At 43.9% G+C, this 56,422-nt stretch carries 63 protein-coding genes (2 of these 63 only partly in view); 20 read left to right on the top strand and 43 right to left on the bottom strand.

Features of this window, described 5'->3' with window-relative positions; all coding sequences use genetic code 11:
* The 5 genes in view from IC571_RS03100 to fliF are tightly spaced (at most 17 nt apart) and all read right to left on the bottom strand, a layout consistent with a single transcriptional unit that may run on beyond the window.
* Positions 1-293: the 5' portion of a flagellar export protein FliJ gene (locus IC571_RS03100; protein WP_215317372.1), read on the bottom strand. Its footprint begins 154 nt before the window's first position; the window shows 293 of its 447 coding nt (coding positions 1-293); its start codon is at positions 291-293; the stop codon falls past the left edge of the window.
* A gap of 16 nt (positions 294-309) precedes the next feature.
* Complete coding sequence (locus IC571_RS03095; RefSeq protein WP_215317371.1) at positions 310-1,698, bottom strand: FliI/YscN family ATPase; 1,389 nt, start codon at positions 1,696-1,698, stop codon at positions 310-312.
* Positions 1,695-2,477 (bottom strand): FliH/SctL family protein, encoded by a 783-nt coding sequence (locus IC571_RS03090; RefSeq protein ID WP_215317370.1) that lies wholly within the window; start codon positions 2,475-2,477, stop codon positions 1,695-1,697. The genes IC571_RS03095 and IC571_RS03090 overlap by 4 nt, the downstream gene beginning before the upstream one ends.
* Positions 2,464-3,561 (bottom strand): flagellar motor switch protein FliG, encoded by a 1,098-nt coding sequence (gene fliG / locus IC571_RS03085; RefSeq protein ID WP_215317369.1) that lies wholly within the window; start codon positions 3,559-3,561, stop codon positions 2,464-2,466. The genes IC571_RS03090 and fliG overlap by 14 nt, the downstream gene beginning before the upstream one ends.
* 17 nt (positions 3,562-3,578) lie before the next feature.
* Entirely contained in the window at positions 3,579-5,528 is a 1,950-nt protein-coding gene (gene fliF, locus IC571_RS03080; protein ID WP_215317368.1) for a flagellar basal-body MS-ring/collar protein FliF, read from the bottom strand.
* 165 nt (positions 5,529-5,693) lie between these two features.
* Here fliF and IC571_RS03075 point away from each other — a divergent pair, with 165 nt between their 5' ends.
* The 3 genes from IC571_RS03075 to fliE are packed head-to-tail and all read left to right on the top strand — an operon-like array spanning position 5,694 to position 8,742.
* Positions 5,694-6,848: a PAS domain-containing sensor histidine kinase gene (locus IC571_RS03075; protein ID WP_215317367.1), complete on the top strand. Its 1,155-nt coding sequence runs from the start codon at positions 5,694-5,696 to the stop codon at positions 6,846-6,848.
* 3 nt (positions 6,849-6,851) lie between these two features.
* Positions 6,852-8,384 carry a sigma-54 dependent transcriptional regulator gene (locus IC571_RS03070; protein WP_215317366.1) on the top strand — a complete coding sequence of 511 codons (1,533 nt, stop codon included), beginning with the start codon at positions 6,852-6,854 and terminating at the stop codon, positions 8,382-8,384.
* A 34-nt stretch (positions 8,385-8,418) separates the two neighbouring features.
* Entirely contained in the window at positions 8,419-8,742 is a 324-nt protein-coding gene (gene fliE, locus IC571_RS03065; RefSeq protein WP_215317365.1) for a flagellar hook-basal body complex protein FliE, read from the top strand.
* Positions 8,743-8,879: 137 nt separating this feature from the next.
* Here the strand turns inward: fliE and IC571_RS03060 are convergent, their stop codons facing one another.
* The gene (locus tag IC571_RS03060; RefSeq protein ID WP_215317364.1) at positions 8,880-10,292 is read right to left on the bottom strand and encodes a tetratricopeptide repeat protein; all 1,413 of its coding nucleotides are present in this window, start codon (positions 10,290-10,292) and stop codon (positions 8,880-8,882) included.
* A 214-nt stretch (positions 10,293-10,506) separates the two neighbouring features.
* Between IC571_RS03060 and IC571_RS03055 the strand changes: the two genes are divergently transcribed.
* Positions 10,507-11,166, top strand: a complete 660-nt coding sequence (locus IC571_RS03055; RefSeq protein ID WP_215317363.1) for an FkbM family methyltransferase — start codon at positions 10,507-10,509, stop codon at positions 11,164-11,166.
* On the opposite strand, the gene IC571_RS03050 is transcribed toward IC571_RS03055, so the two are convergent.
* From IC571_RS03050 to fliD, 6 genes are all read right to left on the bottom strand, one after another.
* Positions 11,163-13,631 carry a tetratricopeptide repeat protein gene (locus IC571_RS03050; RefSeq protein ID WP_215317362.1) on the bottom strand — a complete coding sequence of 823 codons (2,469 nt, stop codon included), beginning with the start codon at positions 13,629-13,631 and terminating at the stop codon, positions 11,163-11,165. The two genes, IC571_RS03055 and IC571_RS03050, sit on opposite strands and share 4 nt — an antisense overlap.
* A 33-nt stretch (positions 13,632-13,664) precedes the next feature.
* The gene (locus tag IC571_RS03045) at positions 13,665-14,588 is read right to left on the bottom strand and encodes a glycosyltransferase family 4 protein (protein WP_215317361.1); all 924 of its coding nucleotides are present in this window, start codon (positions 14,586-14,588) and stop codon (positions 13,665-13,667) included.
* Positions 14,589-14,710: 122 nt separating this feature from the next.
* Positions 14,711-14,989, bottom strand: coding sequence for an EscU/YscU/HrcU family type III secretion system export apparatus switch protein (locus IC571_RS03040; RefSeq protein ID WP_215317360.1), 279 nt, complete (start codon positions 14,987-14,989; stop codon positions 14,711-14,713).
* A gap of 11 nt (positions 14,990-15,000) precedes the next feature.
* On the bottom strand, positions 15,001-16,011 hold the full coding sequence (locus tag IC571_RS03035) for a hypothetical protein (protein ID WP_215317359.1): 1,011 nt from the start codon (positions 16,009-16,011) through the stop codon (positions 15,001-15,003).
* A gap of 57 nt (positions 16,012-16,068) precedes the next feature.
* On the bottom strand, positions 16,069-16,500 hold the full coding sequence (gene fliS, locus IC571_RS03030) for a flagellar export chaperone FliS (RefSeq protein ID WP_215317358.1): 432 nt from the start codon (positions 16,498-16,500) through the stop codon (positions 16,069-16,071).
* Positions 16,501-16,523: 23 nt separating this feature from the next.
* Positions 16,524-18,140 (bottom strand): flagellar filament capping protein FliD, encoded by a 1,617-nt coding sequence (gene fliD / locus IC571_RS03025; RefSeq protein ID WP_215317357.1) that lies wholly within the window; start codon positions 18,138-18,140, stop codon positions 16,524-16,526.
* Positions 18,141-18,168: 28 nt separating this feature from the next.
* Here fliD and IC571_RS03020 point away from each other — a divergent pair, with 28 nt between their 5' ends.
* Complete coding sequence (locus IC571_RS03020; protein ID WP_215317356.1) at positions 18,169-18,360, top strand: hypothetical protein; 192 nt, start codon at positions 18,169-18,171, stop codon at positions 18,358-18,360.
* On the opposite strand, the gene IC571_RS03015 is transcribed toward IC571_RS03020, so the two are convergent.
* Positions 18,357-18,758 (bottom strand): flagellar protein FlaG, encoded by a 402-nt coding sequence (locus IC571_RS03015; protein ID WP_215317355.1) that lies wholly within the window; start codon positions 18,756-18,758, stop codon positions 18,357-18,359. The two genes, IC571_RS03020 and IC571_RS03015, sit on opposite strands and share 4 nt — an antisense overlap.
* A 62-nt stretch (positions 18,759-18,820) precedes the next feature.
* On the bottom strand, positions 18,821-20,470 hold the full coding sequence (locus IC571_RS03010) for a flagellin (protein ID WP_215317354.1): 1,650 nt from the start codon (positions 20,468-20,470) through the stop codon (positions 18,821-18,823).
* Positions 20,471-20,998: 528 nt separating this feature from the next.
* On the opposite strand from IC571_RS03010, the gene flhA reads away from it, so the two are divergent.
* Genes flhA through IC571_RS02990 form a run of 4 tightly spaced genes read left to right on the top strand, consistent with a single transcriptional unit; the run spans position 20,999 to position 26,327 of the window.
* Positions 20,999-23,089 carry a flagellar biosynthesis protein FlhA gene (gene flhA, locus IC571_RS03005; protein ID WP_215317353.1) on the top strand — a complete coding sequence of 697 codons (2,091 nt, stop codon included), beginning with the start codon at positions 20,999-21,001 and terminating at the stop codon, positions 23,087-23,089.
* Positions 23,090-23,124: 35 nt separating this feature from the next.
* Positions 23,125-24,777, top strand: a complete 1,653-nt coding sequence (gene flhF / locus IC571_RS03000; protein WP_215317352.1) for a flagellar biosynthesis protein FlhF — start codon at positions 23,125-23,127, stop codon at positions 24,775-24,777.
* Complete coding sequence (locus IC571_RS02995) at positions 24,774-25,592, top strand: hypothetical protein (protein ID WP_215317351.1); 819 nt, start codon at positions 24,774-24,776, stop codon at positions 25,590-25,592. The genes flhF and IC571_RS02995 overlap by 4 nt, the downstream gene beginning before the upstream one ends.
* A gap of 45 nt (positions 25,593-25,637) precedes the next feature.
* Positions 25,638-26,327, top strand: a complete 690-nt coding sequence (locus IC571_RS02990; RefSeq protein WP_215317350.1) for a FliA/WhiG family RNA polymerase sigma factor — start codon at positions 25,638-25,640, stop codon at positions 26,325-26,327.
* A gap of 14 nt (positions 26,328-26,341) precedes the next feature.
* Here IC571_RS02990 and IC571_RS02985 read toward each other — a convergent pair whose 3' ends face one another.
* From IC571_RS02985 to IC571_RS02930, 12 genes are all read right to left on the bottom strand, one after another.
* Entirely contained in the window at positions 26,342-27,028 is a 687-nt protein-coding gene (locus IC571_RS02985; RefSeq protein ID WP_215317349.1) for a tetratricopeptide repeat protein, read from the bottom strand.
* A 129-nt stretch (positions 27,029-27,157) separates the two neighbouring features.
* Entirely contained in the window at positions 27,158-27,571 is a 414-nt protein-coding gene (locus IC571_RS02980) for a hypothetical protein (protein ID WP_215317348.1), read from the bottom strand.
* 40 nt (positions 27,572-27,611) lie between these two features.
* Positions 27,612-27,947: a flagellar biosynthesis anti-sigma factor FlgM gene (gene flgM, locus IC571_RS02975; RefSeq protein ID WP_215317347.1), complete on the bottom strand. Its 336-nt coding sequence runs from the start codon at positions 27,945-27,947 to the stop codon at positions 27,612-27,614.
* A 104-nt stretch (positions 27,948-28,051) separates the two neighbouring features.
* Positions 28,052-28,729 (bottom strand): flagellar basal body P-ring formation chaperone FlgA, encoded by a 678-nt coding sequence (flgA, locus tag IC571_RS02970; RefSeq protein ID WP_215317346.1) that lies wholly within the window; start codon positions 28,727-28,729, stop codon positions 28,052-28,054.
* Complete coding sequence (locus IC571_RS02965) at positions 28,729-30,279, bottom strand: hypothetical protein (RefSeq protein WP_215317345.1); 1,551 nt, start codon at positions 30,277-30,279, stop codon at positions 28,729-28,731. Before IC571_RS02965 ends, flgA begins: the two co-directional genes overlap by 1 nt.
* Positions 30,280-30,311: 32 nt before the next feature.
* Positions 30,312-32,297 (bottom strand): hypothetical protein, encoded by a 1,986-nt coding sequence (locus IC571_RS02960; RefSeq protein WP_215317344.1) that lies wholly within the window; start codon positions 32,295-32,297, stop codon positions 30,312-30,314.
* A gap of 43 nt (positions 32,298-32,340) precedes the next feature.
* Entirely contained in the window at positions 32,341-32,748 is a 408-nt protein-coding gene (locus IC571_RS02955) for a chemotaxis protein CheW (RefSeq protein WP_215317343.1), read from the bottom strand.
* Positions 32,745-33,773 carry a PDZ domain-containing protein gene (locus tag IC571_RS02950; protein WP_215317342.1) on the bottom strand — a complete coding sequence of 343 codons (1,029 nt, stop codon included), beginning with the start codon at positions 33,771-33,773 and terminating at the stop codon, positions 32,745-32,747. The genes IC571_RS02955 and IC571_RS02950 overlap by 4 nt, the downstream gene beginning before the upstream one ends.
* 7 nt (positions 33,774-33,780) lie before the next feature.
* Positions 33,781-34,590, bottom strand: coding sequence for a hypothetical protein (locus tag IC571_RS02945; protein ID WP_215317341.1), 810 nt, complete (start codon positions 34,588-34,590; stop codon positions 33,781-33,783).
* A gap of 43 nt (positions 34,591-34,633) precedes the next feature.
* Positions 34,634-35,392, bottom strand: coding sequence for a hypothetical protein (locus tag IC571_RS02940; RefSeq protein WP_215317340.1), 759 nt, complete (start codon positions 35,390-35,392; stop codon positions 34,634-34,636).
* Positions 35,393-35,401: 9 nt separating this feature from the next.
* Positions 35,402-35,824, bottom strand: coding sequence for a surface-adhesin E family protein (locus IC571_RS02935; RefSeq protein ID WP_215317339.1), 423 nt, complete (start codon positions 35,822-35,824; stop codon positions 35,402-35,404).
* A 148-nt stretch (positions 35,825-35,972) separates the two neighbouring features.
* The gene (locus IC571_RS02930) at positions 35,973-36,164 is read right to left on the bottom strand and encodes a hypothetical protein (RefSeq protein WP_215317338.1); all 192 of its coding nucleotides are present in this window, start codon (positions 36,162-36,164) and stop codon (positions 35,973-35,975) included.
* Between the two features lie 298 nt (positions 36,165-36,462).
* Between IC571_RS02930 and rpoN the strand changes: the two genes are divergently transcribed.
* The gene (rpoN, locus tag IC571_RS02925; protein ID WP_215317337.1) at positions 36,463-37,848 is read left to right on the top strand and encodes an RNA polymerase factor sigma-54; all 1,386 of its coding nucleotides are present in this window, start codon (positions 36,463-36,465) and stop codon (positions 37,846-37,848) included.
* 5 nt (positions 37,849-37,853) lie between these two features.
* On the opposite strand, the gene IC571_RS02920 is transcribed toward rpoN, so the two are convergent.
* From IC571_RS02920 to IC571_RS02910, 3 genes are read right to left on the bottom strand one after another with little or no spacing between them, the layout of a single operon-like run.
* Complete coding sequence (locus IC571_RS02920; RefSeq protein ID WP_215317336.1) at positions 37,854-38,528, bottom strand: GGDEF domain-containing protein; 675 nt, start codon at positions 38,526-38,528, stop codon at positions 37,854-37,856.
* 21 nt (positions 38,529-38,549) lie between these two features.
* Positions 38,550-39,041, bottom strand: coding sequence for a hypothetical protein (locus IC571_RS02915; protein ID WP_215317335.1), 492 nt, complete (start codon positions 39,039-39,041; stop codon positions 38,550-38,552).
* Positions 39,041-39,580, bottom strand: a complete 540-nt coding sequence (locus tag IC571_RS02910) for a hypothetical protein (protein ID WP_215317334.1) — start codon at positions 39,578-39,580, stop codon at positions 39,041-39,043. Before IC571_RS02910 ends, IC571_RS02915 begins: the two co-directional genes overlap by 1 nt.
* Positions 39,581-39,849: 269 nt before the next feature.
* Here IC571_RS02910 and IC571_RS02905 point away from each other — a divergent pair, with 269 nt between their 5' ends.
* Positions 39,850-40,122 carry a hypothetical protein gene (locus IC571_RS02905; protein ID WP_215317333.1) on the top strand — a complete coding sequence of 91 codons (273 nt, stop codon included), beginning with the start codon at positions 39,850-39,852 and terminating at the stop codon, positions 40,120-40,122.
* Positions 40,123-40,158: 36 nt separating this feature from the next.
* On the opposite strand, the gene IC571_RS02900 is transcribed toward IC571_RS02905, so the two are convergent.
* From IC571_RS02900 to IC571_RS02890, 3 genes are read right to left on the bottom strand one after another with little or no spacing between them, the layout of a single operon-like run.
* Positions 40,159-40,593: a hypothetical protein gene (locus IC571_RS02900; protein WP_215317332.1), complete on the bottom strand. Its 435-nt coding sequence runs from the start codon at positions 40,591-40,593 to the stop codon at positions 40,159-40,161.
* 17 nt (positions 40,594-40,610) lie between these two features.
* Entirely contained in the window at positions 40,611-41,084 is a 474-nt protein-coding gene (locus IC571_RS02895; RefSeq protein WP_215317331.1) for a polymer-forming cytoskeletal protein, read from the bottom strand.
* A 35-nt stretch (positions 41,085-41,119) separates the two neighbouring features.
* On the bottom strand, positions 41,120-42,133 hold the full coding sequence (locus IC571_RS02890) for a helix-turn-helix domain-containing protein (RefSeq protein ID WP_215317330.1): 1,014 nt from the start codon (positions 42,131-42,133) through the stop codon (positions 41,120-41,122).
* A 242-nt stretch (positions 42,134-42,375) separates the two neighbouring features.
* On the opposite strand from IC571_RS02890, the gene IC571_RS02885 reads away from it, so the two are divergent.
* Positions 42,376-42,708, top strand: coding sequence for a hypothetical protein (locus tag IC571_RS02885; RefSeq protein ID WP_215317329.1), 333 nt, complete (start codon positions 42,376-42,378; stop codon positions 42,706-42,708).
* Positions 42,709-42,805: 97 nt separating this feature from the next.
* Complete coding sequence (locus IC571_RS02880; RefSeq protein WP_215317328.1) at positions 42,806-43,201, top strand: polymer-forming cytoskeletal protein; 396 nt, start codon at positions 42,806-42,808, stop codon at positions 43,199-43,201.
* Between the two features lie 69 nt (positions 43,202-43,270).
* On the opposite strand, the gene IC571_RS02875 is transcribed toward IC571_RS02880, so the two are convergent.
* From IC571_RS02875 to IC571_RS02830, 10 genes are all read right to left on the bottom strand, one after another.
* Positions 43,271-44,158, bottom strand: coding sequence for a hypothetical protein (locus IC571_RS02875; RefSeq protein WP_215317327.1), 888 nt, complete (start codon positions 44,156-44,158; stop codon positions 43,271-43,273).
* A 46-nt stretch (positions 44,159-44,204) separates the two neighbouring features.
* Positions 44,205-44,609, bottom strand: a complete 405-nt coding sequence (locus IC571_RS02870) for a polymer-forming cytoskeletal protein (protein WP_215317326.1) — start codon at positions 44,607-44,609, stop codon at positions 44,205-44,207.
* A gap of 440 nt (positions 44,610-45,049) precedes the next feature.
* The gene (gene mgtA / locus IC571_RS02865; RefSeq protein WP_215317325.1) at positions 45,050-47,635 is read right to left on the bottom strand and encodes a magnesium-translocating P-type ATPase; all 2,586 of its coding nucleotides are present in this window, start codon (positions 47,633-47,635) and stop codon (positions 45,050-45,052) included.
* Between the two features lie 66 nt (positions 47,636-47,701).
* The gene (locus tag IC571_RS02860) at positions 47,702-47,896 is read right to left on the bottom strand and encodes a hypothetical protein (RefSeq protein WP_215317324.1); all 195 of its coding nucleotides are present in this window, start codon (positions 47,894-47,896) and stop codon (positions 47,702-47,704) included.
* A gap of 335 nt (positions 47,897-48,231) precedes the next feature.
* Positions 48,232-48,735 carry a hypothetical protein gene (locus IC571_RS02855; protein ID WP_215317323.1) on the bottom strand — a complete coding sequence of 168 codons (504 nt, stop codon included), beginning with the start codon at positions 48,733-48,735 and terminating at the stop codon, positions 48,232-48,234.
* Positions 48,736-48,750: 15 nt separating this feature from the next.
* A complete protein-coding gene (gene pal / locus IC571_RS02850) occupies positions 48,751-49,242 on the bottom strand; it encodes a peptidoglycan-associated lipoprotein Pal (protein ID WP_215317322.1) in 492 nt (163 codons plus the stop codon).
* An 87-nt stretch (positions 49,243-49,329) separates the two neighbouring features.
* A complete protein-coding gene (locus IC571_RS02845) occupies positions 49,330-49,683 on the bottom strand; it encodes a hypothetical protein (RefSeq protein ID WP_215317321.1) in 354 nt (117 codons plus the stop codon).
* 78 nt (positions 49,684-49,761) lie between these two features.
* Entirely contained in the window at positions 49,762-50,310 is a 549-nt protein-coding gene (locus IC571_RS02840; protein WP_215317320.1) for a DUF6803 family protein, read from the bottom strand.
* Positions 50,307-50,657, bottom strand: a complete 351-nt coding sequence (locus IC571_RS02835; RefSeq protein ID WP_215317319.1) for a carboxymuconolactone decarboxylase family protein — start codon at positions 50,655-50,657, stop codon at positions 50,307-50,309. Before IC571_RS02835 ends, IC571_RS02840 begins: the two co-directional genes overlap by 4 nt.
* Before the next feature lie 20 nt (positions 50,658-50,677).
* On the bottom strand, positions 50,678-50,896 hold the full coding sequence (locus IC571_RS02830; protein WP_215317318.1) for a DUF2892 domain-containing protein: 219 nt from the start codon (positions 50,894-50,896) through the stop codon (positions 50,678-50,680).
* 194 nt (positions 50,897-51,090) lie between these two features.
* Here IC571_RS02830 and IC571_RS02825 point away from each other — a divergent pair, with 194 nt between their 5' ends.
* From IC571_RS02825 to IC571_RS02795, 7 genes are all read left to right on the top strand, one after another.
* Positions 51,091-51,570 (top strand): Crp/Fnr family transcriptional regulator, encoded by a 480-nt coding sequence (locus IC571_RS02825; protein WP_251373488.1) that lies wholly within the window; start codon positions 51,091-51,093, stop codon positions 51,568-51,570.
* Between the two features lie 117 nt (positions 51,571-51,687).
* On the top strand, positions 51,688-52,611 hold the full coding sequence (locus IC571_RS02820) for a DUF6662 family protein (RefSeq protein ID WP_215317316.1): 924 nt from the start codon (positions 51,688-51,690) through the stop codon (positions 52,609-52,611).
* Positions 52,612-52,642: 31 nt separating this feature from the next.
* A complete protein-coding gene (locus IC571_RS02815; protein ID WP_215317315.1) occupies positions 52,643-52,822 on the top strand; it encodes a hypothetical protein in 180 nt (59 codons plus the stop codon).
* A 20-nt stretch (positions 52,823-52,842) separates the two neighbouring features.
* Positions 52,843-53,385, top strand: coding sequence for an FMN-binding protein (locus tag IC571_RS02810; protein WP_215317314.1), 543 nt, complete (start codon positions 52,843-52,845; stop codon positions 53,383-53,385).
* Positions 53,382-54,185, top strand: a complete 804-nt coding sequence (locus IC571_RS02805; protein WP_215317313.1) for an FAD:protein FMN transferase — start codon at positions 53,382-53,384, stop codon at positions 54,183-54,185. Before IC571_RS02810 ends, IC571_RS02805 begins: the two co-directional genes overlap by 4 nt.
* Positions 54,182-54,622, top strand: a complete 441-nt coding sequence (locus IC571_RS02800; RefSeq protein ID WP_215317312.1) for a hypothetical protein — start codon at positions 54,182-54,184, stop codon at positions 54,620-54,622. Before IC571_RS02805 ends, IC571_RS02800 begins: the two co-directional genes overlap by 4 nt.
* 33 nt (positions 54,623-54,655) lie before the next feature.
* Complete coding sequence (locus tag IC571_RS02795) at positions 54,656-56,263, top strand: MFS transporter (RefSeq protein WP_251373486.1); 1,608 nt, start codon at positions 54,656-54,658, stop codon at positions 56,261-56,263.
* A 59-nt stretch (positions 56,264-56,322) separates the two neighbouring features.
* Here IC571_RS02795 and IC571_RS02790 read toward each other — a convergent pair whose 3' ends face one another.
* Positions 56,323-56,422: the end of a DUF3300 domain-containing protein gene (locus tag IC571_RS02790; protein WP_215317311.1), read on the bottom strand. It continues 1,073 nt past the right edge of the window; only the last 100 of its 1,173 coding nucleotides appear in the window; the start codon falls outside the window, past its right edge; its stop codon occupies positions 56,323-56,325.

Below are 56,422 nucleotides of genomic sequence, written 5' to 3'. Positions count from 1 at the left end.
GCGGTCATGAGGGTCTCTTCAGAGGCTCTAGAAAGCCCCTGAATCTGCCCATCCATCTCAACAGAGCTTTGAATCAGCTTCTCCCTAAAGGCATTGGCATCTTGAATAAAGGAGATGGGCACGCTCTTATTCGAAGCAGCCAACATTTGAACCTCATATTCTTTTGCATACTCAAGCACTTGATTTTTAAAGGCTTTTGTTTGGTTTACCTGGCCGGCCGCCCTTTTGGCCCTAGCCATGGCTTGATCCTCGCGAATTTTGGCTAGACGGAGTAGAAGCTCGATGGCAGACATTTATTGAGAAATCAAATTATTGGGCTGTGGGTGGGGCGATCTCAAACAACAGCCTCTCGGTCTGATCAATCGGAATCGTCACTTCAGCTTCTTGCTGTAAAAAAGCCTGAATTTTTGGCCAAGCAGCGAGCGCAGCATCTAAGTCTGGGTCCGTCCCAGCAATGTATGCACCCATAGAAACCAAATCCCTACCTCGCATATAGCGACTATATAACTGCTTTAAGCGGCGCGCCGACAATAAATGTTCTTTTGAAACCACCTTGGGCATAACACGGGAAATGGACTTTTCTACATCAATCGCTGGGTAGTGACCGCTATCAGCCAGCTCTCTGGAGAGGAAAAAGTGGCCATCCAAAATTCCACGAGCTGTATCTGCCACCGGATCATTCGTGTCATCTCCCTCTAAAAGAACGGTATAAAAGGCGGTGATTGATCCATCGGGGTTCGCACCGTTACCAACACGCTCTACTAACTCAGGCATTCTGGCAAATACACTTGGCGGATAGCCGCGTGCAACTGGTGCCTCGCCTAAGCTCAGACCAATTTCTCGCAAAGACATGGCATAGCGCGTTAATGAATCCACAATCAACACCACATGCTTACCTTGATCCCGAAACCAAATTGCGACATCGGTTGCATACGATGCACCCTTGGATCTAGCAAGCGGTGAAGCATCTGCTGGAGCTGCGACTACAACGGAGCGTTTAAAAGACTCAGGACCCAAAGTATCCTCGCAAAATTCTCTCACTTCTCGACCGCGCTCGCCAACAAGTCCAATCACAATCACATCAGCAACACAATTACGCGCCAGCATTCCTAACAAAACACTTTTACCAACGCCTGAGCCGGCAAATATTCCTACACGTTGACCACGACCAACCGTCAACAAACCATTGACTGCTTGAATCCCAACATCTAGAGGCTCATGAATCGGAGTTCTATCAAGCGGATTTAATGTCCTTTGAATAAATGGCGTAAGTTGTTTCTCGCCATAACCTTTGCCATCAATCGGACGTCCCAGGCCATCAACAACCCTTCCCAATAAATCCTCACCAATAGGCAGTGGGTCACCAATACTATTTGAGGTATAGCCACTTCCTGAGTTAAACGGGGTATTGGTTGGGTAAACGAGCGCGCCTGGAGAAATTCCCTCCATCGCATCGATCGGCATCAGATAAGTAATTGCGCCATTAAAGCCGATGCACTCAGCATCATAAGTTTTACCACCCAACTCCGATAGTATCGTGGCGCCCGCACCAATACTCATCGGTAAACCTTCCACCTCAAGCACGATGCCCGAGACGCGCTTTAATTTACCTTCACGAATCGATAGCGGCGTTTCAAGTAAGTGCTGCTTACGCATCTCTAACTGATTTGCCAGTTCAGCCGGTTGCAAATGACTCACTCTGGTTTTACCTCGTCATCTGCAGCAGAATTATCTGGATGGACGTCTTCAATTTCTTGATAACCAAGAGATGTTGTATTTTCTTGCTCACTTGAATCTTGCTCATTGGCATCTCGGTCTAATCCAAGCGCAGCTCTGACTAATGCAATCCGCGCTTGCTCACCCACATCAATGCGAGCCCCGCTCACTTCAACGTAAGCGTGACCTGGATTAACATCTGCATCAACTAATATGGTGCAGTTAAATGGCAGACCTGGATCATCCACAATTTTTTTCCAGGTCTCTACCTCTTCTGCATTTAAACGCAGATAAAGATTTTCGCCTGGACGAGGCAAGCGCATGAGCGCTTCTTGAACCGCTGCAACAAATGGCGCTCGCTCCATAGAGACATTCGCTGTTAAGCGCGATGCGGTTTCGTAGGTAAACTCGATCAGGGGTTGTGCAATCGCTTCAGGCATTCCCCTCAATGCCTCTAACAACTTTCCAAGTGCATCTTGCAGATGTTTTGTTTCTTGATCCGCATCGGCGTAACCTCGTTCATACCCTTCGCGGTAGCCAGATTCTTTGCCTTCTTTATATCCCGCATCACGACCTTCAACAAAGCCTTGGCTATTACCTAATTCATAAGCTTCTTTATAGGCGTTGTCGCGAATAGCCTCCACCTCTTCAACCGTAGGGTAAAGCACAGGCGGAACCTTAGGAGGCTTGGGGGGCTTAGGAGGGTCAAAGGAGGGCGGCTCCCACCTCGTCAGCAAAGAGTCCTCATCAGAGGAAGGCATCAGCTGACTTGCCCCTTTCCATAATCATGCGACCTTCTTCTGCTAAGTTACGAGCAATGCGAATAACTTCTTTTTGCATCTCTTCGACTTCTTGTACCTTGACTGGTGGGCGTGTTTCTAGATCTTCGCGTACACCATCGGCAGCGCGCTTGGCCATATTCTTGAATAACTTCTCGCGCAACTTTGGACTTGCGCCCTTGAGCGCCATAACCAAAGTTTCTTGCGGAACTTCCAAAAGCAAAGTTTGCAAAGAACGGTCTTCGATATCGTTGAAATCTTCGAACACAAACATCTTCTCCTGAATGGCATCAGCCAATTCAGCATTGAAGTCGTGAATCGTTTTGAGAGCCTGCTTATCAAGACCACCGGAAAGCATATTAAGAATTTCGGCAGTAGGCACTACGCCGCCAACAGTGCTTCTGCGGAAGTCCGCGTCTGGACCAGCAGAACGCGACATGACTTCGTTCAATTCCTTCAGAGCGGCAGGTTGGACTTTTTCTAACAAGGCGATACGCAAAATCAGTTCGTTACGTAAATCATCAGGGAAGAGCTTCAAAACAGAGGCTGCTTGACTAGGCTCCAAGAACACCATCACGGTTGCAACAATCTGTGGATGCTCACCTTTGATCATCTCATAGAGTACGTCAGGCTCCATCCGCTTGAGCGTCTCGATACCGGACATATCTAGCGTTGACTCTAGACGACCAAGCAGATCAGACGCACCTTCTGCACCCATCGCTTTAGTCAGCATGTTCTGCATGAAGTCATCGGTATCAAACGCCACTTGAGAATTATTCTCCGTGACATCTTTGAACTGTCGCAATACTTGCAATACTAAATCGCGACTGAGAGAGCGCACCACCGCCATCTTCCCTGACAGTCTTTGCACCTCAAAGGGAGTCATAGTACGCAAAACGTTTGCAGCTGATTCAGCGCCAACAGCAAGCAGAATCACTGCAGCACGTGAGGCTCCATCAAGCTCTTCAAAGGTTAAAGCTCCCGTTTGGGTCGCACCCTTAACGCCTTCTTTAAGTGCCTCTGCTATCGAGAGACTCTTCGGCGCCGCGACTTCTTCATCAGCCATAGTATCTACTCTCTATCTCAACCTGCAGCTGCAGCTGCAGCATTTGCGGTATTCGTTTTCTCAGCATCTGCAGCCAACCACTCCTTAAAGATGCCAGATACAACTTTTGGATTTTCAGCGACAAAATCTGTTGCATATTTGAGAAGCGAATCGTACTCATTCTTTTTCTCTTCTTCGAGGCGAAGACGCTCTTCATCCATTCTCTTTTTCTCTTCTTCGATACGCTGACGCTCTTCTTCTTCAGCAATACGCTGACGCTCTTTCAATAGCTCCATTTCCATACGCCGCTTCTCGCGTAGTTTTGGATCCATCTGCGCCATCTCAGCCTTGATCTTCTCATCGAACTCCTCTTCAATACGCTGCTCTTCCAAAGCATCGTCGATTTTCTTCGGAAAGAGCAATGGCTTCACTACACCGAAGAACATAATGCCAAGCGATCCTAAGATGATGGCAAATTTGAAGAATTCTTTACTGAGCTCAATCACCCCAGGTTGCTTGTAGAATGCTGGCTCTTCAGGCACTTCTAACTTGAATGGAATATTAGCAACACTCACGCTATCGCCACGCTTCTCTGTGTAACCCACGGCATCACGAGCCAGATTATTAATTTGATCTAGCTCTTTGGCGCTAAATGGTACAGGCTTTAAAGGCTTACCATCTTTATCAACACCAGTAGGCTGCTTGTAATTCACCACTACAGCAGCAGAAACTCTTCTTACTTTGCCTTTTTCAGACTTGATGCGTTCAATCGCCCGGTCTAACTCATAGTTAACCGTTAGATCTTTTTTTATATTGCTTGCTGTTGAACTTGAACTAGATGGCGGTGCATTGAGATTTTGTGGACCCGCGTTTGCAGCAGCACCACCTGCAGCATTAATCGGCGCCTGACCACCGCCTGGCGGCTGATTTGTTAAAGCGCCTGGAACGCCGGATGCCGATGAGCCTGGTGTTGCAGCCTCATTCGATTGTTGGCTACGAATCGATGATTGATTGGGCGGGGAATTACGACCAAAGGTTTCTTCAGTACGCTCAAGCTCGCCAAAATCCATGTCTACAGTAACTTGGGCGCGCACATTTTCTTTGCCGGTCACCGGCTCCAAAATTGCCTGAACACGTTTAGAGAGTGCGCCCTCAAGCTCTGCAACATACTTGAGCTGATTGCTGTCCAAACCCATCAAGCGCTGGGCATTAGGAGCAAGCAGACTTCCTTCAGCATCCACAATAGTGACATTAGCGGGGCCTAAGTTGGGAACAGAAGATCCAACAAGGTTAGTAATCGCAGCAACCTGCTGAGAATCCAAGAAGCGGCCTGGGTGCATTGTGACAACCACTGACGCAGTTGGCTTTTCTTGCTCACGCATGAATGCGGTTTGCTTGGGAATGGCCAACATGACTCGTGCAGATTTCACCTGCGCTAAAGAGCTAATGCTACGCGCCAACTCGCCTTCAAGACCACGTTGGTAATTGACCTGTTCCACAAACTGGCTGGTACCCATCTTCTGGTTTTCGAGCAACTCAAAACCCACGTTACCCGCTTTGGGCAAGCCCTGTCCGGCCAAACGTAAGCGGGTCTCGTAAACCGATGATTCAGGCACCAAAATCGCTGCGCCCCCTTCGGTGAACTTGTATGGCACGTTCATCTGTTGCAGAGCCGCGACGATAGCTGCCCCATCACGCTCATTGACACTGGAAAAGAGCACGCGATAGTCATCCTTGCTACGGCCTGAAACCGTCACAAAAACAAGGGCAGAAATAAATAAAAATAAAGCGGCTGTAACAATCAGGCGCTGCTGCATTCCCAGCGCTTCAAAGCGCATTTGGAGTTCACCTAATTTTGAGGGGAGTTTTACCTTGCCCGCACGTGGGGCTGATGCTGGAACAGCAGAGGCTGCAGGCTTAGAGCCAATATTGACTACTGCCGCATCCTTTTCGCTTTCCTGTATTCCGGGCTGTGCTTCTTCGCTCAATCGCTCATTTCCGTCAAATCAGGCAAAAATTCTAAAAAAGATAATAGCACTAAATATAGAACCTTTTTGCCTATTTTCTCTAAATATTGATATCCTATGCCCATATTATGAAAAAAGAGGCAAAATTTGCCACCCCCTAGTCAAGCATAAAACACCCCTCACTCATTGACCAAGCCTGAAACCACCATACCCTCAAGCTCGCAAAGCTCAAGCCCTAGCCTAGATGCAAAGGGCCTGGAAGAGGCATTTGCAATTTTCTATGCTGAATCCCAAAAACTAGAGACTCAACAAATCGCCTTGCAGGGCAAGATTGATCAGCTGAGCGATGAGCTACAAAAGTCCAATCAGCGCCTAGGCATTCTGATGAATGCCATCCCCGCTGGCGTAATCCTGCTCGAAAACAATATTGTCCTATTGCACAACCCAGCAGTACTGCACTTCTTGCCCGGCCTTAGCGCAGGTCAGTCCTTTGAAATACCGAGAGACTGGCAAGCATCGATTGCTCCCGGGGAATACCTAATCAGCACCCAGGATTCAGCCAACTCGAAACCCCAAAAAACGGTGCAAGTGATTCGCATTGATGAAGGTAGCCGCAGCTTTATTCAAATTCAAGATATCACCGCAAATATTGCTTTACATCAAGAAACCCAAAGAGAAAATCGTCTTACAGCCATGGGAAAAATGGCGGCAGGTATTGCGCATCAATTTCGTACGCCTTTAGCAACGGCCCTACTGTACTCGTCTCACCTATGCGATGACAGCCTTACGCCAGATATGTCCAAAGAATTTGCCAATCGTCTTCGCAAGCAATTGCTCGATCTTGAAAAACTCTCGCAAGACATGCTGCGCTTTATCTCGAATCGCCCCACTAAAACCATTCTGGTCAAAGCACAACAAATTATTGATGAGGCACAAGCCAGTATTCAAGCTTTATTTGAAAGCAATGATGTTGAATTAATCGTGCAAAGCAATATTCCCGCATCAAACATGCTATTGGTTGAGCCTAAATCGATACCCAATGCTTTAGTGGCCATTCTAGAAAATGCATTAAGCGTCTCCAAACCAAAAGACAAAGTGACATTACAGGCACGAGTTGATACAAAAAAATTGATGATCACAATCGAAGATCAGGGCCCCGGTATTGCATCAACCATTATTGACTCTTTATTTGAGCCTTTTTCTACAACTAGTGCGAACGGCACTGGTCTTGGTTTATCGATTGCCAAAAATACGATCGAGGCGCACCGTGGATCGATCAGCGTCGAGAACTCTTCTCATGGCGCCATTTTTAAAATTACCCTACCAATTACAGCTGAATAAATTATGACTGAGCTTTTAAATGAACGCTTCCCCGTCATTCTCGTTGAGGATGATGAAGACCTTAGAGAAGCCATTGCAGTAACACTTCGCATGAAGGGTATTGACTTTGTCACGCATCAGCGCGCCGAGACTGTGGTGCCACTACTCCGCCCTGATCTCAAAACTGTATTGGTAACTGACTACAAGCTGCCAGGCATGACAGGCATTGATCTACTCAAGATTGCACAGAAAGAATGTCCAGACTTACCAGTAGTGATCATGACTGCATTTGCTGATGCCAAGCTTGCTGTTGAAGCCCTCAAAGCAGGTGCACGTGACTTCTTGATCAAACCTTTTGTGCCCCAGCAATTGATTGAAATTATTTCCCGCTATCGCGCACCTAATGGTGTTGATGATGGCACCGCCAACAATTCAATCGACGCCAGCAATTCAGATGGCACAGCAAATACCAATACAACAGAAACCAAAAGGACTGAAGTTATCGGTTCTGAAATTCGATCTGCCGACCACAACGTCATCGCTGTTGATCCACAAACCGTGGCCATTTTTTCTCGCTGCGAAAGAGTCGCAGCAACCGATACTAGTGTTTTGGTCACAGGCGAATCGGGCGCTGGTAAAGAAGTTGTGGCAAACCATATTCACAAGACATCGAAGCGAGCAAATGGCCCCTACATTGCCATTAATTGTGCGGCGATTCCGGATACCCTTCTCGAATCGATTTTATTTGGTCATGAAAAAGGATCATTTACTGGCGCAACTAAAGCACAAGCAGGCAAATTTGAGCAAGCCAACAAGGGCACATTATTTTTAGATGAAATTGGTGAGATGCCCGCAGCCCTACAAACTAAATTGCTTAGAGTTTTGCAAGACAAGAAGGTTGAGCGCATTGGCTCAACAGATTCGATTCAAGCGGATGTACGCATTATTGCGGCAACTAACCTCAACCTACAAGATCAAGTTAAAGCTGGAAAATTTAGGGAGGATTTGTACTTTCGTTTAAATGTTTTCCCGATCCATGTCCCGGAACTTCGTAAGCGCCCTCTGGACATCATTCCTTTGGCCGAATTCTTTCTCAAGCGCTACAGCGTAAATATCGGGAGAGATTCTTTAACTTTAAGCGGTCCAGCCAAAGCGTTGTTGCAACAATACTCCTGGCCAGGCAATGTACGAGAGCTAGAAAATATTATTCAGCGCGCAGTATTGCTTGCCGATGGAGACCAGATCTCCGCACAAGACCTTGAGCTAGACAGCTCCCAAGCCTATCAACCTAGCCACTCACAAGATCAGGCTGCCATTCCCCCTGAGGCAACAGAAAACCCGAATTTGAGCCCCAAAAATGGGAAAAATGGCACAGAAATTGCATTAAATAAGAGTGAAAGCCAGGATATTGAGTCCATAGAGCGCGAGCATATTCTCAAGATTTTGGCCGAAGTAAATGGAAACAGAACAAAAGCCGTAGAGATATTAGGCATTTCAGCAAGAGCCCTGCGCTATAAGCTCAAATCCTATAAAGATGCTGGTTTTTTAAATGAATAAGTGATTTGACTGTTTTTGATAGATAATTACACCCATGAGTACAAGTAACGTTGATTCCATGATTACCCGGATGCAGGCTCTAGCCGCTGCAGCCAGCGGTAAGCCTGTAGCTAGCGATAACCAAGCTGCTAATGGCGTTGACTTTTCTGCTGTTCTGAAAAACGCCATTGAGAATGTAAATATTGCTCAAAACAGCGCTCAGGCGAAAGCGCAATCGTTTTCTACTGGCGCTTCTGATACCTCCCTGGAAGATGTGATTGTCTCGCTACAAAAAGCCAATCTTTCTTTACAAGGCATGATTGCAGTACGCAATCGATTGGTTGATGCTTATAAGGAAGTAACCAATCTGCAGGTTTAAGTAAGCTGGTCACTGCTCATTAATTTAAGCTATGGACTGTTCAGCAACTTATCAATAAAGTGACTAAGATTAGATCTTATTATTTTCATTGACCTCAAGCCTGGCGAATCCCTAGGCTCATAATCTTAGCAACAAACTTAAATTCTTAGCGGAGCAGTTACCTCAAGAAGATCCTGTCTTACGCTCTCGACGACTGAATCCCAATCACCCATTTTGGGTTGACGGTATAGCTTTAATGTTGGATACCATGGTGAATCACTTCTATCCAAAAGCCAGCGCCAACAACTATCATAGCGATTGAGCAGCCATACAGGCTTACCTAATGCAGCAGCCAAATGCGCCGTCGAAGTATCAACGGAAATCACCAAATCAAGATTGGCAATCAAAGCGGCGGTGTCTGAAAAATCTTCAAACTCACCGACATAATTCTTCATCTCAGGACCATTCCACCTCTGCTGAATTAACTCTTCAAGATCTGCCTCTGGATCAGCACCTTTTTGCAGGCTCACAAACTCAATACCCTCTATTTTTAGTGGGGCAAGATATTCAAGCGGGACATTACGACGTCGATTAATCTCCCACAGCTCTGGTTGGCCAGGCCTAAAACCGCCAGACCATACCAATCCGACCCGAAGCATTTTTTGCGCACCCAATTTGTCTGACCAATATTTAACCTTCTCGGGATCAGCAGTTAAATAGGATAATTTTGCTGGAACGGTATCCAAACTAGTGCCAAAAGCCAGCGGCAAACTCATCATAGGCGTATGAAAATCGAAACTTGGCAATGGGTCTCCACGCGTAATAACCTGATCCACACCATCCAAAGACTGCATTAATTTCTTGAGTGGCTTTTCAACCCCTAATATTACCTTTTTCGCGCCCATGAACTTGATCATGCTGGCATAACGACAAAACTGCAAAGTATCTCCAAGGCCTTGTTCGCTATGAAGAAATATTACTTTCCCAAAGATGGGCTCCTTGCCAAGCCACATGGGTTGCGCAAACTTTTCTTCACTACAAAAAGCAGGGATCTCCCAGCGCGATTCAAACGCCTCGAATCCATTTTGCAAATCGCCAGTCAATAATAGGGCAAGCGCACGATTCCACTTTGCCTGATAATAGCTGGGCTTAAGTAAAAGCGCCGAATCAAAATCGGCGATTGCCTCATTTAGCCTCTGCTGAAGCACACGTAAATTTGCCCTGTTAAAGTAAGGCTCTAGAAAGTTTGGCTGTAAATCTATAGCTCTTGATTGAGATGCAACAGCCTCCTCAATCCTCCCCAAATCAGCAAGAATAACCCCCATATTTGAATGCGCCACCTCATTCGCTGGATCCATGCTGATTGCTTGAGTTATACACTTCAGTGCTTTCTCGAACTCACCACTTTGTCTAAATGCAATGCATAAATTTGAATACGGTTGAGAAAAATTAGGGTCGAGCTCGATTGCCATCTCAAAGCCCTTAATAGCCTCCTCAATACTTCCATTTTGCAAGGCAATTGTTGCCTTACGGTTTAACTCACTTGCTTCTGCTATTTTTAAATTATCCATCTTAAACTTTGGTCGCCAATTTAATACCCTGGCAAAACAATGAATTCGAGTAGGGTTTAGACATATAAGATATTTACCAAAAACCATATTAGTGCAGAGTTGAATCTCTTATTTAAGCACAAATTTATAGCTATCAACTCGATAATAACATCTGACCAAGTATTAAAATAAAGAAGTAATTTGAATAAAAAATCATTCTAATATTAGGAAAAATATGCAACCCCTACTGAATTTTTTGAGACACATGGTGGGGCTCGGATTTAGACTAAATACGGTCTACGATGTTGGGGCTTGCACTGGCAACTGGAGTAGAGAAATTGCCAAAAATTTTAGAGGTACAGAGCTAGTATTATTCGAGGCAAATCCAGCCTATTCCAAGGCATTAATTGAGACAGGCTATAAAAATTTTAATGTAGCACTCAGCAATCCAGGAAGAAACAAAATAAGTTTTTACAACGGTACAAATACTGGCGATAGTTACTATAAAGAGACGACTAAATTTTATGATGCGCAAGGTGCAATTGAATTGCCCTGCTTCACGCTAGATGAACTAATATCTTCTCATTCAATCCCAATACCCAATTTTATAAAACTAGATACCCAAGGATCTGAGTTAGATATTCTGCATGGATTCAGCTACTTAAATCAGGTTGACCTCGTTTTAATTGAGTGCCCAATAGTGACATACAATCTTGGTGCGCCAGGCATAGACCAGTATCTAGATTTTTTTAAAAAAAATAGGTTTATACCGGTTGATATTCTTGAAGTACACCGCATGGAAAATACATTACTTCAGGTTGATATTATATTCGCGAGAGAGGATGTTAAATATCAATACTTTGGTGCAAATACTGCGATAAGGCCATTCCTCTAATGCAATGAGTCATTAATAAATATGTGATCTGGATCCAAACCGAGATAGTATCTATCCATAGCCTGCATAAATCCACTCTCCAAATGCCGGCAAAAAAGTCGGCCATCAAAAAGAGGGCTAGAAGAGCGACTTCGCTCGAGTTCTTTTCGGATTTCATTTAACTCAATCGGATTTTTAGCCAAATCTATTGCTAGCGCCTTGTAAGCATCAACTGAGGTTGTTATTAACCGATTCAATCCCAGAGAATTCAATAGGCTCGCCCCAACCCTACTGGGAAATGACTCGCCCGCATAAGTGAGTACTGGGAGGCAAGCCCACAATGCATCACTTGCTGTCGTATGGGCATTGTATGGCCAAGTGTCTAAAAATAAATTTGCATGGATGTGTCTAGCCAAATGGTCTTCAAGCGACATTCGAGGGGCGAATATTAAACGAGAAGGGTCTATCCCAAGAAGTTTAGCTTCGCGCCTTAGATTCTCGACTGCCCATTGATTGTCATCAAGAAGCCATAAGACGCTCTCTTCAACAGCTCCTAAAATTGACATCCACACCCTAAAAGTAGCAGGCAATATTTTGTAACTATTATTGAAGCATGCATACACAAAACCCGACACTGGCAATCCTAACTCCTCACGAGTAAACCGTCTGTCGGAAATCAATCTTTTAGAGTCATTAACCTGATAGGAGCTTGGTAAATAAATAATTTTTTCGGAATAAAAGCTTTGGCTGATTGGTGGCACGGTAATAGGGTCGGCAACCATATAGTCAATGCATTTTGTCCCCATAGTGCCTGGGTAGCCAATATAACTTATCTGGATTGGCGCTGCGCGATGAGCAAATATACCCACCCGAGACTCTTTTGTGTATCCCTTTAAATCTACCGCAATATCAATCCCCATATCTCGACTTAATTGAGCCACCTTCTCATCGGAATAATTATTCACATCAATGAACTGATCAAAAGAGTTCATTAATCTGGTACGCATCGCGTCCACGCGTTTAGGCCCCAGGGAAAAGGCAATAATCTCAAATTTGTCCTTATTGCAAGACTCAAAATATTCGGCCATTAAAAATGCAGTGGCATGCAAATAAAAATCGGCAGAGAAATATCCGACCCTTATCTTCCCCCCCCTCTCTCTTGGAGCGATTGGCCCCAATCTGTAAATCCTCGGGGATACTCTTTCAAAGTAAATCTCAGAAACCTTTTTATGCAAATCTAAAGAGTCTGAGATAGATAACAACGAAAAAGGGTAGGTTACTGCCCTCCCTTCCTCAATACCCTTCAATAGCATGGTTGTTAATTTTTCATAGTCACCCCAGCTAGACATTAACATTTTTAGGTGGTGAATACTGCCTAAGATGAAGTCGTAGCTTGGATTTAAATCAAACGCTCTTTGAAAGCTCTCTATCGCCACATCATACTTTTTTAACTCCTTCATTGAAATTGCATAATTAATATGCGCATCTATGTAGGCAGGGTCTATCTGAATCGCCTTTTCATAGACCTGCGATGCTTCAACGAAGTTCCCAAGAAGCAAGAGAATATTGCCCTTATTGTTATATGATTCTGGCTGATTGGGGTTTAACTCTATCGCCCTATTGAGATTCTCTAGTGCCATGCCAAAATGACCCAACTCCTTAAGTACAATGCCTCTATTGATGAAAGCATCAACATAGCGAGGGTTAAGCTCAACAGCTTTATTCAAACTTAATAACGCAGCATCAAATAACCCACGCCCTTTTAAAGCAATCCCAAGATTATTATGAGCCTCTGCATAATTTGGCTCCAATTTCAATGCTTGCTCATAACTTTCTATCGCCAAATTAAAAAGGCCCAATTCTTTGAAAGCAATACCTCGATTATTGAGCGCCCTAACATAGCCAGGATTTAACTTAAGCGCGTTGCCATAACTTTCAATCGCTTCGTCAAATTTTTTAATCTGCTGCAGTGCATTTCCTCGATTGTTATAAGCCTCCGCATAACTGGGGTCAATTGACAATGCTTTGTTATAACTAGCAATCGCTTCGTCAAATTTTTTAATCTGCTGCAGTGCATTTCCTCGATTGTTATAAGCCTCCGCATAACTGGGGTCAATTGACAATGCTTTGTTATAACTAGCAATGGCATCATCTAATTTCCCACACAACTTGTAACAAACACCGCAGTTATTTAGCATTTGGGAGTTATTGGGGTTTAATTGAATTGCCCTTATAAAATATCCGATTGCAGCCTGACTGTCTCCTGACTTCATCAATGAAATCGCTAACAAATATAGCGCATCGATATTTATTGGATTTTGATCGGTAATTCTTTTGAATAAATGAATAGCGCCGGCATATTGAGCTTGATGAAAATAATGAAGCGCCTCATTAAATGCCTGTTGCTCTGGCTCAGCAGAATAGGCTTTATTCGCCAAGCTTCCAATTGATTTGACTTTCTTTTTTTGGTTTAGGGATTTAGACATTGAGATAAAAGGTTGGGTCAAATTTAAGGGCGACTAACGCACGCTCCCCTTCACCAAAGAGAGAAAGCTTTTCCACTCCTCTAATCGCGAATCCCAAGAATAAAATTCTTTGAAATACTGATGCTGCTGCTCAAGTTTTGCTTGCGTTTTATTTGACCAATATTCGTTTATGGCATTATTTAATTCTATTGCAAACTTGATTGCTAAATTTCTTTTGTTGGATTCATAGCAAACATATCTCCCCCAAGAGCCAACCGTTTCATACAGAGCGCCTAAATTTGTAACAACCAAAGACATTCCCGACATGCCAGCTTCAATAACACTTAGGCACGATGTCTCCTCCCAGGTTGATGGGTAAGCAAATATGTGGCCCTCCTGCAATGCGGTCCTAACTAAATCATTTGATTTATAGCCGTAATAATTTACATTTCGCATTTGTTTGGCTCGCTCAAAGAGGGGTTTGAATTTATCCTCATTTGCCAAATGAAATTCGGAGCCATAAATTTTTGTCGATGAATATATATCCAGCTCAACATCATCTCGATTCAAATAAGAGAATGCCTCTAAAAGGACATCCAGACCACGCCAAGGAGTGGATGTATAAATTATTTTAATTTTTTTTGTATTTCGGGGTCTATGCTGAATTAGATCAACGGCATTTCTTATTACTATGGACCTACCCTCTGGAATATCGTACTTATATCGATATTTTTCATACTGCCAATTAGATACATACACAAAAAACTGGACTTGCTCTAGTATTGATTTTTCTGAATATGCACTAATAGCGGGCTGGTCTGTATTGTGATGATTCCAGAGGACGTTTATAGCGTCATCTTTGAATATTGACGGGTCTAGCGTGCTTAAAAATAAATTTATGCCCGAGAAATAACTAGAATTTAGCTTATTCCTCAAAGCGCTATATAAAATCTCAGTTCCTGATTTTGCATATTCCATATAATGCAATCATAGCCGTTTTATGCAAATATAAACAACATTAAAGGTATTTGGCTATATAAAATCTACGCAACATGCCTGCATAACCATTAAATAAAAAGTTGATTACCTCACCCTCAAAACTATTTATTTATTTTTCTATCAACCTCAAAGGCCCATGCGAGAACTTCAGCGACAGCAGCATATAGTCTTGGAGGGACAATCTCATTTAGCTTTAACTGCATCAAAAATTCAACCAACTCTGGCTCAACTCGAGTTGGTATCCCCATCTCTTCCGCCTTAGCCAAAATTGCCTCTGCAACAAAACCCTCTCCCTGTCCTGTAACTCTGGGTGCAATACTATTTTTCTCATATTTAAGCGCTACCGCTTTTAATATTTTTTGTTTTTCAGGTTTACTCATTTTTACATCGTTTAGCTTGTGCTTTTTGATAAGCTAATACTAATTTCATCGTGAATTTTTTTTTGCAAATCACTGAAATTTTCCGCTAGGACACCCTCACTCGATCCCTGAGACTTAATTTGTATCGCAATAATTTCGTCAAATTGTGTGCCGATAATTTCGACTGCACCTAGATTTGGGAAGCTAAGCTCTAATGATAATTTGCTCCCCTTCACTAAATTAGCCGCCTCCTTTTGATTCGAATCCCATGCGTCGCTTCGATGTATCTTTGCATAAATATTTGGTAATAATTGGCCTTGCCAAACTAACTCCCCGCGTAAAAGGAGCTTTATTGCATCCTTCACCGAAGAATTTTCACCACTTAATTCGGCCATCAATGATTGCACCCTGTCCGAGGTTGTTTTTGAGTCAGAATTTAGAGTCTCAGCCTGCTCATTGGCAGGCAATACTAATTTTTTTAATTGCTCGGCAGCAAAAATTCCTGAGTTTTGTAGATTTATGTACAAGCTTTGTAAGCTTGTTCTAAGATCGCCAATTTGTAACGATGATTCAATGGATGCTGATCCAGGCCAATTTACCGTTATATTTTCATTTTTTAATTGATTTTCACTTTTCGAATCAACTTGAGGCGCTTTAGATTCCACTTCATCTTTTATCACCAAATCTGAAAGCAATTGTCCCAATGCTACGCTTCCAAGTGAGTCCATATTTGATAGACTTTGTGAAACTGTACTGTTATCTGTATTTCTAATTGAATCACTATTCTGATTTGGGTCTAGGGCTGCGATATCTAAAATAACTGCCTTTTCTACCATAGGATCGCTCAAGCTCTGAGTTGAATCCATTAAGGAGGAATTCGTCGACAAATCACCAACTGGTAGCGCCACCTTTAATGCAACACGCGGATCAATCGCATTTATATTTTCAATCAGGTTTGGGGCGCTAGGTGGTGTCACTAACTCATTTTGACGAAAGTCAACACCAGCAATTTGAGGTAAGTTTGACGGTATTGGTATAGCCATTCACCCCTCGACCTATTTACTAACTCTAGAAATACCTCTGCTCAGAGGCATATTCACCTAGGCAACATTAGCCGATAATCCTGCTTGATATTTTTTGCTATAACCTACAGGCTCTTTTTGAGTTAATGAAAGCCATCCCTCGCAAACGGTTCCTAGGATGTTAATCACATTTTCAATAACCGTTGGGTCATTATCAATTCTTGCTCGAATGATTTCCCTAAGCGACCATTCATAAATTGCTGCATGATTATTTGCAATTTCGCCACCTTGCTCGTAGTCTAAGCATGCAAGCAATCCCTTTTGAATTAAATCATTTGCTTTGGTAAAATGATCAATCCCGTAGTCCTTTTTTTCAAGCGCGATTTTACCTAGCTTAAGATGATCAAAAAGACGCTCAAATATTAAGACGATAATTTCAACTGGATTTTGATCCAACACCCCGCCGTGAGCATCATTATTGGCATACGCTTTTGCTGCTCTCGCACTCATAATAATTTCCCTAAAAGTATTTTTTATTTTCCGGCATTAATGTTTGTTACAGCCGCTAAAGCACTAGCTAAGGACGTGCTTGTAGAATTTAATTGAAATAAAAGCGCATTCAATGCAGCGTATTGATTCACATAATTTGTTTGTTTACGATTTAATTGCTCTTGCAAATCCGCCTGCTTCTTTTGCATATCAGCTATGGAGGATTGCTGACTTGCTATCGTTTTTACTAGCCATCCGGATGTTGGGTCAATTTCGGCCTTCAGAAACGAATCTAAACTACTTCCTCCCCCCGCAAATCCAACCTTTAGACCTTTTGACAATTTGCCCATTAAGTTACTAGATGCAGCACTTTGAAATGAAGCTACGTTAAATTGAATAGTGCCATCTAACTGTATATCCATCCCCATGCCGGCTAAACTAACTTTACTTCTACTGATCGGATTATTTGCTCCCGATATATCTATTGAGTTTGTGCCGCCAGACTGTGAATTGATTATTTGAATTTTTGAACCATCAAAGCTGGCCAAAACCCCTGCGCCCAAACCATTAATCCAGCTAATATACTGAGCTACCGTTGGATTTTCTTGACTTATGCTTGAAAAGTTATATTTAACGGAATTTACTTGAAGGTAACCATTTGCGACATCAATATTTGCATCATTCGAAGTGGCTGAATAGCCTGAGATGGTAACGCTTGTAGTATCAGTTGCTCCATATGCAAACATAGACTTAATGTCATTTACAAAAGATAGCATTGCCGGGTCATTAACGAAGTCACCGTCTGTAGTTGTCGATCCAGTTAATGAGTGCGCATTCGCAGTAAGATTATTGTACTCACTAATAACGCCGTTATAAGCTGTTATCAATGTATTAATCATCGCGCTTGAATTATCTGCTCCAGGCTGGATAGTGATTATCGTATGTGAGGTTCCTGCCGACTCCCCAACCAAATTGAACGTAACCCCGTTTACTACATCATTGATCGCATTGGAAGCCCTATGCACCGTTACGCCACCTATAGTTGCAATAGCATCCTGTGCTGAAGCAACGGTTGTTACAAGACCTTGGCCAGCTGCACCAACATCTACGGTGACAGCATTTGATAACCCCGTTTGTGTGCCTGTAATTTTTAAGACGAAATCATTAGCGCTAATCGTTTGGAGCACATCAGCTCGGATATTTGTACCAAGCCCATTCAACCAATTTTTCACATCACTTAAAGTGGTTCCCCCACTGGCCCCAGTAGAAACTAAGGGGTTTGTAGTGTCATTTGTGTTATACGTTTTTCCACCCAATGTTACTGATAGGCCGTTAACAGGATCAATTAGAACCTCATCAGAGGGCGAGCTAAAATTAGCTAAATTAGATTTAGTAATTACCAACTCAGTCTGTGATGCTAGTTGAGTGACAGAAACATCCACGGATCCAATTAAAGCGCTAGAGTTAGCCGTTGCAGTTACAACAGTTGAATCACTAGTATTCGCGCTTGGATTATTGTATGTACTAGGGTCTTCAAAAGTTGTTAGGGCGTTTTGTAATGCGGCGACCTTGCTTTTCATGGTGCCCAAATCACTAATCTTAGTTTGAACCGCTGCAATCTTTGCTGTTAAAGCGTCCATTGGGCGATTTTCGACCGCCATAAATTGCGCGACAATACTCGCTACGTCTATGCTACTTGTCGAAACTGCCCCAGCAGCCGCTGAACCAGAAGCGGTTGATGGTGCTTTAGAAGCAACCACCGCAGAGTTTTGGGTACTAGTTGTGCTTGAAACAGCCATTAATAGTCTTCTATTAGAAAATCAATTTAGTTCAAAGCCATGCAAAATATATGCCAGTAACTACTGGCATATTCAGTATTAAGCCTTTTGACTCACAAGACCGCTAGCCGTATGACCCAAACTTTCAGCAATTTCCAAGAGCTCCTTGGACGGCAACTGACGAACAACCTCTCCAGTTTGCGGGTTGGTTACCCTTACGACATGGTAACCAGTATTGCTATCAACCGAGAAACTCAAATCACGGCCCATAGACTGTACAAACGATTCCAATTGCTGTGCTGTCTTTTGGATGGTCTCTTGCGTTGGTTGGGCGGCCTGATTAACGTTAGAAGGTTTTATTTCAGTTGAAACCACCTTTGAAATTACCTCGGCATCACTCAGTTGGCTTGATTGTGCTGGAGCTGAGCTATTCGCAGTAACAGGTGTAGCTCCAGCATTCTGTGGAGCTACTACATTTGCATTCAATGGTCCTAAATTCATTTTTTACTCCTTAAACAGAAACATCTAGCCTTGATACAAGGCTAGATGAACTCAACCATATATTACTTCAATAATGACAAGATCACGTTTGGCATTTGATTTGCTTGAGCCAACATTGCTGTTGCCGCCTGTTGCATAATCTGACCCTTTGTTAATAGCGCCGTCTCTTTTGCAAAGTCAGTATCAGTAATAGCAGACTTAGACTGTTGCAAGTTGGTCGATTGTGAAGACAAATTCTGAGAAATAAAACTCAATCTGTTCATCTGTGAACCGTAGGTTGATCTCTGAGTGGAAACATAATCAATCGCTGCATCAATTGCATTTGCGGCAGATTGGAAAGTAGACTGCCAAGTTGCACTAGTCGTAGTTCCGTTCAGAGTTGTTAAACCGTTTGTACCAGAGATTACGTTACCAACAGTTTGCATTTCTTGTGCAGCACCCGCATACTGACCCGATGTACCGGTCATCATATTTAAGGTATTAATAGAAATATAAGCATTGCTGGTTGGACCGGATTGGAACTGAAGCTGTGAATTTCCAGCATTAACCAGCTTTAAGACACCAGCGCCGGCACCAGATTGGCCAGTGAGCGCCTTGATTTCATTAGCAATATCGTACTTATTGGCAACAGTTTGATAGTTGTGAATGTTGAACGACACACCCGCGCTAGCAAAAGTTAGGGTTGTATCAGTATTGGCATTGAAATTTAAACCAGCCAAGTCAACAGAGTCTGTATGAGCAACGCTATTAGCATCAGTCCAAGACATTTTTAGCACAGTATCTGTGACGTTCGCGTTGGTGAACGTATACGATCCAGGAGCAGTGCCGTTTGTGGTGATATTGGTGATTTTTGCAGCATTACCGCTAATTGCAAAAGTACCAGTGTTGTAACCAGCGGCAATAGCTGATCCCAATACTAGAGCCGTACCCGCAGCCACTGTATTAGAGACGTTTAAGGTAACGCCCATCTTATCAAAATTAAGTGATTGTAAATTTACTTTTGTCTTACCTGTATCGCCATAAGCATCATTAACAGTCAATGTTTGAGACAAAGGCACACCATTACTTGTAGTCTGCAATGTTAATTGATTGCCGACAGCAGTCAAGGTGTAGTTACCGGGATTTACGCGAACTGAATCATCATTAGTCAATGACCATGTTGATGCAATCGTATCATTTGTCACAGCGCTTACTGCGGTGGTAGTTACTGTTGTACCAGTAAATACAGCAGCAGTCTCAGTCAAATACTGTCCAGCATAAACGCCGGCGTTTACCTTATCGATTTGAGTAGTATTTCCAAGCAAACTCACACCATTAAATTGTGTACGAGCAGAAGTTTGGTTAATCTCAGTATTCAGATCATTCATTTGTTGAACGATATTCGCACGTTGAGTTGCGTTAAGTGAACCGTCATAACCTTGAGTTGCCAATTGCTTGAGGCGTAACAACATGTCCTGAATGGTTGCCAAAGAACTATCAGCTGTTTGCAACAAGTTAGTAGCATCACTCAAATTTTGAATAGACTGATTTGTGCCGTTAATTTGGCTTTGCATATTTTGGGAAATAGCCAATCCTGCCGCATCATCCTTTGCACTGTTGATACGCAGACCAGAAGATAGGCGTTGAACAGAATTTGCCAAGTTATTTTGAGCGCTTGACAGGTTGTTCTGAGCGAACAAGGATGCAAGGTTGGTATTAATTACGGTAGGCATTTGATTCTCCTTAAAATTACTTCAGATACTTCTACTTCTCGTTAATAGGTTAGGGTTTTTTAAATTGCAACTCCCTGTATGTTCTTTAACGGAGCAGAAATGCCAAGTGTTTAGATATTTCTACAAATATTCACCTTAGATACCCATCAATGAAAATTTAAGTAATTGATTTAATTGAATATTTTTCTAAATACTTAAATTTGGATCTGTAAAATTAAATTATTTTTTGCCGTATTCAATTCTTAGAAGCATCCATCCTCAACTAAAGCCCTATAGCCAAGCTGCGCAAGGTTAGACTTACAGCAATCTAAATGTGGGGATCCACCCAAATTCCCCGAAATAGGAATGACAAGCCCGCCTCTTTATGGAAAAAACTGCCTAGAAAATCGGCAATTTTTGCCATTTCTGGTGTTTTTTGACCTGAAATCCGGTATATTTAGGGTTGCTGGAGGGAGTGGCCACTAAATATGGTGACTTATCCGTATTTTGAGCCTTTTTAAACATTTTTCGGGCAAAAGACCTATACGCATGAAAATCCTGGGTTTTGACACCTCCAAGCTGCCGAGTCCATCGGCACAAGGCGCCATCCCGATTCTGGTTCTTTTAGTTCTAATCATGATGCTGGTACCCCTGCCAGCTGTCATTTTAGATGTTCTCTTTACCTTCAATATCGCGCTATCGATCATCGTCTTGTTTACGGCGATCAATATCAAAAGCTTTAAAGACTTTGTTGCCTTTCCAACGGTTCTACTCCTTACCACCCTGCTTCGACTATCACTGAACGTCGCCTCAACCCGTATTGTTTTATTGGATGGTTACAAAGGAACTGATGCTGCGGGCAAGGTGATTGAGGCCTTCGGTGTTTTCTTAATTGGCGGCAACTTTGCGGTCGGTATTGTGATCTTTATTGTGATCACCATCATCAACTTTGTGGTGATCACCAAGGGCTCTGGCCGCGTAGCTGAAGTTTCAGCTAGATTTGCCTTGGACTCTATGCCCGGTAAACAAATGGCGATTGACGCTGATTTGAACGCGGGCCTCATTCAACAAGATGAAGCTAAAGCGCGCCGCGCTGATGTAGCACAAGAAGCAGACTTCTTCGGCTCCATGGATGGTGCCTCCAAGTTTGTGCGCGGCGATGCAATGGCCGGCATCATGATTTTGGTCATCAACCTCATTGGTGGTTTGATGATCGGCGTTTTGCAGCACGGCATGGACTTTGGCAGAGCACTTTCTACCTTTGCATCCTTAACTATTGGTGATGGCCTGGTTGCACAAATTCCGGCTCTGGTGATTTCTACTGCAGCCGGTATTTTGGTTACCCGCGTTGCCACTGAAGATGACTTTTCTGGTCAGGTTTCCAAGCAGTTTGAAGCCAATAGCAATGCACTCGGTGTTGTCGCTGCCGTGCTGGGCATTCTTGGTGTGTTACCTGGCATGCCCCACTTTATCTTTTTGGCCTTTGCTGCCATGTTTGGTGGACTTGCTTACCTGACGCACCAACGGATTAAGAAAGAAGCTGCTCAAGCGAAGATTGCAGCAGCGCAACCTGTCACCAATGAAGAGCTTGAGTGGAAGGATGTGCCTATTGTTGAGCCACTCTGCTTAGAGCTAGCCTATCGACTTATTCCCTTGGTAGATAAAGGCGACGAGAGTGATTTAATCAAGCGCATCAAAGCGATTCGGCGTAAGTTTGTAACGCAAGTAGGTTTTTTAATTCCATCGGTGCATATTCGCGATAACTTGCAACTTTCTGCTGAAAGCTATCGTGTGTTGCTCTACGGCGCAGAGATTGGTCGTGGCCAATGCTTGCCCGATCGCTTGCTTGCCATTCAACAAAGTGGCACTGAAAAAATTCCCGGCATTGAAGTCAAAGATCCTACCTTTGGTATGCCTGCTGTTTGGATTGAACGTCGTCAACGCGATGAAGCAATTGCCAAAGGTTATACCGTGGTTGAGCCAGCAGTTGTGATCACTACGCACTTAGATCACCTGATTCACCAACATGCTGCAGAGCTTTTGGGTCGTCAAGAAACCCAAGACTTACTCGATCACTTCAAGATGAGTTATCCAAAGCTCGTTGAAGACGTCATCCCTAAAATTGTGACGGTTGCGCAATTACAGCGCATCTTGCAATTACTCTTAGAAGAAAATGTTCCGATCAAAGACTTGCGCACCATCTTAGAAGTCTCGAGTGAATACGCGGGCAAACTCAATGACCCACTGGAAATTCTGCCGCATATTCGTTATGCCTTGCGTCGCACTATCGTGCAAGACTCATTAGGTGATGGCAATAACTTTAAAGTTCTTGGCATCCAACCAGAGTTTGAGCGCTTGATTGAGCAATCCATTGGTGCTGGTGCAATTGCCCCCGACGGCTTAATTGAACCCTCTTTGGCCCGCATGTTTGGCGAAGAAGTTATCCAAGGGGTTCAGGAAATGGAAAACGAGAACCTACCCCCAGTCATTGTGAGCGGCACCCGCACTAGGGCCACAATCTCAAGGATTGCCCGCCGCGTTTGCCCGCAAGCGATCATTTTGGCTCTTAGCGAGCTCCCGCCCACTGCAAATCTGGCTTTTTACAAGGTTCTTTGCTCCCAGACGGGCAAAAACCCCTAAAATCACTACTAGAAAGAATGATTCGGAGTTAACGCATGGGCCCCCAAAAATTTATTGCAGCCAATACCGCTGACGCCTTAAAGCTCATACGTGCAGAGATGGGTCCGGATGCCATGGTGCTCTCAACCAAAGATACGGATCAAGGCGTAGAAGTCATGGCAATCACATCTGGTGATTTAGCCAATCTTTCTGCCCGCTCAGAAGCGTTAGATCCACAATTTGGCGAGCCGAGTGCATTTTCAGAACGCTCACTAAAGCAGTCCGGCCTTACCGACAAGTTTGCCAATGCCATTGCAAGGCGCGCGCCACCCTCCGCCTCCACTCCATCTTCAATTGAGTCATCTAGACCTAGAGTGCACCCTGATGTGCCAAATGGCATTTTGCGTCGCAATCCAGCTAGAGTGGAGCGCCCCATTCGCGCCCCTGGCGCTGAGGCCTTTTTACCCACCTCATTTAATGATGCTGAGCGCATACCCAGAGGGTCAGCCAATGTCATCAATCCATCTAATAACGATGCCATCTTTAGCGCTAGCCTTGCTGCCAACACCAAAGCTGCGCAGGAAACTGCTGCCTTAAATGCTTTAAAAGCCGCCGCTCAAAGCGCTGCGCAAAAAGTACGCACGCCTAGCGCTCAAGCTGAGCCAGTAAATAATCCATCAAACTACGCAACAAGCAACACATCACCCAGCATTGCTGCGCATGCAGAAAGCTCGCCAAAGGTAGAAAAACTACTCTCTGAAATCAGTGAAGTAAAAAACCTCTTGCAATCTCATGTTGCTGGCAGCTTTTGGGGAAATATTCAGCAAGGGAATGCGCAAATCACAGAGGTGGTAAAGCATCTTCTGAATAGCGGGTTCTCGCCAAAATTGGTTGCAGAGATTGCGCAAAATCTACCCGAGAATTTAAGCGTACTGCATTTACTCAAAAATGCCCGAGAGCAAGTCAAATGCATGCTTAAGACCTCTCGCGCATTTGATATTTTTGATCGCGGTGGTGTCTTTGCTTTTATTGGCCCAACTGGGGTCGGCAAGACCACTACTGTTGCAAAGATTGCGGCGAGGTGTGTATTGCGCTATGGCCGCAATCAGGTTGCCTTGCTAACTACCGACACCTATCGTATTGGCGCCCAAGAACAATTAAAGACCTTTGCCAAAATCTTGGGCTTATCCGTTACCGCCGTTAGGGACAGCGAAGATTTAGCAGCCAAAATTAAAGACTTTTCTAATCGCAAGATCATTTTGCTAGATACCGCTGGAGTGAGTCAGCGAGATACATTGATGGTAGAGCAATCACACCTGCTGGAACACGGCTCAAGCAAAGCGCGCCGTATTTTAGTAATGAGCTCAACCACGGATTTACGCACGCAAGAAGAAGTGATTAATTTGCATAATCAAGCTATGCAAAACACCAATGGGGAAAAACTGGACTCTGTCATCATCACCAAAATTGATGAAGCTGCGCATTTAGCTCCAGTGATAGACAGCGTGATTCGCCATGATCTTTCTATTCTGTTTGTTTCCAATGGCCAACGGGTTCCAGAGGACTTAAGTCAACCTGATGTGAACTATTTAAGTCACCGCGCGATGGCAATACGCGCCTTTGCCGAAACTTTCTCATTGACTGATGAGCAAGTACCAGCATTACTCTCTGATCATTTGGGCGACTGGATTCGTAAAGTCAACCAATGAATACGGCAAGCACTGTTAGCGGCACCGATCAGGCCGCAGGTTTACGTGATATTTTTGGCTCAGAACTGTGCCGCGTCATTTGCATTGCGAGCACATTAGATCCAGACTCCACAATTCATCTTGGTCATGGCGCTGCTCATAACATCAGACAACTTGGTCACCGTGTATTGCTGGTTGATGAGGTTCCTTTGGCCGATCGCAAAACCATGTCTGGTTTTTTATACCCAGTGCGGTATGACTTGGGGCAGGTTTTTTCCAACTCGATTGACTTATTAAGAACGATTAAACAGATAGACGATAACTTTTGGTACGCCACTAGCGCCAAGTTACGCCCAGAGATCACCAGTCGATATGCAAAATATCCCAAACTCGATGAACGCTTAGTAAAACATGAAATTGACATCGATTATGTTGTGTTTCCGACGGTTGACCCACAGGCAAATATCGTCGCTTACTATGGCAGCAATATCAAACGTATCTTGATTGCCTCTACTGAGGAAGCCTGCTTAAAAAAAGCGATGGTCATGATTCGCCAAATGGCTGAATTGCAACCGGATGAGCCACTTTCGGTACTGATTGTTGGTGGACATGATGAGGCGGCAGGTACCGCTGCTTTTGAAAAGTTGCAAGATGCGGCTCAAAGAGCCCTTGAGCAAAATATCGAGTCCTTAGGCTGGGTTCAAGCCTTTACCGCTCAAAGGGTCGAGATTGATCTGGATGACATGAGTTTTAACCCCGTTACCCATGGTACCCCCCATGAATTTGTTCTGCCTCATCAATTTTTTAAAGCAATTTCTGCCAAAATTACCGCTTGATACAATTTAGAGAATCCTATTGATGTCCTTTTGTGCGAGCTGTGATTGAAACCTTCTAGTTATACCCAGTCAGTTGATATTGATCTCGCCATCAAAGAACATCTGCCACTTGTAAAGCGCATTGCCCATCAAATTTGCTCGCGCCTGCCGCCCAATGTTGAAGTAGATGATTTAATTCAAGAGGGTTTAACGGGTTTATTGGATGCCTTAACCCGATATGAGCCTCAAGCCAATTTGAACTTTGAGGTATACGCCCGTACCCGCATTCGTGGCGCCATCTACGATGCTTGCCGCAAAAATGATATTTTGCCGCGCAATCAACGTGATGAGCTAGAGGGTTTAGAAAAAGTTACCCGCAAACTAGAACAAAATTTAGGTCGCCACCCCTCTGAAAGAGAAATTGCTGCCAGCGCTGAAATGACGATTGAGGCATACCATGCCATCATGGCCAATATGGTTCACCTCATGCCACTCGATGATTTATCAGATGATCTTTTGCCGTCTGATACCGACTCATCAGATCCCATGAGAGCTGTGGCAATGGCCCAATTGGCTGAACGTATTGCTACCATCCTAGAGGGCCTTCCTGAAAACGAGCAATTAGTGTTTGCACTTCACTATCAAGAAGACCTCTCTTATAGAGAAATCGCCCAAGTCATGAATATCACGCCAGGACGCATTAGCCAAATTCATACTCAGGGCATGATTCGCATTCGGGCCAAACTCAAAATTTAATAGTTGCGCCCAGCTTACAGACTCTTATAGAGCCTACGCATATTTTTGATTTTTCCATACTGCAATTCAGCTTCATCAAACTCTTTGTTGAAATCACCTTTATTGGTGTGCTGAAAAATAATCAATACCCGATGCGCCTGCTCATGTCCTGCTAGGGTTGCTAGCACCAAGTAGTAGCAAGCCTTACTGTGGTCCTGGGGAATAAATTCCCCTTTTTCATAAAGACATCCCAGCGTATAGGCCGCTTGTCGACTACCCTCTTGCGCGCCTTTAGCAAGATACTCAATTCCCTTATTCATATTACGAGGAATGCCTTGCTCCTCACCCAGGCCTAACGCATAGATATTGCCTAGATTACAGTAGGCATCTACAACATCTTCTTTGATCGCCTTTTCATAATATTCAATAGCGGTTTTGTAGTTCTGCTTAATCTCACCCATACCCCGCTCATACATGAGGGCCACATTAAAATGGGCATAACCATTGCCAAGGCTGCTATTAGAATTTACCCACTCAAAGAGCTTGGCAATTTGCTCCGCATCCAAATGCCCATCAAAGCACATTTTGGTGAGCGCAAATTGCGCCTCCTCATCCACATCATGGACGGCCAATTCATAAAAGATCTCAAACGCTGCTTGATAGCGGCCACGGTTTAAGTTTTGCCTAGCAATATCTAGACGAGCATTATCAAAAAATTGCATAACTTCCGGAATGGATATAAATATTTAACCGTACTAATCACTCTTGGAGAAGCTACTTGCCTCTGGGTGCACATCACTATTATGGACAAAAATACTAAAAAATTCTTGTACGTGACATGCTTGTGAGCGCTAGACCTTGCGTGATAGGACGCCGCCGACTGATCCAGGCACTCCACCCTCGCTATCGTAGGTCGCGCTAGGAGCTTGTTGTGCGATAAAGGATTGCATAGCAGCGCTACGTTGCATTGCCAAACGAATGAGATCGCCGTTAATTTGATGGTTGACGGAAGCCTCATCTAACAAACTCATGAGACTGCGCTTTTGCTCATCTGGAAACTGTCCAATATCGACTTTGAGTTGTTCAGCACCGCCTGGGTACTGATTGATGGCATCTAAAGCAACATTGGTAAGATCCAACGCAGCTGGCAGCCGATCCATGTCATTTACCTCAAGTGCACTACGCAGATCTAAAACAGCGCCGGCAATCTTTTGCAAGAAAGATTGCATCCCATCAAATGACATTGATGGGGATTGTTCTGACATAACTATTAGATTTGGGGGGTGATGCAAGCCTAAGCTTGACTTAGGCTTGTTTTGGTTTTTGACCAATTGCGGCAACAACATCTTTGAGCATTGCCTGAGATATCTTTTTGTAATCGATCTTAAATTCGCCATTGGCCACTTGATTGCGGAGCTTCTCAATCAAAGCCTCATCAGTGACTTTATTTGCCTTGGAATCACTTTGCACTTCAGCCAACTTAGCCGTCAAGCTGATATCTAAATTGACTGCTGGGCCAGCAACTGTATCAGTGGCTAACTTATTTGCGCTTGGGTTTAAAGCAGTCGAGTTCGAGCCAGAGTTCGGTTTACCAACCCCTGTATTTGGCGGAATTAACGCCCCATTCTCGTTTACCTTCATCGCTTTCTCCTCTGCACTAAGAGCATTTTACTACCCTTGGCACCAATCCGAGGATTGCTGCCCATTCTCACCACTGTAACCCAAATACTGGGTTTTTACATCCATTATTCCACCGTCACTACGACGACTGACGGCCTTAAAACCTTTCCTTGCAAGACCTGACCATCCGCAATACGAACTCGCACCATATCGCCGATCATGCCTGCGGTTTGGGCTATACCCTCACCAGAAACCTCAAAATCCTTGCCTTTAAGGACAAGCCTTACGGGATCTCCTGCTTTTATTACGGATGATTCCTTTAAATCGTTTAGCCCGACTGGAGAACCCATTTGTAGAGAACGGCTCAAAATACGGTCATATGCCCCTTTGGGAGACCTCAAAACATCGTCTGGCAACGCGCTTAACTCCCCGTCAATCACCCGAATATCGCTTGGCTCAATCTTTTGGCCGGCTGGAAGATACTGGCTGGCAACCACATAATTGCCAAACACCCGAATATTGAAGGGAATATTGACCATCCAACCCGCCTTGGCGCAACGTAACTGAAGGGTTGTTCTACCCCAAATTCGCGCCCCAGGCTGAGTACCAATTTCAATAGCGCCACCCATACAGACGGGAACAACAATATTAGGGTCAACCAACTCCGCCTGGAATCGCAAACCATTAACAGTGGGGCTAGATTGAATAAAACGCGTGATTTCTTTATCAAGATCAGGCGCTAAAGCTGCTTGAGCGCTTGTGCCTAATAAATAGGCAACTATGAAGAACCCAAAAAAACGCATTATCTCGTGTACCGATCCAATGCAACCCAGGAATAAACATTATTGGCACCATCTAAAGCAACGCCAGCCATCCAGTAGGGCCGCTCCAAGGAACTGGGGAAATTTTGATGCACATTCATATTTTGAACGCCCAAGAATTCATGGGCATGAATCACGTAATCATGGTTACCCGCCCGAACATAGATATTGCGAGCTGGATGAATGATCTCCCCCAAAAAATCAACTTTAGAGTCAACCACTTTACCCATAGGCTCTTCACCAAGATACTGGATCGCAGAAACTGCATAGTTTTCCCCATGTCGAGTAAAGAAAGCCATTGGCATACGCAGCAAACTTGATGGGCAGGACAACCGCACGCCATCATGATGGATCTCCAGAGAGCCGCCGATTTCCGCCATCATATTGCTGACAGCTACTAAGTGCTCATTTGACAGGGTCACATGATCTAAGTCGACAAAAATCATCAACTCTTGTTGAACCGCAAAAATACTAGGGCAAGGCGGCAAAATACTGAGTATGGTTAAAAGCTGCTGTGCGATATCTGGATCTGCATACACCTCATCAATCAATAATTCGTCTGTGAGGTTTTCAAAAATATGGCGTAGTGATTGCTGACCTGATCGCACCAATTCATCTTGCTCACGACCCAGCAAAAAGTCTACCTCTACACCACTCCAGTTATCGCCTTTGCCAACCAAACTACGCGCTTTTTGCATGCGATTTAAATTGCTGGATCGATCCAATGTGTAATGTTTATCTAGATAACGCGCCCTACCTGAATATTCAAATGCACTCTCGCGATCAATTGGTTTGGTCAAATTCTCCGGCAATGAGAATGGTTTTGGCTGTGGCGGAGTAAATAAGACGGGTGGCGACTCTTTTCTTGCCGCAAACAAATGATTTAGTTCATTTACAGCGCGATCTAAGGCTTGCTCTAAAGCCTGCTCACGCGAGACGGGCTCTGGCGAGGCAGGCTCGACAGTTTGCACGGGAGCCTGATCTTCAGTCTCCACTTTTTTTACTTGTAAAGCACGAAACAGTTCGGGAGAAAATTCTTGATTAGGGAAAGCATCTTCAACCACCTCTTCAGCGGGTTTTGCCTCATTTATTACGGAAATTGGATTTTGCTCAGCTTGCGGGCTCTGCTCGCCAATCTGTATCGGTTCAGCGGAAATTGGTGCGCCCGCCTTTAACTGCGCAAGTTTATTAGCAAAGCTCGCTTTAGCCGCTTTTAATACTTCATCGCTTACAACTTGCTTGGTCGCTTCACTCGGGTGAACCTGAGTTACTCCAGCATTCGTCAATAAAATAAAATCATTCACAAGTAAAAGTGACTGCGCTTGATTTTCCTTAAATTGCACAGCCAATTCTTGGGCGAATTCAGAAATGTCTTCCAGCCCAGCGCCATCAAGCGCATTCGCTAAATCAACGCAATGCATCACGATAGGCTCAACCTGAATTGGTCCAGCTGTATTTTTAGGCGTGGCTGATAGCAATCCCTCGATCGCCCGATCAACATCTATTAAAAATAGTGGTTTTTCTTCAGCCATGGTTTGCAGTGTTTAATGGATCTTTAAATGAATCACACTTTGATTTCACGTTTGAGATCGCCAAAGGCGCGATTCAAGCCGTCAAATTCCTCTTGCCACAAATCAAGATCGCGCATCACCTGCTTTGCATCCATACTAATGAGCTCAATAACCTCTGGCGAAACCTGCGGAATGGTAGCTTGAGCATCAACAGCTTGGTCTAAGGCTTGCGCTAACGAAGTACGCATTTTGGAAACGGTTGACTCCACCCTCTCAACCAATAAATTCAACTGCTCCGTTTCCACCGCTAATTGCTTGCTCGAGTGATTATCTAGTATGGCTAAATACAAACGAACACCCTGCTGCTTAAGAGCAAAGAATGCATCTTGTAATTGTTCTAAAGGTCCTCCGCGATTTTGATTCGAGGTAGAACCATAAGCGTTATCAGATTGATCGCTGGCGCTAGACCGCATCTGAGCACTTTTATCCTGTAGGGTGTTGACTGAGTGACGCAATTTATTGCCCATTTGGCTGAGCGCCTTCATGCGAGACTCAATACCAATCACCTTATCTTTCAGATCGCCGCTGAGCTCAGTAATCGCATTTACAACTGTCTTTAGCTCTGCCTTGCTTGTGTCAGCCAAGTCCCTTCGCTCCATATCCGCTTTGAGGGAGTCGGGGGATTTAGATTTAGACTCAGGTACTGATTTTGCATCCTGGGAATTAGAGTCGCCTGATTTATTTAATGCCAAATCAATTGATCCTAAAAGCTCATCGGCGGCGGCTGCAAGCTTGGTGACGCGCTTGTTTTCAGGCTCGGCAACACGAGTATTTTTAATTAACATCGCTGCGCCCAATCCAGCGCAGATTAAGCTGATGATGCTTACTAATGTGAAACCCAAAAATCCACCAGCAGCTGCAAAATCAAAGAGGTGAATACCATTTGAATTTTTCTGAGCAACCACCTTCAAGGCCTCATGATCTGAAGCAAATTCACGCACCACCTGAATATTGTTTATGTAGACCTTAAGCGCTGAAGCGCTCTCTTGCGGCAATTTGGTATGCCAAGGACTTTGATGTACCTTAGGCATTGCTTGTGTGAGATTCAAGGTTGATTTGCCAGAAGTCTTTTTGCCCGCCTCGATTTCAATTAAGACCTTTTGATCAATTACGGTACCCAAAGCCTTTTGCAAATCCGCCGATGCAGAAGCGCTAGTAATATTTTTTTGCCAAGCCGCATTTGCTTTGATGTACTCAGCCAAGCTTTCTGCATACTTCCTCGCTGGGGAATCAGCTGCAATCTTATCTAACTCTAAGGGGCCCTTTGATGAAATGAGGGTCTCGGCAGACTTAGCCAAAATATCCAAGCCAGCCAAACCCTTCTCCTGAGCAAGCAGCAGAACAATTGATTGCTCAGCGGTTTTCGCACCAACTAATACACCCTGTATGTCTGTCGCATTAATCGACTTTTGTTCGGCTGCCACTGAACTAGGAGCAATATCATCCTCCTTAGCTGCTTCAGCATATTTATCTGGCTTTCCAAATAATAGCTTCATGATTTTTGCATCGAGCTTTTGGAAAAAAGCCAATGCCGGATTATCCGAAAGGACTGCCACTGCTTCATCTTTGGCGCTCTTGATTCCTTCGGAACCCTTGCTGGAGTTAGGGGCGGTATTTACTTTTTGAGGCGTCGCAGGATTTACTGGGCTTGATACATTAGAACTATCGGGCATCTTGACATCGTCGGTCATTGACCTCAGAAGTCGATCTGCTTTTTTCAAGCCATTAAAAAACTCGGAATCTAGGATATGAGTGCCAGTTACCTGCTGCTGTAGGTCTTTCAGCGCAGGTATAAGACGCAATACCTCAATTTGCTCTAAATCGATGGACTGCAAATATCGACCATCAGACAACCAAGAACGTGCGGTTAAATAAGCGCCAATACTAGTTAATAGCGCAACAGAAAAAGAGATGGCAGCTAGCCACTGCCAAGGCTTCGTCGAACGTTGAAATACGTGATTGTTATAGATTTTGCGCATATTTATTATCTAACTATAAGGTTTCGTGACATGCCCAGCAACTTCATAAAACCTCTACCAAATGAAAATCCGATCCGTTGTAATGCAAGAATGCCGCTTCAGGAAAGGTCGAACAATGAAACGGCCCCACTATGTTGTTCACCCGAAAACCCAAGCCTTTATCAGCGCCATCTTTTAGCACTACTATCCATGGCGCTTGATCTCTTTTCGGCGCCTGTTGCCAAGCTGCTCCACCGCCAGTACCAAGTGCCGTCTTTAACAATTGAAAGTGGTTGCGCAGATAAACCGGCTCACCCTCGTGCACGACAACGCCACTGATTTTTAAGTCTTTAATCGACTGCTCTGCCTCTGGGCAAAGAAATACTGAATAGACATGAGATGCGGGCAAGGCATAGCGCTCGCCATGAATACGCAAACCAAGCCAGTATTCTTGATTCTCAAGCGAGTTCATGATTTTTTACCTGCAATGCGACGTTGGTACCAATACAGCGCCCCGGCAATCACGAAAATAACCAGACTACAAACAAAGCCGACTACCGCATCACCCATTCCAGTTAAATAGAATGCATTTTTATTCTCAATCTTTCTTCGCTGAGAAAAGTAAGTGTCAATAGCTTCTAAAACTTTTTTATGCTGCCAATTAAGCACATCTTTAGCCTGAATTTTGGCAGAGGAAGAACCGGCTGGATCAATAACGCCTTTTGAAATTAAATTCAAACGTTTGGCGCTCTGCATCAAATTATTAGCGGCCTCAACCCGCCAATCAACCGAGATCGCAGGAAGCATTTCGCGCCGATATTGGTCTGCCATTCGCTTGCCATCTTGTTCGGTTAGATAAACCGCTTCTGGCGGAATCGAAAATGTAATACCACTATTACCGCCCGTAATGGGGGTACGAGTAAGACTTTTCATGGCAACTGAAAGCGTATTTTGCTTACCTCTAAGCAATTTCAAGCTGATTTCTGGAGACAATCTTTCATTTAGCGCCTGGTAATAGCCCATGACTGACTCTATTTTGATAGAGCTCACATAGAGAATCAGATCTCCTGACTTGACACCCGCCAAATCAGCAGGGGAGCCCGGTTCGACGGATTGAACATTGGGCAAAGTCACAGTCAAAATCGGTCCAGAGCGCTTGTTCTCAAACTCAGAAAAATACTGAAATGCGCGATTAATAGCATCATCCAATCCAACTGGAACAACTGCATCATCCGCCAATTTTGGAATATCACTCGGCTTTAATCGACGGGTATTGAGGGTACTATTGTTTAGCCGAAAATCAATGGCTTGGTAGCTAACGTACTCTTCCAAATTTGGCATTACCACCCTCAGATTTTTTAAATCTGAAGAGGAGCTAGATAACTCACCCGCAGCAGCCAAAAGGGTGGCTAGTGAAACAAATAGCAAAAAACTCGAGAAGGCTAAAAACCAGAAGTAGATGCCTTTTTGCGTACGAGGGAACTGAATTTTGAGCACGGTATCCTTACTTTTTCTTAAGGCCGTTATCGGCTTTGTTGCCGATGAACTTATTGGCGCCTTGATTCAATATGAACCGCTCTTTCAATAACTCCACCTCACGGTGCTCAGCCATGAGCTGGACTTCAGTTTTACGCTTATCCATAAGCAATCGACAGCTAGCAATGTCATCAATCCATTCGCCCGATTTCATTTCAATGATCGCCGTCTCTAAAATATCGCGGCCATTTGTTTCGCTTGCTTTAATTCTCACTACAAATAGACGGACATCATCAACATCGCGCAAGGTGAGCTCTACAAAGTATGTTCTCGCAAAGCGATGATTAACTGCTGTGAGCTTGTACGGGTAGTTATGCAATGTGAAATAAATCTGAGTCCCATCATCAAGAGGCATTGGCTCCACTTTCAGATCGGTAATGCCTGCTTGAGCATGCCACTCTAGATCTGTCTGTTGCGCTTCTATGCTCTTTTTTGGAAATGCGCGTGTCTCAAAATAAATTTGATACAAGGTTTCTGGGAGATGTCTTTCATTTGCCAAATTCTTCAAGACTTCAGCAGTCGAGGTAATCCGCAAACGCTCCGCCATGAGATCCAACTTCATGTTGGCTATCTTTTGGTTAATCACCTCTTCAAGCTGATGCGTTTTCTGAAGACTTGCAACAACTACTGGCTCTATCGGCTTGGCCTGCTTCTCTTTAACTTCATCTACCACTTTGCCGTAAAAATCGCGAATGAAAAAATAGATCAGCGCAATGAACATGAGCAAGCTCACGATCATGATCAATTTTCCAGTAGTAAAAGACGCGAAAAAATTCATATTAATTCAAGCTTATCCGCCAGCCAATTTCTGCACAAATAATTTACTCATGCCAGCTAGCCCCAAGATACCAACGATTCAAGCGGCCTTGTACGCGAGCATTTTCAATCGCGCTACGCGTACTCTCAAACTCTTTGAGAACTTGTTTTTTCGGCTCATAGAGCTCACAACCAGCACGGATGCGATCGATATCAGCCCCTGGACGGACATTTTTGATGACTAAATCAATGGTGGTTGAGCGGGACCTTAAACGCTCAAAATAACCAGAGTGCCAAAAACGACCGACCTCCACCTCTGTAGCACCCAAGCGAATATCAAGCAAAATACCATGATCGGATATATCGATCACCTTGGTCAGCAATTCTTGACCAGCGCCTAAACACAACACAAAATTTAAATCCTCATCCGCTGGGCCTAAGGTTCTGAACTCTTTACGACGTTGAATCAAAATTAAATCCGCCGGCAATGGGCACACTAGGTTGCCCTCTTCATTCAATCTCAGGTTTGTGGCCAAAAACTGCATCTTGCCACTTTCACCGCACATCACCACAATGCGTTGCCCACCAATCAAACTTGTGAAGCCGCCCTCGGGTTTTATTTCGGGCTTCATAATCAATAAGCCCTTTGCAACATCCAGCAGGCTCACAGGAATTGGGGTGCCCGCACCATCAATTGGATACAACCCAGCTAGTGGTTTTTTGCCCAATTCACGCTCGATTGTTTTTTGAATCAATCGGGGATCAACATGAAACTTAGGCTCAATACTTTTAAGCCCTTCGGGAGGAAAAATGTTAAATCTCATATTAATAATTTAAGAACCGCAAACTTGTGAATAAATAATAGCCAAGGGAGTTCCTTCCGGAACAGGATCGTCGTTCAATTCAAATCCAGTTTCAGTCTGCAAATTGGGTTTTCCCATTGCATTAGGCTCAGAATAATTTACGGTGGCTAGAGTCGAATAGGTATTGCGAACACAATTAAACAAAATGTTCCGTCGGATCGATTGAACTCGCTCGGGTGTAGAGCCGGAGTCTTGCTTGCGATTCGTGATTGTCCAAACCTTTTTCCAATCCGGGGGTAAAGATTTAATCGAGCTTTTGTAATATGCGACGTTATATTGGTGACCGTCGATAACAGTTACCATATCCTCATTTGCTTGAGCCAATACGAAACCACTAGCAAAAATGGCAAAAAGCGCAATAAAAGTGGTATTTCGAAAAATGAAGCGACCCATGCAACTAACCCACATTAAATGGGTCATTATACGGATATCTCGCGTTTATAGCCCTTTAAACGCCATTTAAAACTCTACACGCTCGTAGGTGAGGTAGCGTGAAAAACACAATTTGCAGGCCTTTTAGGCCATGCAAATTTAATGGGGATTAGGGGGTTTGACCATCCTTAATATGCAAATCAACTTCAGGAATGGCTACATTCTCTCCATTAACCACATGCTTCACCCAATACCGCGCGGCAGCGATATTAGTTGTGTAAAAAGCAATCTTGTTGCTTTTTTCGATGGTGTAGAAGCGCTCGCCTCGAATTCGATGCTCAGTAATGACAGGATATTCCATAATGTGAAATTCCTCTTTTTCAATGACAGGGTAACTGTAAACGGACAAATATTGGCAAATGATTACCCATTTTATACATTCTTTCTATGATTTCTGCACGAATAATCATCTATATTATTGATTTATATAGATTTTATTTATATGATAGCGTTCAGTCCTTCTCATAAAACAAGAAAATCTTAGGATGTCTAAATTTAGAGATGCAAGTTTGATAAAGGCATTTCCGCTTGGGCTAGGCAATTACACTCACTCTGTGAACTTTTGCAATTCCCATACTCCCATCAACGTTCAGTAGACCATGGCTATCTCACTAAATACCCGAGTCAGCCAGACGGTCAGTCTTACCCCGCAACTGCAGCAATCTATCAAGCTTTTGCAACTATCAAACTCTGAGCTAGAACAAGAATTGGCCAAGGCGGCCGAAGAAAACCCCTTGCTCGAGTTTGAGCCCAACCCTGAAATCGAATCCAACCTCTCTCAATCCAATGAGCGAGTTGAGGTAAACCCCCAATCCTGGAGCAACAATCAGGCCTCCCAGGATGATGATGAAGACTGGGGTGAGCGCTATGAGCGTATCGCCCACAAACAAACTCTACTGGAATACCTTGAGGAGCAGATTCATCTACTCAAGATTAATCCAGAAGATCGATCCTTGATCGCCTACATAGCTGGCTGCCTCGATGAGCGCGGCTACCTACCCGAGGATCTTCAAGCCATTCATGCGGATATCGCTACCCAGTTAACCGAAAATACATCGTTTAACCACACAGAGAAAGCGCTCGCTAAACTCCAAACACTAGACCCACCAGGCATTGGAGCGCGCGACCTTGCCGAATGTCTTTCCCTTCAAATAGATCGCACTCTAGAGAGCATTAAAGACAATCGCGCCGCTTGGGAACTAGCAAAAGAAATTGTTACATCCCATTTACCCAAAGTGGGGTCAAAAGACTGGCAGAAAATAAAACAGGCTAGTGGCAAATCAGAGGGAGAAGTGCTGAAAGCTGTCGAGCTTATTCGAACACTCCAACACAACCCAGGCTCTCAATTTGAACGTGAAAATGACCAATGGATTTTGCCGGATGTCGTTGTCAGGCTCAAACACAATCGTTGGGTGGTGGAATCGAATCCCAATGCGAAACCTCGACTTACTTTGAATAATGAGTACGCAAGGATTTTGAAAGAAAATGGTCAAAAGAAAATTGACGGCGCCCTCAAACAAAAAATGTTGGAGGCAAGTTGGCTTGTAAAAAATATCGCCCAGCGAGAAGAAACAATCCAGCGGGTGGCGCAAGCGATAGTAGAAAGGCAGCAGCAATTTTTTTCGATGGGCGCCATTGGTATGAAGCCCCTAGTTCTACGCGAAATCGCCGAGGAATTAGAAATGCATGAGTCGACTATTTCGAGGGTGACAACCCAAAAATACCTAGCATGTCCTTTAGGAATTTTTGAGTTCAAGTACTTTTTCAGTAGTCAAGTAAGTTCAGAAAAAGGTACAGGTATTTCATCGACTGCAATACAAGCATTAATTAAAAAAATTGTTGAGGAAGAATCTGCCGCAAAACCTATCTCAGATACTCAAATCGCTCAGCTATTAAGCGATCAGGGCTATATTATTGCGCGACGAACTATCGCAAAATATCGAGATATTCTGCGTATTCCACCAGTTCATTTGCGCAAGCAATAAACTAACTAAAGCGCAATTTCTATTCGGTTTTTGCCCGCTCTTTTAGCCTCGTACATCGCCTTATCCGCTTTTTCAATCAATGTGAGCGCATCAAATTCCTTACCCAAAAGACCAGCCGAAGTCATTGCCACACCAATGCTAGCCCCCAGAAATAATGTGAGCGGCTCATCAGAACTTAATTTCAATGGGTGGGAAATTGCACCAAGCAGACGATCAGCCAAGTGCGCAACAGATTCTTGGCGATCAATATTTTGCAAAACTAGTACGAATTCGTCTCCGCCCCAGCGACCCAGCAAATCACCCGAGCGAATTGAATTGTGTATACGTTCACCAATTAAACGCAAAGCTTGATCGCCAACAGCATGTCCATGCTGATCATTAATCTCCTTAAATCCATCGAGATCAATAAAACATACTGCCAGGATTGAGTTACGACTTGTTGAATCAATCAATGCTTGGCTCAATCGCTCTATTAGACTTGATCTAACAAGAAGACCCGTTAATTCATCGCTTAAATTTAAAGGTTGCGACGGATAACCCTGCAATAACTCCCGTAAAACATGTCGCTGCAGAGGAGTTAATGGTCCACTAGCATCGATCGCCGAAAAACCATCGCCCTGCATCGAATCTTGAACAAGCTTTTGGAGCTGTTCAAAGAGGGTCTGAAACTGATCTAACACCGTTTGCCAATCAGGCTGCCATCATTCATTACAGATGATTGCTTTAACGCTAGACTCTATAGTCTCAGGTGTAATTTGAATGACATCGGATTTGGATTTTTTGAAAAAGACTTCATTTAAGGATTTAGTCTTTGAGTCAAAATACATATATGAAGTTCTGTAGAAGAAAAAATGATTTTCTTTGCAATCCAAGGCGCCGCTCAGACTAAAAAGATTAAAGGGCTTTCCATCGGGAGATAGCTGGTCTGCATTAAAGTGGGCTGAAACCGTATACCAAACATAAGGCCCCTCAGTCTTCCCCCAACCAGACAAAAGATATAGCGTAGATTGCGCATTCTTCCTTAACACGATGTCTTTATCGTTGCTAAATTTATGAGTCCCTTTGTGAGTGCCTGCCTTTGCTGGAGCTGGGTCATGATGATCCGATGAAGCATACGCTCCATGCGAAACAAAACATGCCAACATCAGACCTAAGCAATATTTACTTAGAAATACAGGCTTTGCGTGCAGCATTACTTAGCCCCTTCTATAGTCTGGCTTCCATGCCATTTTTGAAACGCCACAGGCGCAGGGGAGCCATCCTCAATGCCGTAGTACTCAACCTTACCATCCTGGTTAATGGCAGCGTAATACCTACTACTCTCTGGATCAACCACAAACGCAGCCTCTCCATCCGCACACCCTTGTTTTTTGCAACCAGCACCCAGAATTTGTTTGCCCACATAAACGATTTGCCCACTATCCTCCATAAGCTCTTGGTAAAGCTTGTAATTAGAGCCTAGCAAGTAAGCGAAAATAGATTCTCCATTGCCTCTTTGGACATAATCCAATGAAGGGCTACCGACCATCAAGGGAATGTATGAGACCTGATCTCTGGCGAGATCCTCGTACTGATTCTTCAATCGGTTTTGATGGGCAACATTCTCCGCCCTCTTGCTCTCAACCGTTTGATACTCCCACGCCTTGAATCCAGCGTAGAGCAAAATCAGCAAAATGATAAACAGGGCAACACCCTTTAGAACGAATTTAGCAAAAGCTTTAACTTTAGCCACTATCATCGGCTTTTGATATCCATGCTGTAGTTAGATTTATCGAGCATACATGCCCTTGCATATAGGCATTACTTTGTTTAACACCACTATAAAGCAAATTAATTGGATCTCACCTAATTTCACGCCAAAAGTAGAATGCTCGGTATTTTTTCTAAAACGAATAAAAAACTAGGGTAGAAGTCTGAAATTTGCCATAATTCCCGAAGCTTACCAAATTTATGAATGGCACCAATGACAATATATAGCCTCACCCCCAACTTGGAGTGCAAATGGGCAATCTAGACGACGCAATTGCAGAGCTAAAAACGATTAACTCTCGCTTAGCTGAAATTAGCGACTCTATCCAAGCTAGAGAGCGAAAATCTGAAGAGAGCCTTAACACCATCAGAAAAGATCTTTGGAATATTAAGAATATTGTCGCCGATGAAAATATTCAGAACAAGATTATTCAAAAGGGTGTTGAAAGAGCATTAGGCAAGGCAGCAATATACGTATTGGTATCCGCCATGATGTTCTATATCATTGGCAAATTTTTACTTTAGCCCCCAGGATTACTTGTTTACATCATTAGGCTAAACCTATTGAACAGATTCTATTTTTTCTACCACAATAGAATATTCAACCTTGCCCAAGAGTTTGCCTATCCAATTTTTCTCAATCACCTCGTTCTGCACCAGATAAGTAACAAGATAATTTCCCTGGCTAGTAATCAGGCTTGCCCTACAAGACCGCTGAGTGTTGTTGTGCGAAACTTCATTAATACCCTCAAAAGCCAGAGTTCTTGAATTTTGAATAAGCGCTTCATTACTTCTAATATTTTGATTAAGCAGTATTTGAACTGCCTCATCTTGGCATTTGGGAAGATCTCGATATTGATAAACATAAACCAATGCGCAAGAGATCACGAATATTAGAAACCCCAGCAAAAGAAACCAAGGAACTTTCTTCGTAAAAGAATCTTCCTCTTGCGATTCTTTGAGATGGTGAATTTGGCTTTCGGGGATCTGGGTCATCTCAACACTTCCGAATATTATGCGCCTTCAGCTTTTGCCATCAATACAACGTTGCTCACCAAACCATCGGTTTCGGTTGCTATTGATGAGGCATTCAAGGTATCCGGCAGCAAGCACTTGAGATTGCCATTTACCTTAGCATCGGGATGAACATTAATTTGTGAATAGGTGATGTCGCCACACACGACTGCGCCCGGATAAACCTCAACTCTGCCTTTCGCAAGTACAGAACCATTAATACGACCAATGATGATTGCATGGGCGCTGTGAATATCGCCCTCTAAAAATCCTGTTTTACCTATAACCGCAGTAAAACCATTTGCGGCGTCAGGGGCAGTGTCATCTTGGTGAATATCACCAACAAGATGCCCAGATAACAACATATTGCCACGATGCGTAAAGTTTCCAATAACAGAAGACCCCGTACCAACGGTGGTTTGATAAGTTAACTGCGTATCGGCCATTGGGCCTTTTTTTGAGAATTCAAACATCTCGCCACCTCCGAAATATCGTTAGAAAAATCACATTACTGCGTTGCAACTTCAACTAATTTCATTTGCTTCATGCCGGAATTGGGGGGCCTTACCCTCCAGCCTTGAAAATACATTTCTACATTATCCAAATCTTGTGCCGAAATAATAAAAGGTGATACCCCTCTAAAAGAATGGGCTGTGTTCGGCTCTAGATCAACCAATGATTGCCTTCCTTGACCATCAGCAACACAAATAGATTGCTTCACCAAGGTTTTAATATTCACAGAATCCCCCAATTTGGATGGATTGGGGGACTTATAGATTGAAACTTCATCGCGCGCTGGTGGGCATTGACTTTGCGCAGGAGCCACAGCAATGACTGACTCTGGTTTCGCTTGGGTTTTTTCGGTGACCGCTTCTTCAAAGGCTATTTGACGTGGCTCTTGTAATGCAATCTCACTTGGAGGGTCTTGTGGCTCTATTTTTTTAGCGCCAAAGTTTTCTACAAGCGCTAAAGCTGAGTTGGATATCTGAAATTTACTTTCAACACCATAGAGTCCGCCTATAACTATGGCCAAACTTAGCGCAAGTCCAAACTTTTTGAAAGGTGTCGAAGGCGCTGCGACGTAAGGCATTGATGTGCCTGAGTGCGTGCTTTCATAAATCAAATCATCTAACTGCTCACCCTCATCCACCACTGGCTTGGGTGGGCTAACATCAGCCGACTTTACATCCTCTTTATCGTTAATATTTTCTTGAGATAAATCAACCTCTTCTGCATCGGTTAAACTGTCAGCCTCTGCAGAAATCGTTAGAGGCTCTATTAGCTCAACAGGCTGGTCAAGATAATCCGAAAGTGATAAACCTAAAAATGCTCCAACCCGTTTTGCTGATGATAATTTGAGTTGAAAATTATAGAAAGAGGTCATACCGCCCTCCTCTAATTCCAAAATCATTTTGCTAGATAGACAACATTGGGTCGCCAACTCGCCACGTTCCAAACCTCTCTTTTCCCTGGCGGCCTTTAATGCAGAACCAATAATTTCAGGTAAACGGGTTTGCTTCATAAACAAAGTAAATAGTTAAAAAATAGGGCGGCAAGAATTAATAAGGATGAATTTGTCTCGTTTGCAGATTATTTTGCTAATTTTGGCAATATTAGCATCAAATATCGACCGATAATCTGAAAATGCGGGGCGAATCTTTACTTTTACGGCAATGATGTCCAAAATTGCGCCTACAGTAATCCAAGCTATAAACAAGGAAAAATCAGATGCAGCTGATCTGGATCTCAGGATCAACCTCAACGATGAAACAAATCAAAATCACGGGTAGAACCATGATTAAGCTAGCTATTTTGTCGTTTAGCGTCTTTATTCTTATCGGGATTGGGATTCATTTTCTTGGGTTCAGGGTAGCCATTCGCTTCAGCCCCGAGATGACCAAGGAAATGGGTGGCGTCATTACCCGAAAAGAATTGGATGAAATTGAGGCCGCTTATCGAGAGAAACTACAAATACTGCAGCGTCAATTGCCGGCAATAGAGGCCAAAATCAATACCTTGAGCAAACTAAAAGATCAATTTTCCGAGCTAGCGACCCCAACACCGATTAAATCAAAACCACCGAGTACAGAGAATTAATGCACAAATATAGTGCATTAATTCTCTCAGAAATAAAAATAGATTCGCAACTTAATGCGATATGATCTGATCAAAACCAACTAACTAGGAAATTTACATGGACAACAATCCAAAAGGCTCACTATTTGTAGGTGAAGGTGTCGTTGTTAAAGGCACATTCGAAGTTCCAGAAATGGCAGTAGTTGCGGGTCTGGTTGAGGGAGAGCTGAATACCAAAGAAGTATTAGTCGATGCTACCGGCATTGTGAACGGAAGAATTAACGCAGAAGTTGTCGAGATTCGTGGCGAGGTTACCCAAGGCTTACATGTTACTAACCACCTCAATATTAAATCTAGCGCAAAAATTACTGGACTGACTCAATACGCAGAAATGAGTGTTGAGAAAGGTGCAAAATTGAGCGGCGAATTACGAGTTATAGAGCCCAGCCACTCCTCCTCATACACCTCAACTCCATCGTACGGATCGAATACCGATTTCTCAAACAACGAATGATGTGAGCATTTGACAAACATCACCTGGAAGAAAATGCACTAACGCAAAGTCTTTGATGGTCGCGCTTGTTTAACGCCCATCAAAGACCTTTTCTCCTGTTGCATTCAGCATTGCAAGCATCTGAAAGTAAGCAGGGGGGCTTAAATTAAATTCAGAATTATCAAATGCAGTCACCTGGGTTTTATCGATTGCTTTAAAAATCTCTGAATCAAAATGAATGCCCCTAATTGACTCATCTAGTTCAAAAGTATCTTGATTCAATTTTTCTACCGCGCTAAATACATCCGCCTTACCATTCTGAATTTTAACAATCCAAACATCTGAGAAGCCCGTAGAGTCTCGGAATAGAGTCCACCTCCCCCAAGTAACATCCTCACTCTGAATATAAGAATCTTGCTCTAAGACCTTCAGCACGCTACCGCTATATTTGTAGCTAGAGCTGAGCGTTTCGTTAAGGCCATCTAGATAGAAATGAATTTTTATTTGATCGTCAAAACGTATCGGCTTTTTATGTTGAATTTGCATCTCATATCTGTAAAGATTCCTCATGCACGCCTCAACCCTTGTAGCTAAGTTGACATGAGCTTCAGCCTGCTTGATATCGACAGCTTGAGTCTGAAGCTTCAACATAGCTTCTTCAGATTGCGAATAAATGACTCCGAAAATTGAAAGCGACTCAGGGCTGCTGCCAAATTTTTTGTTCCAATATTTCTCGATTTCCAAGCATGCTTCAGAGAGCTGGGATCTTAATGTTTCATCCTTGGGATATTTACTTGCATTAACCAATAGGCTATCAACTAATCGAACCTCGCCGTTAGAGCCATTTGTTTTTGCATGCCAAAAACTTTGGAAATCCTCATATTGATGACGCAAGCGATAGAACCGATAAACCGCCTCATCAAATGATGCTTGCTCCATATATTGAGGGGCAGATGATCCTAAATTAAATAAAGCCATATATTTTTGTTTGCAAGTTAAAAAGGATTAACTCAGTACGAGTGTCTTAGCGACTTTTGATCTTAGCCCAATTTGCTTGAAACACTGCGGATGAATCAACCAAGCCTTCCGGCTCTTCACCATTCCTAGAAATCATTAATCCGTTCAACTTGGCGCCATGCTCAATTCCTAATTGACCATAGGTGATATCACCCCGAACCTCTGCGCCCTCATGAAGCTCCACCCTTTCAACGGCATAAATATTGCCTTCGACGCGACCTGCAACCAGCACCCTAAAGGCATATATATCACCTTGCACTACACCTGTGCGACCTAAAGCAATGCTGACGTTTTTGCCCTGACGCGCCTCAATATTGCCGATGACACTACCATCAATACGTAGGCTCTCATTGGCAACCAATCTTCCGTGCACTTCAGTAGCTGGCCCAACAATAGTCTCAAAAGACTCCATGGTGGGTTGCAAAAATTTAATTGTTTGAGATTTTTTGAAAAGCATACTTTGATAACCTTCAGTCTCTTTTGAGATGATTCTTCAATCCTTGCGCGTGGCCTAGACGTAGCCAAGGGTCTTCATTCTAGCCTTATTTTCCTCCGACAAAAAGCGTGACAAGTAGAAAATTAGTGCCAACTAACTTTTTGGGTAATTTTGGCCAATACCAGCGCTAAATCAGCCATATTTTTGGAAGTTCGACTTTAAGATCTGAATAAAGCTGTTTGACTGGCAGCCCACAATGCTGGATTAAAACCCTAATTTATCAACTCAAGCTGGCTATCGCGTATAGGGCAATTCCACATAAATCCACTTGAAAATTTGCGGACGGCCTTTCCTCAATTCAATTTAAGCCACATAAAGCTAGATGCTAAGAAGAAAAAGGTATCGAGAACAATCTCTTATAAAGCCCCTGATTTTCTGATAATCCAAGTCTTCACAAGCTGAGTAAGTAGCAAGTAAGAAGGAATTAATGCCAAAAGTCCCATCCAATATACCTCCGGCAGCGGCACCATCTGCAGATAACGCCCAATAGCAAGATAGGGAAGGGAAACACCAAGGGCGCAGACTGATAGTGTCGTGAGCATCAATGGCAGACTAGGCTTGCTCTCCACAAAAGGAATCTTGCCAGTACGAATCACATAAACAATCAGCGTTTGTGACAAAAGTGACTCTATAAACCAGCCCGTTTGAAATATGGAGGACAGCTCTATGGTGTTCGCTTTCACATAAAACCACAATAAGCCAAATGTGAGGTAGTCAAAGATAGAGCTAATTGGACCAATGCAAAAGATAAAACGGGCCAACCCCCGAATATTCCACTCACGTGGTTGAGAGAGGTATTCAGGATCAACGGCATCCGTCGGGACTGACGTTTGCGAAAAATCGTAGAGCAAGTTGTTTAAAAGAATTTGTACTGGCGCCATAGGCAAAAAAGGCAATAAAGCGCTCGCGCCCAACATGCTGAACATATTGCCAAAATTAGAACTGGCAGACATCTTCAAATACTTCATCAGATTGCCAAATACACGTCGCCCTTCCAGCACCCCTTGGTGCAGAACGAGTAGGCTTTTTTCTAACAAAATAATGTCAGCCGATTCTTTTGCAATATCTACAGCTGAATCTACTGAGATACTAACGTCAGCTGTTTTCAAGGCGGGGCCATCATTAATGCCATCGCCCATATAACCAACCACTCGACCCTCACCTCGCAAAAGACGAATAATTCTGGCCTTTTGCTGCGGAGTCATCTTGGAAAAGATTTGCACATCCATTGCTTTGACTGCGAGCTGTTCATCATTTAGGGCATCTATATCCGAACCCGACATCATTTGATGAATTGGCAGCCCAACCTCATGGCAGACCTTGCGGGTAATAATCTCGTTATCCCCTGTCAAAATTTTGATCTGTACGCCACCTGCCTGCAAGGCTTCAATAGCGGCTTTAGCAGACTCCTTAGGGGGATCTAGAAATGCGACATAGCCCAATAAAACCAAATCACACTCATCGGCTACATCATAAGATTTTTGTGAGGCTGCCTCTTCTCGCGTTGCAATGGCAATCACTCGAAAGCCATCTTGATTAAGATCGGAAACGACTATTTTCAGCTTAGCGAAATGGTCTGGAGTTAAGGAAATTAACTGACCCTGGCTTTGCGTAAAGCGGCAGCAAGAGAATGTCTCCTCAACTGCTCCCTTGCAGATCAAAATGTCACGTTCATTATTCTTGCGAACCACTACCGACAGTCGACGTCGCTGAAAATCAAATGGAATCTCGTCAATTTTTTGATAAGTATTGTCATCATGCAATTTTTCATGGACATCGACGTGCTTTAGGATAGCAACGTCCATTAAATTTTTGAGACCAGTTTGATAGTGGCTATTTAAATAGGCGTAGTCGAGTACCTGAACACTATCTTGACCATCTACATCAATGTGCTTCTCTAAAATAATCTCGTTTTGCGTCAATGTTCCCGTTTTATCCGTGCAGAGAATATTCATTGCACCCAAGTTTTGCACTGCATTTAAACGTTTGATGATGACTTTTTTCTTTGATAAAGCAATCGCGCCCTTTGCTAAATTTACTGTCACCAACATGGGCAACATCTCGGGAGCGAGCCCGACACCAACCGCAATCGCAAAGAGACCTGCCTCAAGCCAATCGCCTTTAACCAATCCATTGATCAAGAAGACTGCTGGGGTCATAAACAACATAATGCGAATCATGAGCCAAGTAAATTGATTGATGCCTTTATCAAATGTGGATTGTTTGACTTGTTGTGTTGTCTCTTGTGCTAATTGCCCGAAAAAACTTCCTTCGCCGGTTCGGATTACGATCGCGCTGCCCATCCCAGATACTACGTAACTTCCCATATAAGCCAAATTACTCCAGTCATATGGAGAGCTGACATGCTCATTTAGACAGGTGGACGATTTTTCGGTTGGCAAGGACTCGCCTGTAAGAGAGGCTTGATTGATAAATAGATCTTTACTATTGATCACCCTCACATCTGCAGGAATCATATCGCCAACCGATAAGCGAATCACATCACCCGGAACTAAATGCTTTAGATCCACCTCTTGCTCAATATCGGCACGCACCACTAATGCCTTGGCACTCACCAGTGCAATTAATCGCTTAGCGGCATTATTGGATTTGTACTCCTGAGTAAAGGTCAACACCGTAGACAGAAAAACCATGATGGCAATCATGTATGCGCCACTGTGCTCACCCGTCCAATAAGAAAGCAATGAGAGCGTGATCAAGAGTAGCGAGAGTGGTGAGAAAAAGCTACGTAGAAAGCGCATTACTACCCACTCCCCTTTTTCAATATGGAGTTTGTTCTCACCATATTTCTGAAAATTGCGCTGCCATTGCTCTTGGCTGAGGCCATGCTCTGAAGATTGAAAACGCTCATACAGCGATTGCAAATCCGTCAGGGCGAATTGCTCAATATCTGCTGATGAATGAAGGATGCGGTCTCTCATCCTTTTATTCTATGCTTACCGCATTACAAGTCCACCGCTTTATTTAAGACTTATTCTGCAGAGCGTTCATTCATCCCAAGGAAAGCGCTCGCGGGATAATTGCTCCATGATCTCCCGCTTGCTGAGGGCTCTCTTGGGTTTATTGACTTCACTAGACCCCTGCTCTTGCACAGCAGATGCCTCGTCAGATGCTTCCCCTGTCTGATCTTCTGTCTTCTCTTCGCTTTGCGTGGGCATGTTTTGAGATTGGGCATTAGTCATAAATGAATCATACCCCTACCAATACTTAAATGGTCGCTCTGCATTCATATCGCTACCCAAAGCCCTCATACTCTTATTGCAATGCGGGCACGTCAAGCCATCCCATTCGATTAAATGGGCGCTTGACGAGCAATGTTTACACACAGGCAATTTGCTGATTTCGGTATTAATGCTTCCAGGATGGGCAACAGTGTAGTCATCAATGGTGGAGCAGTTTTTGCAAACCATGACCACCTTTGAAGAGTACGGCCCTACTTCCCTTCCTATACTACTCACACACTCAAACTTACAAGAGCGGCAAGCGAACTTATACCTCGGCATTACTCGCTTCCCCCTTATTTATTCTTTGCCTGAATCGCCATACGCTTGAGATGCGCATCTTGTATCAAGAGCTGTCGTTCTTGATTAGCAACCCCAATGGTGATTTTTTTGGCAATCAGATCCACATACAAACCATCAATCCGCTTGAAGAAATCTTGATAGACGGCTGTCATCTCTGGACTAACACCTTCAAGCGCGATCGGGCGGCAAGTATTTGCTTCGGCTAAATAGCCTGTTAATGCCTTAGCCTGCTCATCCGTCAACTTATCGGGTGAGCTAAATAGGCTTTTTGCATGAGGATTGTTTCTAGTGACGGCAATAATCTGACTATCCACCAATAAAGCATCTGCACTTTGATTGCTACGGACAATGCAGGCATTAAGTCGCTTAGAAACCGATTCAGAATGAATGGGTGTTGGCGCTTTGGCGACTTGAACTGGATTATTCGATGATGGGTTACTTGCGCAAGCACCAAGCAACATCACTCCTACACAACTAAGTATGTATAACTTTTTCATTTGTAGGCTCCGTTCTTATTGATAGACGAAATCGGCATGCCGATTTTCTTTAAACGCCGCTTCTGTTTGCGCTGGATTCGCAGGCTTTTCTTTACCAAAGCTCACTGCCTCAAGCTGAGACTCACTAACACCCTGCTTGATGAGAGCATTTTTTACAGCCTCTGAGCGACGCTGACCCAATGCCAAGTTGTACTCTGCAGTACCTCTATCGTCTGTATTACCCTGAATAATGACCGAGGCTTTTTGCTTCTGGAAAGCCTTGAGATATCCCGCATGCGCAGAGATCACTGAGGCATATTGAGGATCAATGGTGTAGCTATCAAACTCAAAATAGATCGATCGCTTTCCATAAACACTGGACTTTGGATCACTAATTGGATCGTAACCGGAAGAACCGCCCGCATTAACAGTGGCAACTGAGTTCGTATCATCTAGTTTGACACTACTACAGGCAGATACAAATAAAACTAGTAATGCCGATGGCAATACTTTTACAAATTTAAACATGGATATACTTCCCAAACATGGCCACAAGCTAGCGGCCAGACAACATCAAAGTGAACATCGTACTGAAGTTCACCAACCTAATTGAATTTAGGTAGATGCTTTGGGCGGTTTAAATACCGCCTCGGGGAAATTTTGGGTGAGTAAAACCTTGTCCGCCACAAAATACTCAATAGATCTGATCTGTGGTGGGTAGATGGGGATTTCAGCAGTAGAGATGTTAGCTGTGACATGACTCATTAAGTACATGGTGTGTACTTTGCCATTGTCGTCCCCAGTCTCTGCCGTATCTGGGTTTAACTGCATGGCGACGATACTTCCGTAATCACCCGCTAACTCTGCACGCTCAATAGCTGCCTGCACAAAAATACTGGAAGCCGCTACCTTAAATGCGATCAGACAAAGGCATAGCAATAGAGGGAATGTTTTACGACGCAACAACATGAGGCGAATTCTAAACCCAATCTCTAATGTTTTACTATTTTTGTCGTTTTTTCTTACTCAATGCCTGCGGCATATTCATTAGTGTATATGCGCTGAGTTACCCATTGGCATTTCCTTCGCAGGCACTTCTTGACTATTACCCATCATCTGATGAGGGTTTTGATATCCCAGCAAACCAGGATCGAGCATTCCAGCAATCATCGCGATATGACCAAATACTAAGAATAGGGCCACGCAAATAGCATGAATCTTGAGCTTACTCATTTGATCTAAGGCCTTATTCACTAGACCAAGCTCTTGCAAGGCAATCCACACTAAAGGCAAACCAGCGACTACATAACTACCGACCGCAAGCACGTCAATCACCGTTCTCCATTCGCCTGCCTTGGTGATTGGAATGATCGCATTGCTAATCACGTAATAAATAATGCCAATGAAATACAAACCTACCGCTATGCCTGCAAAGCGATTGAGATAGTAAATTGCACCATCGAACTTTCGGGTAAACAATAAGTACAGTTCAGTAATCGCTAAAGTCTCAGCCAGCACAACGGGTATTGCCATGAAAATAATTAAGTTCCATGGCTGATTAACGGCCAGCAACTCCATGTAATGCGTCATATTCATTGAGAGGCTCCTTGTGCTTGCTCAAAAGCGCTTATCGCATCAGCCGCATACATGAGTGATGGGCCACCACCCATATAAGTAGCCATACTTAATGTCTCAACCACTTCCTGCTTGCTGGCTCCCAGCTTTGCAAGCGCTTGAGTATGAAAACCCAAGCAACCATCACATCTTGCAGCTACGCCCAATGCCAATGCAATCAACTCTTTGGTCTTTTTATCTAAGACACCATCTTTAGTAGCAGCGGTGGCAAGATCATTAAATCCCTTCATCACATCTGGTGCTTCGGCTCTTAGCTTAGCTAAGGAGCCAGAAATGTCACGCGTAATTTGTTTATAGTCTTTTGGCATATAGGCGCTCCGCACAATGATTATTTACAGCAACCGCCACCACCGCAGCCAGTACCGGTGCCGCAGGAATTAATCCCAAAGATTGGATATAAAGGACAGAATCTAAATAAACCGGTTACTAGTGGGACAACGCCAATCCAACCCCATATGCCGATGACATTGCTCGCAGCTAAAGCAATCAATACCAAGCCAACTGCAATACGTAAAACACGATCGATACCGCCAACATTGCATTTCATATAAACCCCCTATTGATATTCATGTTCATATTATTGGCCAAAAATGCCAAAAAGCGTATGATCCAAATCATATGGACTTTTATATACCCGAACTCCTGAAGAATCTTCTCCCCAAGGGGCTGCTGAGTGAATGCCACAGCCGCCCCTTCAATCGAGGCGACCACCTCTTTCATCAAGGGAAAAAGCCTGAGTACATGTATTTCATTGTTTCAGGTGAAGTTATTTTGACTCGAGCAAATCAGCACGGTGAACCCATCACCCTACAAAGATGTAAAGGTGGGTTTGTCAGTGAAGCAAGCCTATTGACGGATGTCTATCACTGTGATGCCATTGCGACACATTCCGGATTGGCCATTACCCTACCCATCCAGTCATTAAGAGATGCCCTGATGAATAGCGATTTTTCATTGAAATGGGTTCAATTGTTGAGTAAAGAGATCATGCGCCTGAGAACTCAATCAGAGCGCTTAGGATTAAAAGACATTAAAAGCAAACTCATTCACCTGATTGAAACGGATGGCAAATCAGGCGCCCTTCACCTTCAGTCGGATTTGAAATCCATGGCATCAGAGATTGGTGTGACACATGAAGCGCTATATCGCGCTATTGCCACTCTAGAGAAAGAAGGCCTCTTGGTTCGGCACCCTGATTCTCTACAGCTTCTACGCAAATAATCCTTTTACAAATAAAGGGGGGCTAAATCTCTTCCTAACTCCTATAAGTAAATAGGAATAATTCTCATTTATGGTATATTATTGATAACGATTCTCATTATTAATAAGTGCCAGCCCATGAAAACCCCAAAACTAGGCCCTAAAAGCCTATTTTTCTTTGCCCTACTCCTTGCAGCCCTATTCCATTTCTCAATGGCTCAAGCGGGTGAAGGCAATTTCGGCTGGATCTATACGCTTGATCTTCAGCCTAAGGGAAAAGCAGAATTTGAGCAACGTCTACAGTTAAATCAGGGACAAGCAACCGGCACGTATCAGTCTTGGTATTCCAGAACCGAAATTGAATACGGCGTCACTAATGACTTTCAACTTGCCGGCTACTTGAATGCCTATAAAGTTACCGCCAAAAATAATTACCTCAACCCAGATGTCTGTGGCACAACCCCCTGCACTGCTGGTGCAGGAGTTCCACAATGGGTTACTTCTTCTGGCGCATCTAGCTACAGCCAAACCGGTCTTGATGGAGGATCGCTTGAAGCCATCTACCGCATTACCGACCCAATCACTTCTCCGGTTGGCGTTGGCGTGTACTTTGAACCTACCGTAGGCCGCAATGCAAATGCGCTTGAGTACCGACTGCTCTTGCAGTCAAACTTTATTGATGATCGTTTAATCCTGGCAGCAAATATCGTTGCAGAACAAGAACAGCTCAAATCCAATGGTTTCCTATTACAAGAATCTCAAGTAGATCTCCTTGTAGGCGCAAGTTATCGCTTTATTCCCAAGCTCTCAGCAGGCCTAGAAGCACGTTTTCATAACGACTTTTATGGCTATATGTGGCAAAGCCCAACGCAAAATGCCATCTTTGTAGGCCCCAATGTCCACTACGCAGAAAAGGATTGGTGGGTAACTGCAGCTTGGCGCTATCAACTACCAGGCGGCACTTGTCACAACACTGGCGCAGGTGACTGTTGGGGCAATCGCGTCTGGGATGGTCACACCAAAAATGAATTCATTGTCAAAGTGGGATTCCCGCTGAATTAAGGTTCATTCAATTTATTTCAGGAGAAGTGTTATGGAAATTCAGAATCTATTGATTGGAGCAATGACTTATATGTTGAAGTTTCAAATGACTCAATGCCCCACGGCAAGAGAAAGGGCATTAATGACATTTGAAGCTTTATCGAATGCAAATTTAAGTAACAAAGAAATACAAATGCTTTGTTATGAAGCAAATGAATTTTTGACCCACTAATAGATATAGAGATCAATTGAATGAAATGGAATCCTAGTCCGCTAGTAGCGATTACTGGCATAGCCTTAGCGGGCGCACCCATCTATGCGCATGCAAAAATTTATGTCTCTGTCGAACAGGCGCAGAAGCTCATCTTTCCCAATAAGCAATTAACTAAATACCCAGTTGTACTTACGGAGGATATTCAAGACAAGATGCAATCTGCCTCTAGTGTCAGGCAGCCATTTAAAGGCGATAGAACTTGGAAAGCCGCTGATGGTAGCTACTTTATTGTGGATGAAGTGGTTGGCAAACATGAAATGATTACCTATGCCATCGGCATTGCGCCAAACGGGACAGTTCAAGGCATTGAAATCATGGAATACGTTGAGTCCTATGGCTACGAAGTTGCCGAAGAAAGCTGGCGCAAGCAATTTATTGGCAAAACTGCGGAAGATCCTTTGAAGCTAAAGAATGATATTCAGAATATTTCTGGGGCCACGCTCTCTTGCAAGCATCTCACGGATGGAGTTAAGAGGCTCATGGTGATGTACGACTTAGCACTCAAACCCAAAGCCAAATGATCCGCTGTAAGCCTCTCCTGGGAACCTATGTCGAGATTTCTGCTGACAGCGACTGTGCTATCGACCAAGCCTTTGATGCTATTCAATTAGTTCAAGACTTAATGGGCTTTCATAAGCCCAATAGTGAACTGTCTCAAATCAATGCACGTGCTCACATAGAAACTATTCAGATACATGAATGGACCTTCCAAGTTCTTAGCATCGCTAAAGAAATATGCGTTAGCGCAAATGGAGCGTTTGATTGCGCAGTCGGTGGAAAATTAGTTGAGACTGGCTTACTACCAAATCACTCCGATAGATTGCATCAACCTTGCGGTAGCATCATGGATCTCATGCTTTCAGAGCCCAATATGGTTTCTTCAAAAGCCCCGATCACCCTAGATCTGGGCGGTATTGCAAAAGGATTTGCTGTCGATAAAGCAATTCAAGCGCTACAACAATGCGGCGTCACATCTGGCTATGTAAATGCTGGCGGTGATTTACGTGTTTTTGGAAATATTGCCCAGGAAATTCAGGTGCGTAACCCTGCTAATCCGCTTGAGCTCATTACATTGGGATCTCTCGAGAATGGCGCCATCGCTAGTAGCGGACTCTATTACTGTGATCGATTTAAACCAAATCAAGGGCATATTGTGAATCCCAAAACGATGGAGCAAATTGAGTTTACAGAGTCTTACTCAGTAATTGCGCCTGAGTGTATTTATGCAGACGCTCTCACTAAGGTCTTAGCTATCAGCAAAGATGACTCACTTCCCTGTTTTAAGAAATATTCAGCGAAAGCTATCGAGATTACCCTGTGAAGAAACATGGATTAGGCAAGATGCCAAACTGGCAACGGTGGTTCACGATCGCCGTTCTGTGTATATGCTCTCTATCGGGCATCGCTTTTTTACTAGGACATGAGTTTCATATCTCTAGGACATTGCTAGGTAATAGAACTGTACTCATCATGCATGGTGTTTCTGCAGCAATTGCTTTAATTGCCTTTGGTACGGTGTTACCTTTTCATATCAAAGCTGGACTGAAGGCCGAGAAAAATCTCATTAGCGGAATATCACAGCTAGTCTTCTTGGCAATTTTGCTTGTCACAGCAATGCTCCTGTACTACGGGCCCGAAGAGCTTCATGAAGGCAGCGAAATGATTCACTGGGTTCTGGGATTAATCTTCTTTGCAATCTTTGCCTTCCATGCAATTTCGAGATCGATTCGAACATCAACTCCAGCCTCAACTTCTTAGGCAACAAATAACACTCTGAGTAATAATGAAGGAATGAGCATGCATTCCCTTCCGCCATCCAAATTACCGGTCTGGTTGGCGCCCCTCAGAATCCCCGTTTTCCGCGCCCTTTGGACCACATGGCTAGTTGCCAATGTATGCATGTACACCAACGATGTGGCTGCGGCATGGATGATGACCTCGCTCACGAACTCGGCCACATTAATTGCCTTAGTTCAGACTGCCGCTAACTTACCCGTGCTCTTATTTGGTCTACCCAGCGGTGCGCTGGCAGACATTCTGAACCGCAAGCATTTTTTAGTCTTTACCCAAGCGTGGCTTGCTATCAACGCCACTCTTTTGTTTTTGTCATCCGTATTTAATCTCCTAGATCCTATCTTTTTACTGCTACTGACATTTATTAATGGAGTTGGTCTAGCAATGCGCTGGCCAGTTTATGCAGCAATTGTTCCGGATCTGGTTCCTCGTGACACGCTTCACCTGGCATTAGGTCTAAATTCCATTGCCATGAATGCCTCGCGCATTTTGGGGCCATTAATTGCTGGTCTCATTATTGCCGGCATCGGCACAGAATATGTTTTTGCCCTCAATATGGTTTTATCTTTGGCCATGAGCGCGATTGTCTTGCGCTGGAAAAATGAGAGTTACATCTCAACCTTACCTGGAGAGCGATTCTTTGGTGCCATGCGCGTTGGCGCACAATATATTCGCCAATCAAAACCAATGCGTTCGATTTTGATTCGTTCATTTTTGTTTTATATGCAATCTTCCAGCTTATTGGCGCTTTTACCGGTGATTGCAAAGTCGCATTTCAATGGCGATGCCAATACCTTTACCTTGTTGCTCTCCTGCCTTGGTTTTGGAGCAATCGTGATTGGCTCACAATTGCATTACTTAAGAGAAAAATTCACGCCGCAACAAATGGCGAGCTATGGAATTATTTTTCTGTCGATCAGTTCTGCAGGCGTAGTATTAGCGCCCAACCTTTGGTATGCAGCGCCCATCATGATTTTGAGTGGCATGTCATGGTTTAGTGTTGGCAATACGCTCAGCACCTCATCACAACTCTCTTTGCCAAACTGGATTCGGGCACGGGGCATGTCTTTCTACCAAATGAGTCTAATGGGAGGCAGTGCGTTAGGGGCATTCGTATGGGGAAAGATCACTAACTCCACCGATGTGACTACAGGCGTGATTGCCAGTGCTGTTTTTGGAATCATTGCCTTGCTATTAATACGCCAGCATCGCATTCATGGTCATGAGGCCGAAGACCTCAGTCCGGTATGCCCTATTGAACGCCCTCACCCTTCAAGAGATATTGATCTCGACGAAGGTCCCGTCATGATCTCAGTCGAATATCACATTCATCCAGAGCAGGCTGAACTCTTTAGAAAACTCATGGCAAAGACCCGGCGTTCACGATTAAAGCAAGGGGCCCTTTCATGGAGCTTATTTGAAGATGCTGAGCACGCTGGAAAATTTCTGGAATATTTTGTCTTTGAAACTTGGGCGGATTACTTAAGACGATTTGATCGATTTACGGCAGATGACCTAGCCATGCAGGAAGAGCGCCATCGCTTTCATATTGATACCAGTCCACCTAAGTTGACCAGGCGTATTGCCACGCAATTAAAGCAATAAAAAAACCTCCACCGTTTCGGGTGAAGGTTTTCAATAGCAGCTTAGGTATTTGGGTTGCTTTATCTTCTAAAGCCACCCATACGCTCACCACCCATGCGTTCCTCGCCCATTCTTTCTGGCGCACGCTCAGATGAGCGCTCCGGCTCACGCGTATTTTCA

Origin of the sequence: Polynucleobacter sp. MWH-UH2A, assembly GCF_018687195.1 — a bacterium.
Classification (GTDB): domain Bacteria; phylum Pseudomonadota; class Gammaproteobacteria; order Burkholderiales; family Burkholderiaceae; genus Polynucleobacter.
The sequence above is the reverse complement of the archived record's forward strand: the minus strand, read 5'-3'. Positions and strand labels throughout refer to the sequence as shown.

What these genes read in the sequence shown, in the direction of transcription:
- IC571_RS02825 (WP_251373488.1), top strand. Translation starts at nt 51,091, where the DNA reads ATGTATTTCATTGTTTCAGGTGAAGTTATTTTGACTCGAGCAAATCAG.
- mgtA (WP_215317325.1), bottom strand. Translation starts at nt 47,635, where the DNA reads ATGAGAGACCGCATCCTTCATTCATCAGCAGATATTGAGCAATTCGCC.
- IC571_RS03015 (WP_215317355.1), bottom strand. Translation starts at nt 18,758, where the DNA reads ATGAATTTAGGACCATTGAATGCAAATGTAGTAGCTCCACAGAATGCT.
- IC571_RS02900 (WP_215317332.1), bottom strand. Translation starts at nt 40,593, where the DNA reads ATGACCCAGATCCCCGAAAGCCAAATTCACCATCTCAAAGAATCGCAA.
- IC571_RS02955 (WP_215317343.1), bottom strand. Translation starts at nt 32,748, where the DNA reads ATGAACTCGCTTGAGAATCAAGAATACTGGCTTGGTTTGCGTATTCAT.
- IC571_RS03060 (WP_215317364.1), bottom strand. Translation starts at nt 10,292, where the DNA reads ATGGATAATTTAAAAATAGCAGAAGCAAGTGAGTTAAACCGTAAGGCA.
- IC571_RS03040 (WP_215317360.1), bottom strand. Translation starts at nt 14,989, where the DNA reads ATGAGTAAACCTGAAAAACAAAAAATATTAAAAGCGGTAGCGCTTAAA.
- IC571_RS02805 (WP_215317313.1), top strand. Translation starts at nt 53,382, where the DNA reads ATGATCCGCTGTAAGCCTCTCCTGGGAACCTATGTCGAGATTTCTGCT.
- IC571_RS02830 (WP_215317318.1), bottom strand. Translation starts at nt 50,896, where the DNA reads ATGAAATGCAATGTTGGCGGTATCGATCGTGTTTTACGTATTGCAGTT.
- IC571_RS02885 (WP_215317329.1), top strand. Translation starts at nt 42,376, where the DNA reads ATGAAACAAATCAAAATCACGGGTAGAACCATGATTAAGCTAGCTATT.
- IC571_RS02945 (WP_215317341.1), bottom strand. Translation starts at nt 34,590, where the DNA reads ATGAATTTTTTCGCGTCTTTTACTACTGGAAAATTGATCATGATCGTG.
- IC571_RS02915 (WP_215317335.1), bottom strand. Translation starts at nt 39,041, where the DNA reads ATGCTGCACGCAAAGCCTGTATTTCTAAGTAAATATTGCTTAGGTCTG.
- IC571_RS02935 (WP_215317339.1), bottom strand. Translation starts at nt 35,824, where the DNA reads ATGGGTCGCTTCATTTTTCGAAATACCACTTTTATTGCGCTTTTTGCC.
- fliS (WP_215317358.1), bottom strand. Translation starts at nt 16,500, where the DNA reads ATGAGTGCGAGAGCAGCAAAAGCGTATGCCAATAATGATGCTCACGGC.
- IC571_RS02840 (WP_215317320.1), bottom strand. Translation starts at nt 50,310, where the DNA reads ATGAATATGACGCATTACATGGAGTTGCTGGCCGTTAATCAGCCATGG.
- flhF (WP_215317352.1), top strand. Translation starts at nt 23,125, where the DNA reads ATGGGCCCCCAAAAATTTATTGCAGCCAATACCGCTGACGCCTTAAAG.
- IC571_RS02845 (WP_215317321.1), bottom strand. Translation starts at nt 49,683, where the DNA reads ATGTTGTTGCGTCGTAAAACATTCCCTCTATTGCTATGCCTTTGTCTG.
- IC571_RS02995 (WP_215317351.1), top strand. Translation starts at nt 24,774, where the DNA reads ATGAATACGGCAAGCACTGTTAGCGGCACCGATCAGGCCGCAGGTTTA.
- fliG (WP_215317369.1), bottom strand. Translation starts at nt 3,561, where the DNA reads ATGGCTGATGAAGAAGTCGCGGCGCCGAAGAGTCTCTCGATAGCAGAG.
- IC571_RS02980 (WP_215317348.1), bottom strand. Translation starts at nt 27,571, where the DNA reads ATGTCAGAACAATCCCCATCAATGTCATTTGATGGGATGCAATCTTTC.
- IC571_RS03035 (WP_215317359.1), bottom strand. Translation starts at nt 16,011, where the DNA reads ATGGCTATACCAATACCGTCAAACTTACCTCAAATTGCTGGTGTTGAC.
- pal (WP_215317322.1), bottom strand. Translation starts at nt 49,242, where the DNA reads ATGTTTAAATTTGTAAAAGTATTGCCATCGGCATTACTAGTTTTATTT.
- IC571_RS02905 (WP_215317333.1), top strand. Translation starts at nt 39,850, where the DNA reads ATGGGCAATCTAGACGACGCAATTGCAGAGCTAAAAACGATTAACTCT.
- IC571_RS03070 (WP_215317366.1), top strand. Translation starts at nt 6,852, where the DNA reads ATGACTGAGCTTTTAAATGAACGCTTCCCCGTCATTCTCGTTGAGGAT.
- IC571_RS02815 (WP_215317315.1), top strand. Translation starts at nt 52,643, where the DNA reads ATGGAAATTCAGAATCTATTGATTGGAGCAATGACTTATATGTTGAAG.
- IC571_RS02795 (WP_251373486.1), top strand. Translation starts at nt 54,656, where the DNA reads ATGAGCATGCATTCCCTTCCGCCATCCAAATTACCGGTCTGGTTGGCG.
- IC571_RS02960 (WP_215317344.1), bottom strand. Translation starts at nt 32,297, where the DNA reads ATGCGCAAAATCTATAACAATCACGTATTTCAACGTTCGACGAAGCCT.
- IC571_RS02965 (WP_215317345.1), bottom strand. Translation starts at nt 30,279, where the DNA reads ATGGCTGAAGAAAAACCACTATTTTTAATAGATGTTGATCGGGCGATC.
- IC571_RS02880 (WP_215317328.1), top strand. Translation starts at nt 42,806, where the DNA reads ATGGACAACAATCCAAAAGGCTCACTATTTGTAGGTGAAGGTGTCGTT.
- IC571_RS02940 (WP_215317340.1), bottom strand. Translation starts at nt 35,392, where the DNA reads ATGAGATTTAACATTTTTCCTCCCGAAGGGCTTAAAAGTATTGAGCCT.
- IC571_RS02875 (WP_215317327.1), bottom strand. Translation starts at nt 44,158, where the DNA reads ATGGCTTTATTTAATTTAGGATCATCTGCCCCTCAATATATGGAGCAA.
- IC571_RS02985 (WP_215317349.1), bottom strand. Translation starts at nt 27,028, where the DNA reads ATGCAATTTTTTGATAATGCTCGTCTAGATATTGCTAGGCAAAACTTA.
- IC571_RS03020 (WP_215317356.1), top strand. Translation starts at nt 18,169, where the DNA reads ATGCTACTTGTCGAAACTGCCCCAGCAGCCGCTGAACCAGAAGCGGTT.
- IC571_RS03050 (WP_215317362.1), bottom strand. Translation starts at nt 13,631, where the DNA reads ATGTCTAAATCCCTAAACCAAAAAAAGAAAGTCAAATCAATTGGAAGC.
- flgA (WP_215317346.1), bottom strand. Translation starts at nt 28,729, where the DNA reads ATGCGTTTTTTTGGGTTCTTCATAGTTGCCTATTTATTAGGCACAAGC.
- IC571_RS03055 (WP_215317363.1), top strand. Translation starts at nt 10,507, where the DNA reads ATGCAACCCCTACTGAATTTTTTGAGACACATGGTGGGGCTCGGATTT.
- fliD (WP_215317357.1), bottom strand. Translation starts at nt 18,140, where the DNA reads ATGGCGGTCGAAAATCGCCCAATGGACGCTTTAACAGCAAAGATTGCA.
- IC571_RS02820 (WP_215317316.1), top strand. Translation starts at nt 51,688, where the DNA reads ATGAAAACCCCAAAACTAGGCCCTAAAAGCCTATTTTTCTTTGCCCTA.
- IC571_RS02810 (WP_215317314.1), top strand. Translation starts at nt 52,843, where the DNA reads ATGAAATGGAATCCTAGTCCGCTAGTAGCGATTACTGGCATAGCCTTA.
- IC571_RS02930 (WP_215317338.1), bottom strand. Translation starts at nt 36,164, where the DNA reads ATGGAATATCCTGTCATTACTGAGCATCGAATTCGAGGCGAGCGCTTC.
- IC571_RS02895 (WP_215317331.1), bottom strand. Translation starts at nt 41,084, where the DNA reads ATGTTTGAATTCTCAAAAAAAGGCCCAATGGCCGATACGCAGTTAACT.
- IC571_RS02855 (WP_215317323.1), bottom strand. Translation starts at nt 48,735, where the DNA reads ATGAAAAAGTTATACATACTTAGTTGTGTAGGAGTGATGTTGCTTGGT.
- flhA (WP_215317353.1), top strand. Translation starts at nt 20,999, where the DNA reads ATGAAAATCCTGGGTTTTGACACCTCCAAGCTGCCGAGTCCATCGGCA.
- IC571_RS02860 (WP_215317324.1), bottom strand. Translation starts at nt 47,896, where the DNA reads ATGACTAATGCCCAATCTCAAAACATGCCCACGCAAAGCGAAGAGAAG.
- IC571_RS03045 (WP_215317361.1), bottom strand. Translation starts at nt 14,588, where the DNA reads ATGGAATATGCAAAATCAGGAACTGAGATTTTATATAGCGCTTTGAGG.
- IC571_RS02890 (WP_215317330.1), bottom strand. Translation starts at nt 42,133, where the DNA reads ATGAAGCAAACCCGTTTACCTGAAATTATTGGTTCTGCATTAAAGGCC.
- IC571_RS02835 (WP_215317319.1), bottom strand. Translation starts at nt 50,657, where the DNA reads ATGCCAAAAGACTATAAACAAATTACGCGTGACATTTCTGGCTCCTTA.
- IC571_RS03090 (WP_215317370.1), bottom strand. Translation starts at nt 2,477, where the DNA reads ATGCCTTCCTCTGATGAGGACTCTTTGCTGACGAGGTGGGAGCCGCCC.
- flgM (WP_215317347.1), bottom strand. Translation starts at nt 27,947, where the DNA reads ATGAAGGTAAACGAGAATGGGGCGTTAATTCCGCCAAATACAGGGGTT.
- IC571_RS03010 (WP_215317354.1), bottom strand. Translation starts at nt 20,470, where the DNA reads ATGCCTACCGTAATTAATACCAACCTTGCATCCTTGTTCGCTCAGAAC.
- rpoN (WP_215317337.1), top strand. Translation starts at nt 36,463, where the DNA reads ATGGCTATCTCACTAAATACCCGAGTCAGCCAGACGGTCAGTCTTACC.
- fliE (WP_215317365.1), top strand. Translation starts at nt 8,419, where the DNA reads ATGAGTACAAGTAACGTTGATTCCATGATTACCCGGATGCAGGCTCTA.
- IC571_RS02870 (WP_215317326.1), bottom strand. Translation starts at nt 44,609, where the DNA reads ATGGAGTCTTTTGAGACTATTGTTGGGCCAGCTACTGAAGTGCACGGA.